Genomic DNA, 57,671 nt, shown 5'->3' on the forward strand with positions numbered 1-57,671 from the left:
AGCCATACCGTCTTGCATTTGGGTCTTGTGGTCCGCGACCTCCCACTTGAAATTCGTACATATGCTCATCTTTGCGACTTAATAATTCTGATAGCAAATTTTTTCGTTCAGAAATACTGATATTAACTATCATAACAAATCTTAGATTTATTAGTAACTAATATATCACATTCTAAGTATCAATTGAATTTAATTCAATTACGAATTACGAATTACGAATTATTCTGGTGGTAGCTTAGGTGTATTCTTTAGCACGGGACAATTCTCACTAACCGCTACTGCTCTTAGTATTCCTGGTATTGCGTTAAATGACAGCCCACTACTTTTCGAACATCCTCTTAGTGGAGACTGATTAACATAATAAACTTTAGCATTTCAACTGTTGAAAGAGCGAGTCTTTCCCACGCTCGTGCAAAACACGGCATTGCCGATTCGGATTTGAGTGGCGGAGTGTTCGACAACAGAGGAGGTTACTATAGAGTTTATAGCTTTTCTTATGATGAAAAATTATGCTCAATTTAAATCATACCAAATGTTCTATCCCAAGGAGGAAACGTTAAATTAATGAACCACTCATTTTGCTTCTATTCGTTTTTCTTTTTCGGGATTATTTTTGCCCGATACTTTCTGATCGCAGGGGGAGCGTACTTGCTCTTCTATTTGGTTTTAGGGAAATCTCTCGCCAAACGGAGTTTACGTTTAAAGCCACCGTTGAGTCAGTCGATTTGGAAGGATGTTGAACTATCGATTCTCTCGGCGGTGATTTTTGCTTTTTGTTCGGCTTTCATCATCTCAGAATACGATTTGGGAGTAACGCTCTTGTACACTGACCTATGTGAGTATGGGCTGTGGTATTTAGGAGTCAGCTTTGTGGCGGTGCTCATCCTTCAGGATACGTACTTTTACTTTATGCATCGGATGTTTCACCACCGCTTGCTTTTCAGATGGATGCATTTTGGACACCACCGTTCAGAAGAGCCAACACCGTGGAGTTCCTTCGCGTTCGATCTGCCTGAGGCGATTGTACAGGCACTCTTCTTTATAGGTATAGTCTTCCTAGTCCCACTCCATTTCATCGCCTTAGTTGCCTTGCTCATGACGATGACGATATGGGCAATGTTGAATCATCTTGGATTCGAGCTATTTCCCCCGTCATTTAAGAGCCACTGGTTCGGAAGGTGGTTCATCGGTGCAACGCATCACTCGATACATCATCGCAAGTACACCGTCCACTACGGATTGTATTTCACACTCTGGGACAAACTGCTCGGTACTCAAGACCCTAACTATGAGAATTATTTTCATTTTGGAAATTTTCCGGTAAGCGCTACAGAAAATGAAAAAGTTCTATGTTCTCATTGTCAACGCACAGCGACGAACGGTATTCAATGTAAAGGAATTTGTGTGGCTGACAATGATTATTAAGGTAAGAATAAATTTTCAACCTATGTGTCCGGATTTGCATGACCGCAGTCGGTAGGGCAATTGCTACCCCCTCAATGTTCGTGGGTTTGGCACAACTTTTCTTTAATCGGTTTGGGTTTGTTCCTTACTTTGTAATGTCTTAAGTGCCGCCCGAATACGGTTAACAGCCGAGCTAAGGTAGTATCCGGCTTCTCCAAGGTCCTTAAAAACATCATCAAAGTAAGGATGTTCTGGTGGAAACAGTTTTCCTAGAGACTTCTCAGTTTGGTCACTTACCCGTGCTTTTAACGCCTTGTCTCAAACATTGGTTCAACAGTCAGCCGCACTGGTTCAATTTCTGGAGCCTGTTTATCTTTCATCGGAACGAAGTGAATTTCGACGGCATAACCAGCACCCGATGCAAGCTTTGTTAAAGTTTCAAGCTTGGGAATTTGTTTTCCCGATTCAATTCTAGCTAGTTGTGGTTGTTTGATTCCAATCTTATCTGCAAAGTCGCGTTGGTTTAAGCCACTTACCGATCTTAGGGTAATGACTTTTCGTGCCAGGTTAAATTCAGTTTCCAGTGCATCGTATTCGGCTTTGACAATGTCGCACAGAACTACATCTTGGCGTGGGACTCTAGCTAATCTGTCAACAACAGGTGAACTGCGACGAGTTATATATTGAATACACGTATTCGTATCTAGCAGGTAAATCACAGAAGTTCCCAGAGTCGCTGTTCGTATTCTCCTTGTTCCTTTCTTGTTAGCGGTTCTCCTTCCCACTTTCCAGCAGTCCTCTCAAAAAAACCATGACTCCAGCCTAATTTTTCTGGTGTTTTACTAACTACTAAAGCTTTAGATTGGTCTAGCTTTTCGGCTTGAACTGCTGCTTGTAGAATGTGCTTTAACTGTGCTTGTAGCGATCGCCCATTAAGCTTCGCAAGCATTTCTAATTTCTCCAGCAGCGCTGGTTCTAAATCTTGGATAAGAACTTCAGCCATCGCTCTTACCTCCCTAACAACTTCCTCTGTACATTAACAAATTATTGAGTAATGTGTGTTGTTGTCGAAGCTATTCAAAAATGTGGGGAACACAATTGATTCTAAACAAGACTAACTGCAGTGCTAAACCCTCCAAGAGTTAACTTTTGGAGGTCAACTATATTTTTGTACTCATGCCAAACATTTTTGTTTCAGAACTTTTTTTGAAAAATGCTTCTACAATGTATAAAACCATACTGCATATAACAGCATGGTTTGGTTTAGATATAAAGCTTTAAATTTAGTGTTGTTCTTAACTACACACCTAAATGGCAGTATTCCGAATTCTGTTGCTCGAATTTCACCTTAGCTTCAAAATATACAAGAAGCGTCCCCCGACTAGGAGAGGACGCTCTTGAGTTGAAGTGGCGTTATCTATTAGCCATTGATTGCAGGAGCTTCAACTGCTGCTAAGTCGAGAGGAAAGTTGTGAGCGTTGCGCTCGTGCATGACTTCCATACCGAGGTTAGCGCGGTTGAGGATGTCTGCCCAGGTACCAATCGCACGACCTTGGGAGTCAAGTACGGATTGGTTGAAGTTGAAGCCGTTGAGGTTGAACGCCATTGTGCTAATGCCCAGTGCGGTGAACCAGATGCCGATTACAGGCCATGCTGCCAAGAAGAAGTGCAAGGAACGGGAGTTGTTGAATGATGCGTATTGGAAGATAAGTCTTCCGAAGTAGCCGTGTGCTGCTACGATGTTGTAGGTTTCTTCTTCTTGTCCGAACTTGTAACCGTAGTTCTGAGATTCGGTTTCGGTCGTTTCACGTACTAAGGAGGAGGTTACCAAAGAACCGTGCATTGCACTGAACAAGGAACCACCGAATACACCTGCTACGCCTAACTGGTGGAAAGGATGCATGAGGATGTTGTGCTCTGCTTGGAACACCAACATGAAGTTGAAGGTTCCGGAGATACCCAAAGGCATACCATCAGAGAAAGAACCTTGTCCGATGGGGTAGATTAAGAACACTGCTGTTGCAGCTGCTACAGGTGCGCTGAATGCTACACAAATCCAAGGACGCATTCCCAAGCGGTAGGACAATTCCCATTCACGACCCAAGTAGCAGAAGACGCCAATCAGGAAGTGGAAAACTACCAACTGGTAAGGACCACCACAATAATTCGTAATTCGTAATTCGTAATTCGTAATTGAATTTAAACTCAAACAATGAGAGAATTATTAGTAACAAAGTCTATAATTTTATGATAGTTAATATCAGTATTGCTGACCGAACTAAAAATTTTGCTATCAGAATCATTAAAGCTTGTTGCTTTCTTGATGAAAAGCCAGGAGTTTACCGAACACTCTCAAAGCAATTACTCCGCTCGGGGACAGCTATTGGAGCAAACGTGAGAGAAGCACAGGGAGCACAGTCTGATAAAGACTTCTTAAGTAAGGCGCGAAATTGCTTTGAAAGAAGCTCGAGAGACTCAGTATTGGTTAGAAATATTGATAGAATCTGAGCTAGTTGAAAAACGAAAATTCGAGCTTTTACTTCAAGAAGCTAATGAAATAGGTAAAATATTAGTTGCTTCGACTAAAAAACTTAAAGAAAAATAATTACGAATTACGAATTACGAATTACGAATTATTGTGGTGGGGTAGAAGTGAAGACCAATTGCGTTGGAGCTTGGAACAACTGCACCAGAGATGATGTTGTTGCCGTAGAGTAAGGAACCTGCAACGGATTCGCGGATACCATCAATGTCTACGGGAGGAGCAGCGATGAATGCAATGATGAAGCAGATAGCTGCGGAGAGGAGGGTGGGAATCATCAGTACGCCGAACCAGCCGATGTAGAGGCGGTTTTCAGTGGAAGTGATCCACTCACAGAAGCGTTCCCACACGCTTGCGCTTTGGCGCTGTTGTAAGGTTGCTGTCATGACTTTATAATTGCGGTTAATGTTTTATGAATCAGGCTTTGCGTTTGCCTGTAACTTTACTTTACAATCGTTTACTTAACTTTACAATACCCCGAAAGTTAGTAAAAGTGATAAAAAAGATTAGCTTGAGTTATCATTCGTGTGGAGGACAAGCCCCAAGTTTGGGCGCTCCTGGTAGCGAGTCTGGGCTTACATTAAGTAGAATGCGATTTGCATTTCCTAGCGAGCAAGAAAGCGATCGCCCTAACTGTTACGTGACATTTTAGAATGAAGTAGCTCTCTCGGATGACTTAGTGAACTTATGGTATGCTTAAGAAACTGCGGCTGGAGCGATTTAAGAACTTTAAAGAAGCCGAACTAATTTTAGGTTCTTTGACCCTTTTATGAAATATTGCTCAATATTTATATGTGGCGAACATCGCTTTTCTTCAGTTAATTTCTACTATCCGAGGCTGTCCGTCAGGATAGTAAACACCCAAACAGTTATCTTGAGTATCTGTAACTACCCACGGGTGAGTGACATACGTACTTTGACTGACTCTATCGCCTGGTTGAATCGAACTGTAGAACTTCCGTTTCCCTGAGTAGTCAAGCCAGTAAACTTTTACTGTTTGACTGCGTTGATTGATAAACGTAACTTCAGTAGCGATTTTCCCAGTTCTAGAAATTGAGACTCCCTCAGCGTTACATTTTTTAGATTGAGCATGAGTAACTCTTATGAATGCATTCGGAACGCACAGAAGCAGCACAGTGCTAGCAGTAATCAGATGAAAACGTATGAATTGAAGCATTTATCCCTCTTAAGATGGATGTAAATATCATTTTTTTCCTGAATTATTTGTAGTTTCTCACATTTTTAGCACTAGATTATGTTTTCACGCGCCTTTTTTAACTCAAGGTGTCATACTTTATACAGTCGCAAATCGCCAATCATCGATATCCCCCTTAGCAAGCGATCCTTTGCACCCATGGTTAAAGTACTTAAGCGCTGACATACACTCATCAAAAAACCCGCACGTGGCGGGTACAAACCAAAGGGATAAAACACAGACAAACTGTTAAATATTCTTAATGCTTACCTCCATTTTGGGAATTGGGAATCGGGCATTGGGCATTGGTCAGGTGGTCACTGCTTAAACTGTTGCCAACTGACGATTGGTGCGAGAAATGGTGTTAGCTACGGTAACAACAGTGGACTTGGTAACTGGCTTGTGCTTCACAATGTCGAGAACAGCTTCAAGAGAGGACTCGATAGAACCTTGCAGCCAAGCAGGGAATTTAGAGCAATGTTCGCCTGCAAAGAATAGGGTGTTTTGGGGTCTTTGTGCTGCCAAGTAATTAGATTCGCTGTCATCCCAATGAATGGTGCATCCACCTGCACTCCACTTATACTCACCCCAAGCAATGGATGCTTTGTCTACGATCGCACCAGTCTCATTCAGTTCTGGGTGAAGTTTGCTGACTGTGTTTTGTACGTAATCAAAACGCTCGCTCTCAGACATTTTCCCCATGCGATCGGCATCATCACCGATAGTATAGCTTGCTAACATCACACTGCCACGTTCTGGGTTAAACTTCACACTTGGGTAATATGTTTGACGTACACCTTCACCACTGAAAGAAGCACCACCTTTGATACCTTCTTTTGCCCAGAAAGCTTCCTTGGTATGAAACGCGACCTTAGTACCGGGACAGTAAACGGTGTTGTGGATGGAGTCTAACTTTTGCTCGTCAAAACCGCTTAACTCCATTTTACGGAGTACGCTGAAGGGAATGGTGCATAATACGTAGTCACAGTTCTTGGTGTGCAATTGACCGTTTTGTTTCCAGGTGATTTGGGTATAATCCTTTTCTACACGCAAGGCGACAACTTCAGCATTGCACTTGATATCCGCGTTAATTGATGCTGCCAAGCGCTGAATCAGTTGATCCATGCCACCTTTAAGTTGTAACAAGTCATGGCTGGTTTCGGTCATGATGTCACCGAGGAAGATATCTAATCCTTGGGAACACTTGGCGCGGAAGCTGGGGTTTTGAGTTAAGAAGGAGTGCAAATCGATGGTTTCGCCATCTTCACTAAAGTAAGGATTTAAATCCAAGCGCTCCAATTCATCCATTAAGTGAGATTGCAAATCGCGCTCAAAATCAGAACGAAGATTACCAGGAGCAATTGTATTAATGATGGTTTTGAGCCAAGCGGCAAAATTGCGAGTTTGTTCGCTATAGCGCGTATCAGTTAATAAACCGCCTTCTGAAAGTTGCAGCGTGCGGGGTGCATCTTTCATCTTCAGCACTTGACCGTTGATGTTCATTTTGGCGTTGCTTTCCTCGAACACGGTCATAAACTTACACAGCTTGTCACCGAGTCCCATTTCTTGGACATAATGCAGTGTCAGTTCATGGTCGCTAGGAATACGCATAGCTCCAAGTTCGGCATAAGGTGCATCGGGTTCATTACCGAAGCGGTGCGTCCACACCCGTCCGCCAATGCGTGGGCTTCCTTCTAATATTTCAACAGTATGACCCAAGCGTTCGAGTTCGTAAGCGGCTACCAAACCAGCAATTCCCGCGCCTAAAATTGTAATGTGCTTTTTCTCGTTCGTGTTGTTGATGAATTGGAGTTGTTCTTTAATCATGTTAGCGTCCATTGTTTTATCCCCTTTTGTTTTTGTCTGATGATTTAGGATTCAACTTGCCAGAGAGGATTACGTAATTCTTGTTTTTTTTTGTATAAATTAAATACTATTTATTACGGATACTGACCGATTCTGACTTTTTCTGACGGCTGGGTTTTTGGTGGCAATGGAGGTGTAGCGAGCGAGAGTCCAACTCTTTTGAGTGCGATAAGCCGGCTACGGCTTGCGCTTCGCGATCGCTATGTGCGTCCACCACTACTCACTTTTTTTGCAGTGAGTACCACTACCAGCTGAGATTGCACTTAAGGCTTTGAGTGATGCTTTTTGTGAGTCGGTTAATCCTGTAACTCCAGTAATATTCTTCTTTTTTATCGCGTTCTTCCCCCCACGAGTTACTGGGCGGTGAGGGACGGTTTGACAGATAAAGCGACAGCGTAATTCTAGCAGCAGTATAAGCGGCTATCTTTTCTGCTGATGCAATCAGCGCTGCACGGTACTCTTCCACTGGTGGAGCATCACCACCCAGCGATCGCCTTACTACTTTTGGGTCTATTAAGTAATTTTCAATCTCTTTGCGCTCCCAGTACCAACCTAGTACTTACCAGTTGCAATTCCCCGGAATTATTCTCCAAAGCCAAACCAGTACTCCCCGTCCCATGACCAGAAAAATGTACGATTTGTGGCTCATGATCTAATAAAGCACGGCGTAAGTCGTTAGGCCGCACTGCCATTTTGGAGATGATTTCAAACTGCTCTCGTCTTCTAGCGCGTTCCAAGCCTGCTTGAATTTCCCGCACCTCCTCATCCAGGCGCAGCTTATTTTTGTCCTTGGGGTTTGCTGAGAGGATTAAGATTTTTTTCACGGTACTATTTTGATATGCTTTTTTAGATTGATTCGTAAAAAGTACGTTAACGTTTGAGCTTTTGATACAAATTGAGCATACTATTTTCCGGAGGATTGCAAAAGATGCTGTTTAGTAGCGCTTGCTACACGATCTTTTATCTCTCATCTACGCCGAAATTTTCTCAAAAGAAACTTGCTGCATAATTTGTGCTTTTAACGAATCTGCTGAAATTGCTGCAATAGTTTCCCAATCTTCTTGTGTCAGCAAAACTCCTACTAGTTCTCGTAGTATCTGTCGATCGCAAATGAACTCTTCATAATAAAGTTCATCCATTTCCAAGACAGCGAGTATGCGTTCTCTGACATCTGGTGTAGGTAATCTTAATCTTTGAAGCAGTTTCTCTTTTGCAGTTTTTACTGCAATTATGGTAGCTGTTCCTAAATTCCAATTATTCAGTAGCAACCGCACTTCTCTGTTTAAAGAAATACGTAACGTTTTTAAACGTCCCAATAGTTCAAGGTTAAGCATCAATTCGCCAAACGCAGAACCCCAATCTAATCCCGCACCTATGTTACCACCTACTTTGTCCTCAGCCGCGAGCGCTTTTCTGAACCATTCTTCATCTTTCAACAAATCCATCGGATTTATCGCGTTGTCCTGGTTAGGGGTGGATTGATTGTTTGGTGGTTTTTGCTGACTCATCACTTACATCTGTTACTTCTATCATCTATACAATAGAGACAATTAGATAAGTTGTATGGTATTCCTTGGTAACTTATCACCTAATGCCGCTAAATTATCCAGGGAAACGACGAACTCCATACTCAAAATAAATTAGGTAGTCATAATCTTCGTCTTCACCCAAATCAATCATACCTTGATTTTCATAAAATTCTTCGGCTCCTGGTAAAGAATGTAACCCAACTCTCCCCTCGTAACCTAGTTCTATACTGCGAGTTCTTGCAAACGCCAAAAGTGCAGTACCAACGCCTTTTAATTTCGGCGGACGTTGAATAAATTGTCTGTTCCAAGGAGCTGAGGCAATACCTTTTATGGCACTTGCAATGATTATGACACTGGCTCTCATGGTGTATAGTTTAGGGCAACGCCAACTTCGGCAAGCATTAGAACTTACTCATTCCACTCTCCCCAATCAAAAAGGTCAGCAAAGCTGCCCGTCCTACTTTAAGATGGATTCTCCAATGTTTTCAGTCTATTCATCTTGTATTTGTCGATGGTATTAAATCTTCGATTAAACTCACCGATAAACAAAACCTGATTTTGCAGTTCCTTGGGGCTTCTTCTCATCAATATTATTTTTTATCTTAAATAACCTGCTGAATGTGGGATAAACTCTGTACAATAAGTTATTAGTCCCTGCTGCATCTCCTTCACCATACCAATAAATGTCAGATCAAAGAGCACTCCTAATCGAACTGCTCCGTGCGGCATACGCAGCCTTCAACGCGCGAGAAATTGACGCTGCCCTTGCTCTCATGACTCCGGACGTGGTTTGGCCGAGAGCGTTCAAAGGCGGTTTTGTCCGTGGCCTTGAAGAAGTTCGCGCTTACTGGACGGAGCAATGGAGCGAGATCGATCCGCACGTCGAGCCGCAAACCTTTTACTTGGAGGAGGACGGGCGCATTTTGGTCTCGGTGCATCAGGTCGTGCGTGACTTGGCAGGAGCAGTTCTTGCCTCGGAACACGTGGGCCATCGATTCACCCTTGAACATGGCTTGATTCAAGCTATGGAAGTCTGTCCACTTCTATCGTCCACCCCAAAAGACTAACCACGCGCTCCTTGCGAACAGGCACCCACGGGCGGCCTTCTTCTGTATCCGGGGTGAAATAAGCATCCCTACAGAAAGTTACGCGTTTGGATTTGATGAGCCGCTTTCAACCCAAGCTAGAGCCACGGAGAAACCTGTACCATTTGAAGCCTCTGAAGTTTAGGAGGCTGAAATCTTTGCTATGCCGTTTAAAAAATGAAGCGAATTCATTACAAAAACTTACAAATAGGCGATCGCCACGGTCATTGGACGTTAAAAACTACATTCTTTCCTTCTGCCCTCTGCCTTTCTTCTGGTAATTCCGGCGTTGAGCAACAATCCTACCTCCGATCCTCTCGATAGCGTTATCCAACATTGAGTTGATGGGAATACTAATGCCAGTAAGGAAAACCAAATTCTGTCATAAGGTATGTATAGATGGCGACTATAAACTCTATCCCCATCATTCCAGGATATCAAATTAACTCTCAACTGTATGCTGGCTCCAAAACCAACGTATATCGAGCTATCCGCCAATCAGACCAACTTCCAGTCGTTATTAAACTTCTGACCTTAGAGTATCCCAGTTTTAACGAATTACTACAATTTCGTCATCAGTATACAATCACTAAAAATCTCAACATTGCTGGAATTATTCATCCCTTATCGCTAGAAACCTATGGCAATGGCTATATTTTGGTGATGACAGATCTGGGAAAAACTTCTTTAAGAGAATACATGAAAAACTCGAATATATCCTTAGTAGAAGTTTTGAATATTGCTATTCAACTAGTTCTCATTCTTCGCGATTTACACGAAAATCGCATTATTCATAAAGATATTAAACCAGCAAATATTCTGATTCATCCCCAAACAAAACAGATTCAACTCATTGACTTTAGTATTGCTTCATTACTACCTAAAGAAACCCAAGAAATTAAAAATCCAAATGTTTTAGAAGGAACTCTCGCCTATATTTCCCCAGAACAAACAGGCAGAATGAACCGTGGCATCGACTACCGTAGCGATTATTATTCTCTGGGTGTAACATTATATGAAATATTGACCGGAAAGTTACCATTTAATTGTGATGACCCGATGGAGTTGGTGCATTATCATCTGGCCAAAATGCCACCGCAGCTAAAAGGCAGTAGGCAGGAGGTAGGAGGCAGAAGCAAAGAAATACCAAAAGTCTTATGTGATATTGTTCTGAAGTTAATGGCGAAAAACGCCGAAGATAGATATCAAAGTGCTTTGGGATTAAAGCATGATTTAGAACTTTGTTTAGCCCAACTCCAAGAGACAGGAGAAATTAGAGATTTTGAAATCGGTCAGTGGGATGTCTGCGATCGCTTCCTCATCCCGGAAAAATTATACGGCAGAGAAGCAGAAGTTGCTAGCTTATTACAAGCATTTGAGCGTGTCACTCACAGCCAATCGGAAATCATGCTAGTAGCAGGATTTTCGGGGATTGGGAAAACTGCTGTGGTGAATGAAGTCCACAAACCAATTACTCGTCAGCAAGGTTATTTCATCAAAGGTAAGTTCGATCAATTCAATCGAAATATTCCCTTATCCGCTTTTGTACAAGCTTTACGCGACTTAATGGCGCAATTGTTGTCAGAATCAGACGCACAATTGGTACAGTGGCGCAATCAAATTATTCAAGTTGTTGGAGACAATGGGCAAGTTTTGATTGAAGTCATTCCAGAATTAGAACAGGTAATTGGTAAACAACCGCCTGCACCAGAACTATCAGGAACAGCGGTACAAAATCGGTTTAATTTACTATTTCAAAAGTTTCTTGCTGTCTTCACCACAAAGGAACATCCACTGGTGATGTTTCTGGATGATTTACAGTGGGCAGATTTGGCTTCGCTACAGTTAATTAAACTGCTAACTGAAAATCAAAAATATCTGCTTTTGTTAGGTGCTTATCGAGATAATGAAGTGTCAGCCGTACATCCATTAATGTTGAAGGTGGAAGAACTCAAGAAAACTGGTAAGACTGTTAATACTATTACTCTTGCTCCGCTTTCCTTGAGTGATACCAATCAGTTAGTGGCTGACACTTTACATTGTACGACACAGAGATCGCGTCCCCTAACAGAATTAATCAATCGCAAAACTAAAGGCAATCCCTTTTTTATCACGCAGTTTCTCAAGGCTTTATACGAAGATAAACAAATTAAATTTAATCGCGAGCAAGGTTATTGGGAATGCGATTTGGCTCAAGTCAATGCGCTATCTGTGACTGATGATGTGGTGGAATTTATGGCTACTCAGTTACAGAAATTGCCCCAGAAAACGCAAAATGTCCTGAAATTAGCTGCTTGTATTGGTAACTCTTTTGATTTAACTACTTTGGCAATTGTTTCACAACAGTCGCCACAGGAAGTGGCAGATGCTTTGTGGAAGGCTTTGCAGGAAGGATTGATTTTACCGCAAAGTCAAGTTTATAAGTTTTATCTCAGCCACGAGCAAGAAGTTAATACTAACAATATCGAAAATGTTGCTTATCGCTTTCTGCACGATCGCGTCCAACAAGCTGCTTATTGTTTAATTCCCGAAGACCAAAAACAAGCGACTCATTTAGCGATCGGTCAATTATTGCACGCTAACACACCTGTAACTCAACTAGATACATATATCTTTGAAATTGTCAATCACTTGAATATAGGCGTTGATTTGATAACTCAGCCTGACAAAAAACTGGAGTTAGCGCAACTGAATTTGCTGGCGGGGCGCAAAGCCAAAGCAGCGATCGCCTATAATGCTGCTGTCAAATATTGTACCCAAGGTATTGACTTACTACCCTCCCATGCCTGGACGGAAGATTACAAATTAACCCTGAATCTGCATAATGAGCGTTTAGAAGCTGCGTGCCTGAATACAGACTTTGACAAGCTGGCAGGATGGGGTGACGTTGTGTTACAATCTGCCACTTCTTTGCTGGATACTATCAAAGTCTATGAAACCCGAATGACGGCATTCCGGTCTCAAGGTCAATTTGCCAAAGTCATTGAGACTGGGTTACAAGTGTTGAAATTACTCGGTGTGGAATTTCCCGCACGGCCAACTATAGCAGATATTAGCGCCGCAGATCAACAGACAAGGCAACTATGGATGGGACGCGCACCCCTAAGTTTGCTGGATTTGCCTGCGATGAGCGACCCACATCAACTGGCAGCCATGCAAATAATGACTACACTGGTCTCCTCTGCGTACATTGCTAAACCGACACTGTTACCGCTACTTACATCTAAGCAAGTGGAGATGGCTATCCAATTTGGCAATTCATCTATTGCCATTTTTTCCTATGCAGACTACGGAGTGACTCTTTGTGGTTTGATTGGAGATATTGATGCTGGGTATGAGTTTGGAAAACTTTCATTAAAGTTACTAGAACAACAACAGATTAACGCTTTTAAAAGCAGAGCTTACTTTATTGTTAACAGCTTTATTCGGCACTGGAAAGAACCTTTACATCACAGTATCCCATGTTTGCTAGAAGCTTATCACAGCGGCTTAGAAACCGGAGATTGGGTATGCGTAGCGTTGAACTTAGTGTCATATAGTGAGTGTAGCTATTGGAGTGGTCGAGAATTAAATAATTTGGCTGAGGAAATGGAGACTCATCGGCAAGTCATCAGCCAAGTCAAACAAGAAGCAACGATAAAATATTATGAATGCTACCAGCAAGCGATTCTCAATTTATTAGGACAAGCTGAAGTTCCCTATTGTTTACAGGGCAAAGTCTTCAATGCTGCCCAAATTTTACCCAGCTTACAAGCTGCCAGCAATCGCACGGGGTTATTCTATCTTTATCTCAATCAAGCTGTTCTCTGTTATTTATTCGGAGAATACGAAGCAGCCTCACAACAAGTAGCCTTAGCAGAACAGTATAGCAATGCTGTAACTGGCTATTTCGTCGTAGTTGTCCGAGTTTTTTATGATGCTTTAATTCATTTAGCACGTTACACCGATGTTAATGCTGAAGAACAATCAGCCATTTTAGAGCGAATCAATGCCTATCAAGAAAAACTACAAACTTGGGCTACTCATGCCCCATTCAATCATCAACACCGTTGGCAACTTGTGGCAGCAGAACGCTATCGAGTGCTTGGTCAATTTGCTGAGGCGATGGAACATTACGATTTAGCTATTACCCAAGCCAAAACGCATGGTTATGTGCAAGATGAAGCACTTAGCAATGAACTGGCCGCTAAATTTTACCTAAGTTGGGGCAAACAGAAAGTCGCAGCAAGTTATATGCAGGAGGCATACTACTGTTACGCTCGTTGGGGTGCAAAAGCTAAAACTGAGGATTTGGAAAACCGCCATCCCGATTTACTGCGCGTTCTTCTCCAGCAGAGAGTACAATCACTCCATATGCTGGAAACACTATCGAACAGCGTTAGTCGCCCGAACTCGGTTCATAATTCCACTGATTTGGGTCGTTCTTCTAACACTGACATCAGTACCTTTGATTTTACTGCTATCCTCAAAGCCTCCCAAGCCATTTCCGGCACGATTCAACTGGATGAACTACTGTACAAATTAACACAGATTATTCTGCAACATTCTGGAGGCGATCGCTGTGCCTTAATCCTACCTAATACTCAAGGAAAATGGTTGGTAAGAGCCATTGCTACACCCGAAACCACAGAACTTTGTGCCGAACCTTTAGAGGGCAACCCCAACTTACCAATTAAGTTGATACAGTACGTCAAAAACACCGAAGAAATCGTGATGATTGACGAACTCAAAACCAATTTACCTGTAATTGATGAGTATTTAAGTCAACGACAACCAAAAAGTTTGTTGTGCTTGCCAATTCTTAATCAAGGACACTTAATTGGAATTTTGTATTTAAAGAATCACTCTACTAGTAGTGTGTTTACCAGCGATCGCATCCTCATTCTCAACTTTCTTTGTACCCAAGCGGCCATTTCTCTAGAAAATGCCCGTCTTTATCAAGATTCACAAATTTATGCTCAACAGTTAGAACAATCTCTGGAAAAATTACGGCTCAGTGAAGCCCGCTTTCAGAAACTAGCAGATAATATTCCTGGAATGATTTATCAGATCCGAATTAAAGCCGATGGTTCAGCTTCAGTACCCTACGTCAGTTCTGGGTGTCAAAGACTTTACGAAGTAGCAGCAGAAGATTTCCTGTTAGGGAAATGTAGCCTGCGTGATTTTGAACATCCCGACGATCGAGCAGAAGCCTTTCGCGCAGTTATTGAGTCAGCAAAAAATCTCACCCTATTTCAGCATGAGTGGCGCATTGTTACACCTAATGGAAATATTAAGTGGGTAAAAGCAGCTTCTCAGCCAGAACTGGGCGAGGATGGTGAAATGGTATGGGATGGTATTGTGATTGACATTAGCGATCGCAAACTTGCTGAAGCTGCCATTGAGCAAAAATCTCAAGAACTGGAAAATGCTCTGCAAGAACTGCAACAAGCCCAACTGCAAATGATACAAAATGAAAAAATGTCTGCACTAGGTAACTTAGTTGCTGGGGTAGCTCATGAAATGAACAATCCCCTCGGCTTTATTTCGGCTAGCCTCCAACAAGCTAAACCTATCTTAGCTGATATCACTGAACACCTAAAACTCTATCAAAAAGTTCTACCAAATCCGGAAGCAGAAATTCTCGCTCATGCTGAAGAAATTGACTTAGATTATAGCTTAGAAGACCTACCAAATATGCTCAATGCAATGGTCATGGCTTCTAACCGATTAAAAAATATCAGCACCAGCTTAAGAACTTTCTCCCGTTTCGATAACAATTATCAAGTTTCATTTGACATCAATGAAGGCATTGATAGTACAATTTTAATTCTCAAGCATCGCCTCAAAGCGAATGAGAAACGTCCAGAAATTGCAGTCGTAACTGAGTACAATAATTTCCAGCCAATCGAGTGTTTTCCCGGACAATTAAATCAAGTATTTATGAATATTCTAGCTAATGCCATTGATGCTTTAGATGAGTCAAGTATAGGTCGGAGCTTTGAGTATTTAAAGCTAAACCCACGCAAAATTATAGTGAGAACTGTCATGGAAAATCATACCTTAAAAATATCAATTGCCGATAATGGCACAGGAATAAGCGAAGATGTCAAGGCACGCATATTCAACCATTTATTTACTACAAAAGGAGTGGGAAAAGGCACAGGATTAGGACTAGCGATCGCGCGGCAAATTGTGGAAGAAATACATCGGGGCAAAATTGAAGTTAATTCTGTTTTAGGAGAAGGAACAGAATTTGTAATTTATATTCCAATACGGTTTAGTTAAGGCTCAAAGTTGTTTAAAGAAGGCAACGGGGAACAAGAAACTCTTAACAGGTCATTCCTCCCTGTTCTGACGGGGCGACAAAAGGGCTAAGATGCACATAAAATAAGCGCCAGTGCGATCGAAGAGCCCACTTATTACAATAGCTTAAAGGTCATGCTAAAACGGACTCATATCGATTATGATTAAATCCATGACTATTTCATGGTAATTTAAATCGCTTTCTCGGTAGCTCTAAGTATGCAACCGTAGATTAGCGCTTTTCCAAAGACAGGAGATAATATGAGCAGCGAAAGCGGATGCCCGTTTACAGGCGGAGGTCAGAAACTTACGGCTCGTCATAAGTTGTCGAACCGAGACTGGTGGCCGAAATATTTGAATCTGAACACCCTCCACCAGCACTCACCCAAAGCCAATCCCATGGGTGAGGCGTTCAACTACGCTCTTGAGTTCAAGAGCCTCGACTTAGCTGCTCTCAGGGCAGATATCTTCGACCTGATGACCACCTCTCAGGACTGGTGGCCAGCCGACTACGGTCATTATGGACCGCTCTTCATTCGGATGGCGTGGCACAGCGCAGGCACGTATCGGATTGGCGACGGTCGCGGTGGCGCAGGTTCGGGTAGCCAGAGGTTTGAGCCGCTCAACAGTTGGCCCGACAATGCCAACCTCGACAAGGCGCGCATGTTACTTTGGCCCGTCAAGCAGAAATACGGCAAGAAAATCTCGTGGGCTGACCTCATGATCTTCGCTGGCAACTGCGCGCTTGAGTCAATGGGCTTCAAGACGATCGGCTTTGCTGGCGGGCGCGAGGACGTCTGGGAGCCAGAGGAAGACATCTACTGGGGTTCTGAGAAAGTCTGGCTTGGCGACGAGCGTTATAGCGACGAGCGGGTGCTCCTAAATCCCCTCGCCGCCGTTCAGATGGGTCTGATCTACGTGAACCCAGAAGGGCCGAGCGGCGAGCCCGATCCGGTGGGATCGGGGCGCGATATTCGCGAGACCTTTGGTCGGATGGCGATGAACGATGAAGAAACGGTAGCGCTCGTTGCTGGTGGACATACCTTTGGCAAATGTCATGGTGCGGGCGAATCGTCACACGTCGGTCATGAGCCTGGAGGTGCTAGCATTGTGGAGCAGGGCCTCGGCTGGAAGAGCAGCTTCAACACGGGTGTTGGCGTCGATGCAATCACCAGCGGTATTGAAGGTGCATGGACTCCTACTCCGACGCAGTGGGACAACAGTTATCTCGACACCCTGTTCAAATATGACTGGGAACTGACAAAGAGTCCTGCTGGCGCGTGGCAATGGAAGCCTAAGAACGGTGCTGGCGCGGATACAGTCCCCGACGCGCACGATCCGTCGAAACGGCACGCCCCCATGATGACCACGGCGGACATGGCCATGAGGATGGACTCCATCTACGAGCCGATTGCGCGGCGTTACCACGAGAACCCGGATGAGTTCGCTGACGCATTTGCTAAGGCGTGGTTCAAGCTGACACATCGCGACATGGGTCCGCGATCGCGCTATCTCGGTTCAGAGGTTCCAGCCCAAGAGTTCTTGTGGCAAGACCCCATCCCCGCAGTCACCCATGAATTGATTGATGAACAGGACATGGCCGCTCTCAAAGGCAAGATTCTTGCTTCGGGAGTGTCTATCTCACAACTCGTTTCGACTGCCTGGGCGTCAGCGTCAACGTTCCGTGGGTCTGACAAGCGTGGTGGAGCGAACGGAGCGCGCATTCGTCTTGCGCCTCAGAAGGATTGGGAAGTCAACCAGCCGACCCAACTGGCAACGGTGCTGCAAACCCTGGAGGCGATCCAAGGGGAGTTCAACAGCTCGCAGTCTGGCGGAAAGCGGGTTTCGCTCGCTGACTTAATCGTTCTGGGCGGATGCGCGGGCATTGAACAAGCGGCGAAGAAGGCTGGGCATGAGGTCAAAGTTCCCTTCAAGCCAGGACGTGCGGATGCGTCGCAAGAGAAAACAGATGTCGAGTCCTTCGCCGTGCTTGAGCCAACCGCAGACGGGTTCCGCAACTACTCTAGCGGCAAACACAGCGAATCGCTTGAGGAGTTGCTAGTCGATCGGGCGCAATTGCTGACCTTGTCAGCACCTGAGATGACGGTTCTCGTGGGCGGCTTGCGCGTCCTGGGTGCGAACTTTGAAGCGTCTAAACACGGCGTCTTCACCGATCGCCCAGAGACGTTGACCAATGACTTCTTCGTGAACCTGCTTGACCTGGGCACGACTTGGAAGGCGACTACTGAAGATGAATATGAGTTCGAGGGGCGCAATCGCAGAACAGGCGAACTCAAGTGGACTGCTACTCGTGTTGACCTCATCTTCGGCTCAAACTCTCAGCTACGCGCCCTCGCGGAAGTCTACGGATCTAGGGACTCGCAGCAGAAATTTGTGCATGACTTTGTGGCAGCGTGGGATAAGGTGATGAACCTCGATCGCTTTGACCTCGCTTAGTCGAGAGCGCAAAGGTCTCTAGGGCGTGCCGTAGACATAGACAGCGCAACTACGAACTCCTCAAAATTTAGTTGACAGAGTATTAGTGGTTCATCGCATTAATTCTAAAGGGCTGTCAGATCTCCGACTTCTTAAAGGATAATGTTGGCGAATGGGGGGTAAGACCCCCTATTGTTTAATCAGAATGGAAGCAATTGCTATAAAGTGTGGGGGTGTTCCCTAGGCAAACACATTATCAAATTATTCTTAGCAGAAGTGAAACACGTCCTCAAGCTAAATTATACGGCTTTACCATCGGAGAACGAATTCCCTCCTTTCCATTACCGTTACAATCAGAAGATACAGAACCGATTTTAGATTTGCAATCTTTGTTGCATGGAATATACAATCGTGCAAGATATTATTTAGCAATTGATTATCATAAAGAACCAGTACCACCTCTAAAATTAGAAGATGCTGTATGGTCTGATACTCTTTTACGCGAACAACGCTTAAGGACTTAGTCATTATTCAAGGAAATTGTCAAGTTTTTCTCATAACTACTCCCGAACCAATACTACTTGGATAAGAATTTTTGTAGGTTGGGTAAACCCGTGAGGAAACCCAACAAATTCCTGTAAATGTTGGGTTTTGTTCCTCAAACGCCACTTTACTCAACTGGTGGACACATGAGCACTTTTTGTGGCTCCCCAACCTATGTGTTTTCGTATTTTTACGCTTACCCGACAAGTATTGACTCTCGAACCGCCAGCTATATTATTACCTATAGGCGTAGGGCTATACCGCACAACATTCAATGTGCGGCATAGCCCTACCTAACAAATATGGTAGGCATTTCTGTTACACGTTAATTCATCTTCCCGTTTATCTAGGGAGCTGGATTTACAAAAAATACGGTAGTCAACTGTGCAACCGCATTGGATGTTGGAATTTGACTTACGAGTCCACCGACTATATCGAAGCCTGGTATCCCAAGTGTTAAAGTAAAACCACCTTGTACGTCGTGTAATTCCTGTTCTGTAAGTTGGTCAAGAAAAGTTTCCGAATCTTTGAAAAGTTCAGAGCCTGGTAAATCGAAGATATTGATATTAATATCAGCCATAATTACTTTGTTCAGTATTGTAAACAACTAATTATTGTATAAAATTTATAAAAAGATTAACTACCATTGGCTGAATAAATCAGAAAAAAAGCCTTGTTTTTTGACTATTTATTGATTGTTTGGAGACTGATGTATTTTTACGTCTATAAACAAAATTACCGGACATTATTCAAATAATTATATAAAAAAACATCACTTGAAAGAGAAAAAAATAATGCATTTATTTCAATATGGAGGATTTTAGCAAACACAATTAAATCTTAACAGCAAAAACAAACACTCTTGCCAATATCAGTAGGGGTGGCTATAGTACACCCCTCTCATATGTAAATTATTAAATCATCACAGTCATGGGTGCTATCGTTTGTGCGATAAACCGTAGGCTTAAGTACAATACCCATAACTAACCTTCCACCAGATAGTCGATCTACTGAAGCCGCCGCTTTTGCCAGATGCAAGGGATGGCGTTGAGGAAAAATAATGCTCCCGGTTGCAAGGGTGATGGTGTGGGTGTGGGCTGCAATGTAACCAAGATACACCCAGGAGTCAAAGATTTGCCCAACATCGCCAAAACTGGGATCGTGAAGCGGCACATCCCGCACCCACAGTGTGGCAAAGCCCAATTCCTCAGCCCGTTGAGCTAGAATTACCTGGTTGTGCATGGTGGGAATACTACCTTTATAGGCTTCGATAGGGAAGAATACTCCAATCGTCAGTTGATTTTTTTTCGGCAAACATTCGTTGAAAACCTAATGGAAAGTTGTGATGCATCGTGAAAGTATTTAATTAAGTATTAGGATAAGGTGGAACTAACGGAAATCAATGGAGCCACCCGATCGCGCTGTCCGGGTGTCCAAGTTTCGCCCAGTAGTTTGTAGTTCATACGAGGAAAGAAACCATAACGTTGTCCTAATTCCCCACTCAGCAACGTCATGCGTTCAATCGTGCGGGCATTGGCAAGGCGTCCCGCATCAATGTAGCGAAAAGGTGTGTTCACAGCAACTTGGATCAAAGCTGATTTCGCTGATTCATCATCACTTACAACAAACACATCGCTAACGGTATCGCCAAAGGTTGGTTCATCAAACACTTCCCACCAGACATTTTTGAACGCTCCCACCACTCGTGTTTTAGGAAAACGGTGTTGAATCTGCTCGGCTCCGCTTGTATCCCAGGGCAAAATGAAATCGGTATAAGTGTCGTTGAACGGGTTAGAAATGTCCACATACACCTTGCCATCTAACTGATTCCGCAAGGGTTCCAGTGTCTCCAACATCCCATCCCTTAAAAACATAGCAGGCAAGACAATATCGGCATCGGCTGCATTTTCGTAGCTGCCAGATGACAGCATGGTTTGACCTAACCCACGCACAATTGCAGCAGAACGGTTTGGATCGCGAGAAGCCAGGATGACTTGTTGCCCTGCTCGAGCAAACATCTGTGCCAAACGCACTCCCATTCTGCCAGTTCCTAAAATTCCGATTGTTGTCATGACGCTCTCCTTCACTTCCTACTAGTTGGATGTTTATTAGGTAAAAAAATTAACCTTTGACTAACTGTATCAATTGCTCAATGACTTGATGGAAATGTGCTGTTCCACCATGAACGCGAGCAATCAGCATTCCTCCCTCCAGCAACCCAAAGATTAAAGCCGCCATCGCCGCGATGTCTCCAGGAAACCGGAAACTGCCATCCTGACAACCTTCCTTGAGGAAAGTCACCAGCCGTTCCTCATTTGCTTGATAGAACTGACGAACGCGCTCTACAGAAGGATGGTTCAGGGTTGCTAATTCTGCCCCTAACATCGCACATAAACATGCTTTATCCTGACTTCCACTACTGAGGGTGGCTTCATACAAACTGCAATATCGCCGCAGTTTTACCTCTGGCGAATCGCTAGAAGCAAGGATACCATCTACAATTCCCAAGAAGCGATCGTTGTATCGGTCAAGTAGCGCCGCCAGCAAATCGTCTTTTTTAGGAAAATGAGTATGGATACTTGCCTTGCGAATGCCGACAACCTCGCTGATATCTTGGTAGCTCATCCCATTCACGCCGAGACGTTGAATCAGATCTTGAGCCACGTCAAGAATTTGTGTTTTAGTATCTACTTCCTTCATGAATACATCCTATCTATAGGTAGGTAGGATGTCAAGCAATGACTGAAAACAGTAGAGTAACGTATAACGGGTTATAAAATTAAAATGGTACTGGGCTAAGTTCTGTCTGTTTCCCCTGATACGAATCGCTCTTTTTGAAGTTGCTTCTCATAAACGATTTCATACGGTTGATATCCAGCTTTACGATAGAACTTTGCTGCTTTTTCATTGCTACATAACAAACTGACTCTCACAACTTCTAACTTTAAGTCTAAGAACCAATTCTCAGCTGCTTTCATCAGTGCAGCACCTACGCCTGCTTCTCGCATTGTTTCCAAAACGTATAAGTCCGAGATATAACCGTATTTTCGCTCCCGCTCAACAATATGCAAATCCCCTTCATCCAGTTCTTCTACAAAACAGACTAAAAAACCAATGATGCTCTCCTTGGACTGGGCTACATAAATCTGACCATTTTGTTTCTTAACGATTTCTTCCAAATAAGCGAAATGTTCATTTCCAATCTGAGAACCTGATGATCTGTTGGGATGTAAATCAGATTCAGTATCTTGAAGCAATTCCATTAATTTGACCAGAACCGGACGATCTTGAGGCTCGGCACTACGAATTGTAAAATATAATGACATAAATCAGTATTCCATGTCGAACCAACATTGTATCCAAAAAGCTGATACGTGTAAAAAGTTACGGAGCCTGTCTGAAGACCGAGAAATTAAAAATTGCTCAATCTCAGGCTTAAATACTAAAAGACTACCCGTGAAACCGATAAAAGCTATTAGTATCCCTACAGCTAAACCAATATAGCGGTGCAGGATAAAAGCTATGTCACGGAATTTGCGTGATTTCATAACGGATGTGATACCTCTCAATTGATTTCAAATTAGAACTTGACTGAGACGGTTCCCAAAACTGTAAACGGTGCGCCAGGAGACAGCAGGAAACCTTGAGAATCGTAGTACTTGATATCAAGGAGGTTTTTAAAACTCAGTCCCACTTGGTAGTTTGCTTTCCGGTAAAATATTGTGGCATCAGTTCTCGCGTATGAAGGAATTGTAATGGTATTTGGCTGTTTTTCACTCGCAGGCTGTTCCTGTGGTGGTGTCTGTGAAGATGATGCAACTGCTGTAAAGCTAAAAATTAAACCCTCATCACTATCAAATAACTCAACTATTGGTTGCGTTCACCTTTACACCAGTCACGAGAGTCAGAGACTGGGGAATGGGTGATTGAGAAAAAGACTGTGACCGGTTAATCTGCCCAGTTCGATAGGCTTTCTGTGCCCAGACAGGTTGAGCCGTGACTGCTACTCCGGCTAAGTATAAACCAAAGAACAGTTGCAGTTATTTGCTTGGATCGGGGTGAATGTAATTGCAGTACGAGCAAGTTTGAGACGTATAATATAATGTCCGTTAGCATAACCATAATAAAAATTTCTTCATTTCTTAGCGCCTTTGCGTCTTTGCGTGAGTTTTATTTAGGGTATATAAGCGGACATGATATAAGCAGGTGGCACAAATATAACGGGAATTCTCGCTAAGTTAGCTTTTCGTACATATTGTGGAAAAGCGAGATATTACGCATAAGTTGATGGTGATAACATTTATAAAAAGTAGGTGAGCAAAAATAAATAGGTAATGTTACAAAATGTAAATACACTTATAGCCTTTACTAAGGATAAATAACGACCCGCATGAGTTAACTTTGACTGTGCCTACCTACTTAGGAAAAGTTAAAACTTCCTACCATTTCTTTAGGAAATGCATCTTTAAAATATATGTTGAGAAAATTAACAAAAAAGTTTCAAAATTTAACATTAGCGACAAAGCTAACCACATTACTACTTATAATATTTATTGGGGGAATTACATTAAGTAGTATAGCTTTTGCTCATCTTCTAAATTACCAAGCTGAAATTGCAGTCAAATCAAGAGCTCGCTTTATATTCCAGAATATAAATGCTGTACGGCAATATACACTTGATGAAGTGCAACCAGTCTTGGAACGACGCTTAAAAGATGATGAATTTGTACTGCAAGCTATCCCGTCTTACTCAGCAAGGAAAGTCTTTGGAACTCTACAAAAACAAGACCCAACTTACAATGACTTCTTTTATAAGGATGCGATGCTCAATCCTACCAATCTTCAAGATTTAGCTGATGGTTTTGAAACAACAATCGTGCAAAAATTCCAGCAAGCTAATAATCTTGAAAACACAACATCAGGATATCGTTGGATTAACGGAGAAAAATACTTTTACATTGCTAGTCCCTTAGCCATAACAGACTCAAGTTGTCTGAGATGTCATAGTACCCCAGATGTGGCTCCCAAGAGAATGATTAAAGTGTATGGATCGGAAAATGGATTTGGTTGGAAATTGAATGAAATTAATGGTGCTCAAATTGTTTCCGTTCCAGCAAATATAATTCTTGAGAGAGCTAACCAAGCATTGATGTTAGCAATAGGAATTATCACTCTAGTTTTTGCGATCGCGATATACGTAGCTAACCTATGGTTGAAGCGATATGTTATCCAACCTATCAAGGGTGTTGTTCGCGTTGCAGAAGCCGTAAGTACTGGTGATTTCGATGCTGAATTTGGGAAAGTGTCCAAAGATGAAATCGGCTCTCTTGTAGAAGCCTTTACTCGGATGAAGCTGAGTTTGCTTATGGCAATTCAAAGTTTTGAGCAACAGCGTCCAAAAGGATGAAGCTTTTATCCTTTAAACTTTATTTGAATGCGATTTCTAAATTCTTGTGCTCTTTGTTGGTGAGGAATTTTTGCTACCAAGATTTCTACCAATTGCTCTGGTGTTATATTTGGGTTATTAGCTATAGTGTCTTCAATAAGAACAGTAGCGAAAGGTCCCACAAAACTCACCAGTTCTTTACGACAATATTGTAAAAATTCTGGATCGTTAGCAGCAGGAAAGCTAGTGACCGCATCCTGAAAGAGATTTGTTTCCTGAGGTTTTTCTGTTTTTGACAGAAGAACTTGAGCGCGATTTCTAAACTCTTGCGATCTTTGTGAATGAGGAATTGCTACAGCCAGATGTTCAACAAGTTCTCTGGGTGTAAGCTGTGGGAATTGATTTAAAGTATTTTTAAGCAGAACACTAGCAAACGGTCCCACAAAACTCGTTAATTCTTGCTGACAAAATTCTAAAAACTCTGAGTCAATACCCCTGGTATTTTCAATATTAGTTTTGATATCGGGTAACTGTTGTTTCCATAGTTTATTTTCTTCTGCTTCTTCAGTCTTTGTAGCTTCAATCTCACCATTGCGGTCAGTTGGTTCCTTTTTATTTGGCTGGCTCACACCAAAATTAGCAGATAAAAGATGCGATTCTCCTTGGCTGCGATAAAAGCCTTGTAACTCATCAAAAACTTCTGTAGCTAACTGGTAACGGTCTAATGGATTCTCCGCTATCATTTTTTCCAGTATTTCACTCAATTGGGGACTCACCTTAGCATAGGAGCGCCACTGCCACTTTAGAGCCGGATCGAGCAACAAATTTGGCATTTTTCCAGTCAGAAGAACAATGGCAGAAACACCCAGTGCATATAGGTCGCTACAGGGATAGCATTGTCCCAGACGAAGTTGCTCTGGTGGCGAATAGCCAATTTTGCCTACTACTGAACCCATCACAGAATACTGGTCATTTTCAGGATCGGCATTCCAAACCTCAGAGACTTTCTGTTTAACAATTCCAAAGTCAATAAGCACGGGTTTCGACTGTTTCGGGGAAAGAATGACATTATCCGGTGCAATATCCCGATGAATGATATTCAACTGGTGAAGATAATCTAACACTGGCAGCAACTCCAATAACCATTGGATAACCTCAGCCTCAGAAAAAGGTTTTTTTTGCCTCGATTGGCGATCGCGCAGAAGTTGAGAATAGGTTTGACCCTCAATATATTCCTGCAAAATAAACAGCCGTTCTTGCTCGGTCAACCAAGCTAGAAATTTAGGTATTTGGGGATGATTAATTTGGTATAAAACTTTTGCTTCGCGCTCAAATAGGTCACGGTATTTGTTAAGTAAACGCTCTGATGTGTTTGGAGGTACAAATTCTTTAAGAACACAGGGTTCACCAAACCGCTGAGTATCGTACACCAAATAAGTTCTTCCGAAGCCTCCCTTTCCAAGAAGCTTGTTAATTAAATAACGATGACCAATCAAAGTTCCAGGTTGAATCTCAGCTAGCATGGTTGTGTTGTTGTTTATAAGTAAAATTTTACCTAATACAACACGAGCATCCCAAATGAGCGTTTTTGATGATTTTGTGGTGTGAGCCGAAAAGCAAGCTTATCCAAACACAGTAGCAAACCTTAAATCTCCTGACAGACCTCTCTTAAACGAGTGGCTGTCAGCGTAAGCCCCTGTTGTTGTAACGTTTCTAAGTATTCCTTAACTGCCTTGGGAGGTTTTTTCAGACGACTTCTTTGCCTTTGCGCTGCTTGGCAGACTGCTATGGAATCTAAATGAATAAGGTTTAGAATAAATTTGTCAGGATGCAGAGCCTGGACTCCATATGGAGCCAGATCTGTGTCGCGAAAGTCTCTAAGATTGAAAGTTACAATATAACTTGCATCACAGTGAATTGCAGCTGCTAAGACATGACGGTCATCCATATCTGGAAGTTGTAACTCTGGGATCGTTACTTCATAACCAGTTACTAGGCAACCTTCAACCTTGGCATTCATCAAATTTTTGGTTCTCGTAAGTCGTTCCAATGTCAAATCGGGACGATTTTTCAAAACGTTTCGTATCCACTCATCGTGAATTTCCTCAGTCCATCGTGCAGCAAACAAATTTGAGAGGGCAAGCTCCATTAAAAAATCACGAAGCGGTGCGGGATATAAAACGCTTGCATCATAGACAGCTCTGAAACTTGCCATGAATTTAATATCCCATATTCAATTCTTGAGCTTCGGCAGCCAGCTCATCTAAAATTTTCCTTCTTTCTTCATCATTTCGTTTCTTGTAATCCAGTACATCTTGACAACGCATCCGCCGACTTGTCCCTTCCATGCGATAAGGAATTTTTCCTGATTCCAGTAAACCCATCACATAGGCATGGGAAACACCGAGGATATCAGCAGCTTCGTAAACTTCAAGCTCCTGTCGAATTGGCTGCAACTTAACTGCGTTACCCCTAGCCATTTGTGCCAAAATCTCAACTAACTGGCAAAATGCGGACTCTGGGAGCGCAAAAGTTTCTCCCGTGTCACTTTGCATGAGCGCAATAGTACGGTTAGCTTGAGAATTTTGCAAATGCTTTGCTAATTTTTCATAACTTGCTTGAGCAACTGCTACCTCTTCTTCAGTCGGTAAAGCTGTATCTAAGGATTTGCGAAGGTCGAGTTTCATGAATTTTGACCTGTTGAATGTGTAACATTAAAGCTACTTAAGCTTTAACAATAGTAAGAATCCATAATTTTATTGTGAACTACCTTTCCTTGTAAAATTCCCCTTACCCAAGATATTCCTGAAATTAGTCACTAGTGAACCCATTAAGTCACTGGTCACTGGTCACTGCTCACTGGTCACTGCTCACTGATTAACCCAGCCGCAAACTCTATTGCTTCTGCTGCTGTGGAAACCTTACCCTCTATCTGGGCTAGAGCTATTTCGGTCAGCAGTTGACCCACGAGTGGCGAAGCAGGAATTTTTAAGGTTATCATTATATCATTGCCACTCACTATTGACGTGGGATGAGCGACCAGATCGTCAGGGTTAAGGTAGCGGGTGATCAAGGGTGCAGTCTCCCCTACCGAGGTTCCGTTTGCTATGGCTAAAGTAACAATTGCTGGAAATGCCAATCCTGCTTCTTGAAACAAGAAGTATTGTTCTCGTACAGACAATTGAGGTGTCTTGAACTGTGGTATCAGTTTTAAAGCTGTCAAAACAGCTTTGATTTCAGCACGGCTGTATGTGAGTGTCATCAACTCTGTTTCTGCTGTCTCTGGTTCGGGTTTGACAAGACAGGCTAGTTTTGCAATTCCCAACCATGTGGTTTTAACTGTGTCGCGTATATATTGAGAAAGTTCTACTCCCAGTTGATGCCATGTTTCTGCTATTTGAGATGCTGCTTTGTCAACTTCTGGAAGTCGCGAAATACTGTCTTTTGTCGAGTGTTTGAAGAACTGTGTCAACAAACCATCTTCCCAAGCTGCCATCGCCCAGGGAGTTCCTTGGGATGAATTGAGCATATAACCTAATTCTACCCTGACTCTTTCTGCTGCTACTGTGTTGATGTATGCAGCTAAAGAGCGAATTGTGTCTTGTGTATTTGACTCAATGGTAAAACCAAGTTGTGCTGCTTGGCGGTATGCTCGCATTAACCGCAACGGATCGTCTTCTAAGTTGGCAGGTGATATCATTCTTAAAAGACGCTGTTGCAAATCCGCATAGCCTTGCAGGGGATCGATGATTTCTTGAGTATAGGGATTGTATGCGATCGCATTCACTGTAAAATCCCGTCTTTGCAAGTCCGTTGTCAAACTATCCCCTTCCTGTTGGGCGAAGTCAACCGTAGCTTGAGGAAACACCACACGAGCAATTTGTCTTTTTGCATCAAGTAACACAAAACCCGCTTTATAATATGAAGCGATTTTGCGGGCTGTCTTGACAGCGTTCGATGGTAGTACAAAATCTAAATCCAGATATTCCCGTGTCCTAGAGAGAATCGCATCCCTCACAGCACCACCCACCAGATAAGCTGGTTGAGGCAATAACTCCAAGCTAAAAGGCCAATAATCTGGGGATAAAGTAGAAGGAACTGAAATAGTCATTGTAATAAAATTAAACCCAAGGACTGGGCAATATCAATTGCGCTTAAGCTAGAGTATCAATAAAGGTTCCTGGAATTAGTTCGATTATGTGTATTTGCGTGAACTGCCATTATGTAGATCGCTGTCTCACCTACCACGCGGTAGAAACGCAGCACGAGCAGCCCCACTTGACTGAAACACCAGATTTTGAGCCTAATGAACCTTCCATTAATGTTAACATCCGTCCGCGAGAGGATGTCATTGAAATGGAATGGGATGTTGTGGGATGTCTCAGCTTTAAGCGCGAAACGGGTAAGTGGTCTAAGTTACGTCCCGGTGAATTAGTGCCAACTTGATTGTTGGCGAGATTTCCATGAACGCCCCTTACCCTTATAAGAATGGGGCTATAGAAACGCGTGTCCGCCTATGCGACTCAATTACTGTACGTTCGCTTATTTGATGAGGGAGAGAGGAATTAATGCCTGACTAGGTAAGGAAAAACTGGCATTAAGGATCTGATTGTACTTATCCCGTGTAATACGTGGGGAAGGCTAAAAGAGAGTGAAGGTGTAATACATGGAAAAAGAAATCGGGGTTTTCGGATCTGACATGAGAAAAATGAATTGACTTAGCCGGTGTTAGATGAAACTTGGTCTTACCATGTATTACATGGTAAGGACCCACTCCACTATCACAGGAATATCGTCAATACGCAAGAGAAGTTATTTCCATTATTTTTTTCTGCGCTAGTATGTTGGCAAATACGGATAGACTTGTACATCCCACCGTATTGTCTCGTAGTCTTGTTCAAAAATCTGCGGAGGAGTCCTATAGTTTTGTTTTTTCGTGCCCACCTACTTATTTGGTTCAAAGCTATGAAGTTCTACAAGAGGCGATCGCCCTTTGAAATCACCCATTGAAACTTCAGAGCAACGATTCAAACAAAGGTTTTTAAATACCATCATTGCCATAGCATCTAACAACTTATTTGTTGTAAAAATTCCCTTATCATCATTAGGATTAGCTTCCGCAAACCAGAGTTGCAAGTTAGGCTTTACTAGCCGAAAATCATCAAAGCCATTTAACGCTTGATATTTTTCCTGAAACTTATCAAAAATCGCTACTAATATTTTATACTTGATTCTGTGCCAACTAAGCGGTTCCATTCCGTAAGATTTTTTTCGGTATGCCAATTTGTCCGGTAACCATTGTTTTGCCATTTCTCGGATAATTTTCTTATCCCAAAACAGGATTTGTTGCATACTGGGTGGAATTGCCGCCAAGTATTCTACCAGACGATGATCCAAGAAAGGAACGCGAGCTTCGATACCTTGACCAGAAGAGCTTCTGTCTTCGTGCCAGAGATTGTATTGTTGTAGCGTTAGGATGCGCCGTAACATTTCTCTTTGAAAAGCAGTACACTCTGATGGTAAAGATATTGACTCCTCTCCTAATAAGTCAAACAGATATGACCCATCTTTTAAGCTCATCGGCTTTTTGAGTTTGCTTACGTTTTGCTTTGCTTGAGTCAAATTACTACTGAAACTATTCCAGTCTGATTGGGGAATATCTTCTGCAATTGAATAACCTCCTGCAAATTCATCAGAACCCTGTCCTAACAAAATCACCTTCAACTCAGGTATCAGAGTTTTGACATAGCGGTGAAGCTCAGACTTTAACATGAATTCTATATAAAATACCGGGGCATCTATTAACCAAATAAAATATTCAAATTTTTCTAAAGAAAAATGGATGTCCTCTAGAATTTTCTCTGGGTCAAACCAAACAGGATGAAAGGGTAAGTTTAGATAATCACACAGGTCACGCGCTGTTTGGGCATCTCCAACCTCTAAGGAAAAATCAGAGACCATTGTAAAACAATGTAAATCTTTTTTGTATTGACTTGCTGCTGCTACAATCGCACTCGAATCAAGACCACCGCTCAAAAAAGCTCCCACAGGTACATCACTCATCAGTTGCTTCTTCACACTGTCAGCAAACAGCTCGCGGTACTCTGTAATGTAATCTTGGGGTGAACGATGGTCTTCTTCTGGTTCAGTTACGAAATAGTGACTCAATTCCCAATAGCAGTTTATCTCAAGAGTCGCCTGTTGAGCGTTGTAGGTTAAATAATGTCCGCCTGGTAATCTTTTGATTCCTTTAACATAGGATGTAGATGCACTTAAATTTGTTTTATCCTGCCATTGGGGTATGTTAGGAGCATCTGGATGTACTAACAACGATGTTAATGTGGAGCCAAATATAAATTGCGAGCCGACTTGGCAATAGTACAACGGTTTGATGCCTAGGCGATCGCGTGCCAAAACTAATTCTTGCCTTTGGGTATCCCAAATGGCGAGCGCAAACATACCATTCAACTGCTGAAGTGCTTCTATACCGCATTCAGTATACAAGTGCAAAACCACTTCTGCATCGGAATGACTACGAAAATCATACTTAGATTCCAACTGTGAGCGCAGCTCTTTGTAATTATAAATTTCTCCATTACAGACTACGAACATCGTTTGCTGTTGATTCCAAATTGGCTGCTTTCCTCCTGCAACGTCTATGATTGATAAGCGTCTAAATACTAGAGATAAGCGCTCCGAGTCAAACAACTGCTCGTCATCTGGACCCCTTTGAGACAATTGCTCGCTCATTTGGGTCAAAATATCAAGGCGCTGGGCATTTTCGCACAACTGAACTCCACTAGTTGCGAAACCTGCAAATCCACACATTACTTTTCCACCTTCCTGTTTTCTCTGATTGTTAACTTTAGTTCACAAGTTACGTGGAGTCTTGTTGGGTATTAGTCAGGAGATTAATAATATTCAATTGCAACAAGATCGAGTATTATTTACGAGTACAAAGAGCTATGGGGCATATTCTATCTGAATTCTAGCTTCCACGTTGCCCCTGAAGGGTTTGACAGCTACCAAGCTATAGCAGTCCTAAATGATTTACAAACACCTCTTCCTTGTCTTCCTTGTCTCCCTTGTTTGGCTCTCAAATAGGATTGCTATATTAACCCAAGTTGCTAATTATTAAAAAGAGCCTTTTTTTAAGTACAAAGTCTAAATTTATGGTATTTCCCAATACTTAACATAGCGTTTTCTGTATCAATTAAGATACCATTTAGGGACACTAACTAGCAATTTACGTTGTTAAGTAAAGCTCTCTCTACTGACGGCTCTATTTTTAGCCTAGTTGAGCAATTACTTAGAAGTTAACCGATGATGGGTTAACGCAATGGCATTCAGCTTTCTTGCAACGATGGAAGAGTTTAGAAGAATATGCCAAGAAGTACCGAGGATTTTGCCATTCGTACAAACAGAGAAAGAAAACCCCAAAACGATGCTATCGGAGAAGCAAGCTGTTCGGGGATTCTCTATCGAACGGTGGCTCTTTCTCACTTCACACATCGGGCACCGAATAAGCAATGCCGTGTTCCCTACCCGTGCCAGATATCGAAAAACAACCTATTAGTACGGTTTGTCCGTCAGTTGATTGAGGCAAATAGAGCGCCAATAGAAGCGAGAAAAGACTTTTGACCTTTTTTGAAGGTAAGTCAGATGAATGGCTAATTTGTCGATGGCAATCACCTACAACCACCAATACAATCAAAATTAAACTACCACTAACTAGACCAAACTTGCTAACAAGGCAGGAGAAATAGATGCGGTTACTCCACCATCAGTGCCGCCATACATAGAAGCAAACACGCCGCCATTTACGACTTCAGCTGTCAACTCTTCTTCAGACAAATCAACAGGCATACCTGCGTGGGAACGCATAGCAGGCTCAGAAAGTTTGGGCTGGAGGCAACGGTTTTCTTTTTGATTTTCTGGTCTCATAATAGATTTCTCCACTTGAAGTAAATCGAATCAAAAATTTTCCTCTACAAAGAAAGCTTGAAATCCAAAAATTCTTTAAGAGAAACTTTTTCTATCTTTATACCACGAGTAATTAGAGTTAGCAATAATCAAAATCGCAAATTTTTCCTAAAGGCGAGCACCTCGAAGAATCTAAGTACAATCCAACAGCAAAATATACCTGATTAATAATGAAAGCTTATCTTTGCTCTTATATCAATTTCACTATAGTATTGAAGATGCATGGAATAGCCAGATAAAAGCAGATTGTCGTTGTTTTTGAATGATTTGACTGAAAATATTTCGATTGAAATACGCGAAGCTTGCAATAAAAAAAAATTATTTTACATTTTAAGAAGAGCAGCGAGTAGTGGAGATAAAATTGTATTTCAAATTACAAAAAAAGATTCGCTCTGTTGGATAAAAACTTTTCTATTTTTGGTGACAGGAGTCATATATAATGTTCAATTGAAAATATCTTGAGTGTAATTGTTGCTTGTAGTCAATCAATTATGGATTATTCTATTGAAATTTACTTAAGCAATAAGAAAATGCTCAAACTAAATTTTTAAAATTCTCCAGACGCTAAAATTTTTTTGCGAATACTTCATGTCTAAAGTCAAGACAATCCCTGGACTGACAGATCTTTGGGAGCAAACACTGGGCAACTCGGAAATTTATGTAGCGGTGCTGGATGGGTTATTCGATCGCTCTCATCCTTGCTTCCTTGGAGCCGATTTGACCCAACTTCCCACCTTAGTAGATCCTACCCCGATTCCTGATGGGCCGATGTACCACCACGGTACTCATATCACCAGTGTGATTTTTGGACAACCTGGTTCGTCCGTTGAGGGAATTGCCCCCCAATGTAAGGGGTTGATTATTCCCATGTTTTCCGACAAGAATCGTCTGTCCCAACTCGATGTGGCACGGGCGATCGAACAGGCAGTGCAGGCAGGGGCGCACATTATTAATATTAGTGGCGGGGAGTTCTCAGACTATGGCGAGGCAGATGGATTTTTAAAACAAGCCGTTGCTTTGTGTCAAGAAAAGAATGTTTTAATCGTGGCAGCAGCCGGAAATAACGGTTGTGACTGCTTGCACGTCCCTGCTGCCCTGCCTGCGGTGCTGGCGGTGGGAGCGATGGACGATCGCGGTCAACCCATTGACTATAGCAACTGGGGCGATGCCTACCAAACTCAAGGCATTCTTGCTCCTGGCGAGAAAATTTTAGGAGCAAAACCAGGTGGGGGAACCGTCGAATTAAGCGGGACGAGCTTTGCTACCCCGATTGTGACGGGAGTCGCCGCGCTGTTGTTGAGCTTGCAACAGCAGCGCGGGGAAAAACCCGACCCCCAAAAAGTTCGAGCCGCCATTTTGCAAAGTGCCGTTCCTTGCGAACTGATTGAAGTTGGCGATCGCCGTCGCTGTTTAGTCGGCAAACTGAATATTCTTGGTGCAATAGAAAAACTCAAAGGAGGAATAATGTCAGAAGAACAAGAAGCCATGAGCGCATTCGATTGTGGTTGTGGGGGTACTGATACAAGCTATCCCCTATCCATCAACCAGTTAGGGAGTAGCGATGTTGTAGCCGCGAACGCAGAAGTAAACAGTTCCCAAAATGCCAGTGTTACAGAAGCGGCGGCTGGAGTAGTAGAGATGCCTACCCTAGCTTCAGTTCCCAGTGTTTCCCTAAACACCATCCCCACTCAAGGATTTATGCCCAATTCTGCTAACGCCCCTTTACCCGAACCTGCTGCCTACCAAAACTTTTTTCAATCCTCTATGACACAGAATCCACCCATGTCTTATCCTGTTGCTTCCTCAGTCACTGCCAGCCAAGCTCCTAGTGATATCAATCCCAATACTTTAGTCTATGCCCTGGGTACGTTGGGCTATGACTTTGGCACAGACGCTAGACGCGACTCGTTTAAACAATTAATGCCGGGAGTTGCAGTTGATAATACATTGGTTCCCGCCAATCCCTACGATGCTCGGCAAATGGTAGATTATCTGGCAGACAACCTCTCTGAAGCCAAATCCTTAATTTGGACGCTGAACCTGGAATTAACTCCAATTTATGCGATCGAACCCAAGGGAGCTTTTGCTAGAGATGTCTATGCAGTATTACAAGAACTCCTATCTGGGCAGATTCAAGCTGAAGATAATGCAGACTATGTAGAACGGGTCAGCATCCCCGGAATTATCACCGGACGCACTGTTAAACTCTTTTCCGGGCAAATTGTTCCCGTAATTGAGCCACAGAATACGCGGGGGGTGTATGGTTGGAAAATCAACACCCTAATCGGTGCGGCATTAGATACAATCGGCACCCAAGTGGCAGAAACAGACGAAGGCAATGTCCGCAGAACTTTAGGTGGCTTCCTCAACCGCATCTATTATGATTTCCGCAATTTAGGAACCACTTCTGGTGACCGCGCCCTAAATTTTGCTACCACTAATGCCTTCCAAGCGGCGACCACCTTTGCTCAAGCCGTGGCAGAAGGAATGGAACTCGATACGATTACCGTTGAGAAAAGTCCTTTCTGTCGGGTGGATAGTGATTGTTGGGACGTGAAGCTAAAATTCTTCGACCCGGAAAACAACCGCCGTGCTAAAAAAGTCTTCCGTTTTACCATTGATGTCAGCGATATAGTTCCCGTCACCTTGGGCGAAGTTCGCACTTGGTCTACTGCATACTAAAGCTTGGCTATGCAATTTTCAACGAACAATACCCAGAGCCATGCACCGCTTGACCCCCATTTGCAAAGCGTGGCTCAGTTTTATAACCGGATGCCGATTAACCACAGTAAAGTGGTTTCTGCAAGCTACCCCCTCACTCAAGAGCCCGATCCACATTTACAGAAAGTAAAAATTTTATACGATGCTAATTCTGTTCCCTGCGATCGGGCTACTATTCAAAGTACAACCTGGTCAGATTACGGCAATAAAGACATCGCTAAATCTCACAATCTCTACTACGCTCAGCAAGCCGGAATTAAGTCAGGGGATTACGTCCTTGATGCTGGCTGTGGCATCGGGGGGCCGGCAATTGATATTGCTAGCACCATTCCCCATGTCAAAATTGAAGCCATTAATCTATCCTCAGAGCAGGTTAAGCAAGCTAGAGTACAAGTCGCCAAAGCAGGACTGAGCGATCGCATTCGGGTTACAGAAGCCGACTTACACAATATACCCTTCCCCGATGGTGTTTTTGATGTAGTGTTGCTGCTTGAGAGCCTTGCTTACTCTCAAACAAGACAACAGGCTCTCTGGGAAGCTTATCGGGTTTTGCGTCCTGGTGGATGTCTTTACATCAAAGATATTTTCTGTAAAGAGGGGCTTTTGTCTCACCAAGAACAGCAGGAACTGCCACAGTTTCAAACCCTTTATCTATACCACACCCCTCAGTTGAGTCAGGCGGCTGAAGAGGTACGTTTAGCTGGTTTTGAGGCAATTCAGGTTAAGGATATCAGTGAAATTCTTAATTTTGAGAAGTTTCTAATATTCATGGCTCGAACACAGGGCTTCCAAAACCTGCCACTGATTGCCGGAGAAATTAAGGCTCGTAAACCTGTTTCGGTTTCTTATGTCAGTCCCAGCCAAAGCCTTGAAGTTCCCATCCAAAGCCGAACCAGCCGTTTAGTTTATGCCCTCGGTACATTAGGCTACGATTTTGGCACAGAAGCGCGGCGAGATTCCTTCAAGCAACTGATGCCTGGGATTGCGATTGATAACACATTGGTTCCCGCCAATCCCTACGATGCTCGTCAGATGGTTGATTATCTGGTAAATAATCCAACGGATGCCAAATCATTAATTTGGACGCTAAATCTGGAATTAACTCCAATTTATGCGATTGAACCGATAGAGGCTTTTGCCAGTGATGTTTATGAAACTTTACAACTTCTATTAGCCGGACAAATAGAAGCCGAAGACAGCGCAAACTACATCGAACGAGTGAGCATTCCAGCAAGACTCAGCGATAGAACCGTTCAGCTTTTTTCTGGACAAATCGTTCCGGTAATCGAGCCAGAAAATATTCGGGGGATGTACGGTTGGAAAGTCAATAGCCTTGCTAGCGCCGCCCTAGGGGTGGTACAAGCCGAAACAGGGGCAGTCAATGCACAAAGATCGCAGCGCAGCTTGAGCAGTTTACTCAACCGCATTTACTACGACCTGCGAAACTGGGGGCAAACCGATCGAGACCGGGCGCTTAATTTTGCAGCAACCAATGCTTTTCAAGCGGCTTCTACCTTTGCCGAGGCACTCGCGGCGGGCATGGAACTTGACAGCATCGAAGTCTTTAAAAGTGCCTACTGTCGCTATGATAGCAACTGTTGGGACGTGAAATTGAAGTTTTTTGACCCAGAAAATAACCGTCGGGCGAGAAAAATCTTCCGTTTCACTATTGATGTGCGCGATATCATGCCCGTTACCTTGGGCGAGGTACGTTCTTGGACTGTACCTTCATAATCTAACCCCCAATGCTTGCAGGGAAGGGAGAAAAGCCCCTCTCCTGTCACCAGAGGTGTTGGGGCAGAGGTCAAAATAAAATTAACCTGGGAGAAAACCATGAGACTACCAAAACTTGCTCCTCCTGTAAAAAGACCGGATATCATTTATCCCCATCGATCTGTAGATGTCATTCATGGCAGAGTCGAAGATTTAGTTGGCATTCGCATGGATTTATTACACGGAGCTAACTATAACGATCCTGCGGCTTTTAATTACAGTGCTTGTTCTGAATCTGCTTATGGATGTGACGGCTAGAGAATCTAATCACGCCAGATGCTAAGGCTAAGGGAAACCCGCTTTCGAGGACTGGTTCCCCCATAAAAGAGCGATTTTTTTGGGGGAGCTGGGGACATACGGTGCGGTAAAATAACTCAATGTCTGATTTCTCTGAACCCGTCATTTATCAACTGAAGGTAGTACTGATAGGTAGTACTGCTGGGCATCAGCCGATTGAGCAAGTGAAGCTGTACTATTTTATGAAGTAATGCCTATGATTATAAATAAGAGCGAGTTTTTTGAAATAAGTTAAAAACTAAAATAAGGATACTTTCCCATCATGGCAGAGAAGCAACCAGAACAGCCAGACAAAATTTCCAAAAAGATTGAATCTCATCTGTTAGCGACCGGACTAGAAGACTACGGTTTTTGGTGGCAGGAAATGCTCAAAGCACAAAAATCTTCTGAAAAAGAACAGAAACCCTTCCGCAGAGGTCGCATTTGGACTTAACAAGTAAGCAATGTCAGCTTTACCGAAAAGTTTTTCAGAACTCTTGCAGCATGAGCAATTCAGTCAATGCGAACCACCTGACAAAACACCCTCACCCATCAGCCTTTCAGACAGCAGGACTTCAAACTGCCAGATGGCGAGAGCAAATGGTAGGACTCAGAGACATTGGCTGAAACCCTCATGATTTCGTAAGATTTTGGTCTAGGGACTTCCAGGAAATAAAATATACAGTTAATTAAAATGATAATAATAATTATGTAAGGAGGGCAATGGTTGCCAACGGCAACCATTGCCGTACCATTGTCAATTCAGGTTGTACAGCGCACGTAAAATCAAGGCTTCTGGGTAATGCCAGGGTAGAACATTATTGTTTCTATACACCCTGTATTACACGGAAGAACCTGTCTTCATGTAACACCCTCGGTCGTGAATTCCTTCTCCATGTAATACACGCAACTCCTCGTTTTCTTTCTCCATGTATTACACCCTTACTTCCCTTCCTCCTTTCCCACGTATTACATGGTATTAGCACAATCTCATCCTTTATGAGGTTTTTCCTTACCCTGTCAGGCATTAATTCCTCTCACCCTTCAATCAGGAGCGAACGTACAGTAATTAGAGTCAAATAGTTTGTCGCTTAGCAAAAAACACGTATTTGAGAAATAAAACTAACTTGATACTACAGTAAGCGATCGCCATCCCAAAAAGTACCCAAGTTATCTGTATTGAAGCAATCTGTAACATCCAAAGACTCACTAAAACGAGTCCCAGAACATCAGCAATTAGCACGTTGTAACGTTCGGAAACTTTCCAAGGCTGAATGTAAATTGCTGGTGACGTATAAATTTTGACTCCAGCCACTAAGTTAAACCATACCTGGCTCAACAAAATCAAAATCGAACCCCATCCCAGCCAAATTGACGCTGTATAAAATCCTAAAAGTTCTATAAAAATTGTACTGGTAGTAATTTTCAAGAAAGTATCCAGACGGTTATCCTTAACTTGCTCCTTTGCCATAGCAATTTGTTGCAAATCTTGAGCAGCCATCCGGGCTTGTTCTATACAAAACAAAAACATCCCAACAGCTAGTAGTTGATGGGTTAATTGCTGACCCCAAATAACTTGTCTCAATATACAAAGATTTGCCGGAAAGAATAGTAAAAATATCACTCCAGGAATTGGCAACATAAATAGTTACTCAGGGTTAAATAGATGAAAAATCTATCGTAGAGCGATCGCACAAGGTTTGGTTGGAGTACAATGCCACTTTTTTTTCCATCCGACGCGATCGCCATCTTTGAAATATCAATTGTAATAATTAAGTATAATATGTATTTTTTCATTAGTAGTATTGGGTTGGGACAGTATAACTTAAATAGCTTCAGCCCCTCTCCTTCTATGTAGCTGGAGGGATTTTGCGGTCTTACTGCGACCTTTGTAGGGAAAAATTTGCTATTAATCGTATATCTTTTCTGCCCGCAGATGTGGAATTCAATTGGAAATTTGGAACTTGCTGTATTAAGGCTTCATCTAGTACCTGATACCCACTGGAACGAACTAGCCGGACGTTGATGGGTTTACCATTATTATCAACATCAAAAACAACTTCTACTCTGCCTTCAATACCCTGTTGCTGTGCGCTTTCTGGATATATGATGTTACATTTTATACAATTAGCAAAATCAAACAGTGAATTTTCTGGGTTTGGTTTTGGCTCTATAGCACTTGTACGATCGATTGTTTTACCAATCCCAGTTCCAAAAATTAGCCCAATTGCACCCAACATACTCAACTTTGTCAAAAAGATTCTGACGGTTTTTGGATTTATGCCGTTCATAATCCATAAATTGAATTGTTCAAACATTATCGCACATTGGTAGAGTTGCTTAATTCGCGATAAAGAAGCGATTACGGAGTACAGCCGTATCGCGCAGCGCAAGCGGTACGCAGCTTATCGCACCTCAAGAACGAGGGCAATACGGTAGTAAGCGCAGTCATTGCTCGCTTGCCACTTTTTCTGACTTGATTGAATTGAGTTGGTCAAAATTGACAAGGTGCTATTTAACCAAAAACCAACTTCTTATGCCCCGTTCCAAATGCAATTTTCAACCTGGTTTTTGCGATTGCCTCCCTTGGGTGCTTCGCACCATCGCGTGGGTTTGAAACCAGTACTTATGCAATATATTTTACCCAATTATTTATTTCTTCGCTGCCATACCATGTAAGCCAGAAAAGACGCTACAAACAAGGCAAGCGGTGGTTGAGGTTCTGGAATCGGAGTTATTCCAACTGGGATACTTTTAGCAAAAACTCCAAAGTTATTGCCATTGAAGCGTTCTTGTCCGGATGGATTATTGAGCAACTGAGGATTACCAAACTCATCCTGACGTACCATAGTTGTAGAACCACCGCCATCCAGGTTGAGTCCTTGAAATGACCCAAATCGAGTCAGCCACTCTGCCGTCTCATACAAAGTTGCACCTTCACTAAATCCTGGTTGGCGACCATCAATTGTGATAAGAATCAAATATTGCTCGTCTTGCGATAAACCAACAGCAGTCCTGGGATTGAGACCAGCAAATGCATCAATAGGATTGAAATCTACAGTAATTTGTCCGTCAAGAAGCAGACGCGGACTTGCAGAGACTGCGGTAAAGACATTTGAGAAATCGTCCGTGACACTAGTCTTGACAATCTGGGAGCGGTTATCTTGTCCAATAAGAAGCGAACCAGCTAATTCATTCTGAGGTAAGGCAATCTCATCAGGTGGGGATACGATTTCACCTTTTGATATAGCTAAACCAAGGAGATCTTTGGGTTCTGGTGCAGCCGCACAACATGGAGCAAAAAAATTGGCATTGACTGCAACTTGAACGCCAGAAGAAACTAAAAAATCACTTGTCGTTTGACCAAATGTTTCAAGTTCAGCGTCCCTATTGGAAGGTGTTGAGAAGAACGCGATCTCTGGATTGAACAAATCAATACGCAATGCATTAACTTTCTGCAATCTTGGTTCAGAAGCATCAGAAGAACCAGTCGCGTAGTCTATTCCCTGAAAGATTGGCTTCCATGATTCAACTAAAATTGCTGCCTCAACGCCTTGGGGTACAGCTAGTAAAATTGCAACAGAGTAGAGCAACGCCTTAAACCGATCGCTTACCAAGTTGCTTATAGCTGTTCGTCGATCCATAACGCTTTCCTTAAGCACGATTATAAAACTCCATATCAGGGATATAGAACACAGGCACACTTTATATTGAAAAGGAGCGGAGTTAAAAGAGGTTTAAGGTCGTGTTATGTCTATAAAAGACATTTCTAGAAATTAATCATGCATTACCCAAAAGTCTTGGTAGGGGTGCAAGACATGAAAAATGACCCAGCAATACTACTCCCTTTCCGCCCGAAGATTACCTATTTAAATGAACCATAAAGACGCAAAGAGCAAGGGAGTAAGAGGATAGGTGTGCGCTCGGCTCCGCTTAACGAATGACAGCCGTATCGCACCATAAGTAGTTTGGTATACAAGTACGGCAAAAAATACGCAGTTATAGATGAAAGTTTGTAACAAATTACAAGAATTCGCAGAAAAATAGCTTTTTAGCACGGATTTATACTGAGGGGGCAGAAGTCTTCTATTTTCACTATAGAGGTTAAAAAAGGATAATTCACAGTCGTTACTAAAACATCTGGTGCATTAAGTTATGAAAAATTCCGTAAATCTTCTACTAAAATGTCAATCACGCTACTCTGTAGTTACAAAAACCTTTTGTGCTGTTCTTATATTCAATACACTTATCAACCCTGTGTTTGCACAATCTACAGATCCAGATAAACCAACACCCCTAAGTTCAAATGAGATTACAGGTCGCATAAATATCGAGGGAAGTGAAAACTACTACACATTCACAGCACTACCAGGGGAAATTGTAGTCAAACTAGATGTGCGACCGGAAAGCCAAGATATTGGAATTTCAGATACTGAAGTTGTTTTACTGACAAAAGATGCTGAGAAAATTGAGCGTGTATATGCATCTGCAAGTCGTCGCCGTGGCAGTAGTAGATCTGTTAAACGTGTGCGATTTACCCGTGAAACACCTGTTATAATCCGAATCCTAGCACGCATCCCTTCAGGATACAAAACTACTGAAGCTTCTTATAGAATACAGTTAGAAGGAAATTTCAAAACTCTACCAAGAGTTAGCAAATAGAGATTTCTAAAAACGGTATTTCGTTCGCTGCCTTTACAACTGCGATCGCCGCATCTCGACTTTATTATTAGGTTGAGGCTTCATGCAAGCAATACTTTAAGGAGTCATCAATGGAATTGCTTTTTCAGATTTCGTTCTTAATTCTTTCTTCTCTTTTTACTGGAATTGTACTATTTCTTTCTACGGTTCTTCGAGAAACATTTAACACCATCACAGAAGAACAGTATTATTCCGTTTATTCAGAAATTATTGTCAGAGGAAGAAAATCAATTTTTATTAACACGATTGTGCTAGTCCCGATTCTGATATTTTCAGCATATATTATTTGTGGTTTTAGAAACTTATTCTTTCTCATTGGAGCGGTGCTATATATATTAGGTTCTTTTGTGTCATCAAGATTTATAAATGAACCCGCATATACAAAATTACTCAAAATGGATAGAAACGAGCAAGCGGGAATGATTGAAATTCGTGACTTACTTAATAAAGGTAATATAACCAGAACAATTTTATCTTTTTTTGGTATACTATTAGTCGGAATCTCAATTTATTGGAATGGGTAATGAAAGCAGAACCAAGAAATTTTCTACGCTATAGGAATTGCACTCTCGCTTCCATTACCTAACAGCAGGCAGTATATTTTCTATGCCTGCTTCTGGTCGTTGTTGTATCCGCTCGTTTCTTCTCTGGAATTCGGTTATGTACGGTTCGCTAAACTGTTTAATTGCTCTTGCTTCTTCAAGTCTGTACTTAATGCGTGCATTCAACTGGCGCACTTGTTGATTGAGACGTAGTTTTAATCGAACTTCGGATTCTAGCTTTTGTTGGTTCGATATATTTAATTTATAAATCTGTGATTCTTGTTGTTGTGCCAGGGTGGTTGTAGGTGTGAGAATTAAAACCCAAGCAATTAAAAATGTTGCTATACTCCTAGTTAACCTCATAATTTCATTCACTTGTTACATCCAAATAGTAACCTAGTACTTTGCTAACTTCTATATATTTATTCAGGTAATACCTTCTGTTTTATGTAAGTTGTTGATTTTTTGTAACTTGAGCTTTGCAGGATCGGTAGCAGCAACACGGCTCCAATTACTTAAGTCAACTTTAGTAAAACCTTGACCTTTAGTTAATCATAGGTTGATAATTTCAAGTAGCAAGCTGTATGATTTCTGCAAAAGTAAGTGCATTTCTATGGGTGATTATTGGTGAATTGGACTAAATGTTTACCAGTAGTGGGGATAGCACATAGTTGCCAAAAAAGAAGTTATCAAGTTGCACTTGAGATGATTCAAGCAAAAATCTCTGGCATTATTGTATAAATTAAATCTCAATAATTACTGAGTTCTTGATAATTCAACTTATTAGTAGTAAATCTTGATGGAGGTGCAGATGAATAGCTTCAATTTTGAGCGTATGCGATCGCATCAGATCAAACGGCGGCAAGTTTTAATTGGAGCCAGCGTTCTAACCGGTTTAGCTGCATCTAATCACTGGCATAAGAGAGTTGTTGCCCAACCTGTATTTTCTGCCTATCCTTTCAGTTTGGGTGTTGCTTCAGGGGATCCACTACCGGATAGTGTGGTATTGTGGACGCGGTTAGCTCCAGATCCACTGAATGGTGGAGGAATGCCGTCTGCAAATGTGCCCGTACAGTGGCAAATTGCTGCCGATGAAAATATGCGACAAGTCGTCTATCGAGGCACAGAGATGGCTGTGCCGAAATTCGGACATTCCGTTCACGTAGAAGTTGGGGGATTGCAACCAGCCCGTTGGTATTGGTATCAGTTTAAGGTAGGGAATGAAGTGAGTCAGATTGGAAGGACTCGCACCACTCCCAAGAAGCGCGATCGCGTTAAGCGCTTCCGTTTTGCCTTTGCTTCGTGCCAGAACTGGGAGGAGGGCTTTTACACTGCCTATAAGTACATGGCAAAAGACGAGCTCGATTTGGTTGTGCATTTGGGTGACTATATTTATGAAGGACCACCAAGTGCGACGGCGGTGCGACCTCATGAAGGCACTAGCGAACCAGTGACGTTGTTTGAATATCGCAACCGCTATGCCCAGTACAAGGGCGACTCCAATCTGCAAGCAGCTCACGCAGCTTTTCCCTGGATAGTGACTTGGGATGACCATGAAGTGGACAACAACTACGCTAATGATATTCCCCAAGACCCCGAACAACAATCGCGTAAGAATTTCCTAGCGCGGCGGGTGGCGGCATACCAGGCGTACTACGAACATATGCCACTGCGTCGGTTTTCTATCCCCACCGGAGCAAATATGCAACTCTATCGACGTCTTAGCTTCGGCTCTCTAGTTGAATTTAACGTTTTAGATACCCGCCAATACCGCACTGACCAACCCTGCAATGATGGTACAAAACCTCGCTGTCCTTCCGTTCTCGCTCCCAATGCTACACTAACTGGAGCAGAACAGGAGCGGTGGTTGTTTGATGGACTAAAGCGATCGCGTGCTCGCTGGAATGTGCTAGCTCAGCAGGTCTTGATGAGTCAAGTAGACAGAACACGAGGTCCAGAGCAAACCTTTTCTATGGATATGTGGGCTGGCTATGTCGCGCAGCGCAATCGTATATTGAGATTCTTGCAAGAAAGCAAAATTTCAAATCCAATAGTTCTTACAGGTGATATCCATTCTAACTGGGTTTCCGACCTCAAGACTGATTTTGATAATCCAGAATCACCAGTTGTAGGAACGGAATTTGTTGGCACTTCGATCAGTTCTGGAGGTGATGGTTCTGACACAAATCCAAGGTTTGAACCTTATTTGCCAGAGAATCCATGGATCAAATTCTATAATTCGCAGCGCGGCTACGTTCGTTGCGACATTACGCCAGAACGCTGGCAGTCCGATTACCGCGTTATGGCGGCTGTGACTACACCAGATGCCCCCATGAGTACCAGAGCTTCATTTGTTGTTGAGGATGGGCAACCTGGAGCGCAACAAGTGTAAAGCAATTATATAGATATTTAGAGTCAGTAGGGGCTAGTAACTCCTACTTTAGAACCAAGAGGCAAAAAAATTGTCTCTTCATCAAGATGTGCGATCGCCAACAGAACTCAAACTCGTCAAGAGTAGCAAGGCGGAGACTGTAATACATAACTAGCGATGAAGAATCGCTGGCTTATCGTTCAGTTGGCTTATCGCTCACTTTCATTATGATGATAATCGTCAAAATTTACAAAAAGTGATGAGCGATAAGATATCGGATCTGATTTAGAGAGACAGAGTGTACTATATACTAACTTTTATGAACTACAAACAATATGAAAGCATCAATAAAAAGGAGCATCTATGAAAACAGTTGAATACATTACTGAATCAGAATTTGATTCCCTTTTAAAGGGCGACTCCCCAGTTGTGTTTGACTTTACAGCCACTTGGTGCGGACCTTGTAAGATGATTGCTCCTCTAATAGATAAATTGGCTGAAGAATATGAAGACCGTGCAAAAGTAGTTAAGGTAGACCTTGACCAGAACCAAAGCCTTGCCAAAAGATTAGGCATTCGCAGTATCCCCACAGTCATGATTTACAAAAATGGAACTCTCATGGAAACCATTGTTGGGGTAACCCCTTACGAAACATTCACAAAAGCTCTAACAAAGTTGCTTTGATGCGAGTATAGACCAACTTGGTGAGAAAGTGGCGAACGCGATCTGAGCCGCCATGCTAGGCTAAAAACCTTGTTCAGAGCGAGTTGTATCGGGAAAGGCACGTTGCCTCGGTTCTTCCGTACTTAGTGGGCTAAATTATCAATAAGCTTCGTATCTGAACCTGATTGTATGGGATTTCAATGCGGTGATTAAGTGCTTTATGGATCGATCTAGCTTAGATAATGCTTAAAAAGCTGACTACACAAAGCTGTCAAAAAAGTTTTAGATGAAATTAGCCCACTAAGTACGGAAGAACCATGCAAAGCAGTCTACAACCAAGTTTATCAGCATACTCAATAGATTTTCCCGCTCCCAGTATGTTATCCCGACTACAGAAATTCAAGACTGCGCTGGTACGGGATTGGGTCTTTGCCTGTTTAAATTTGAAAATGCGTTGGGGCAAACTTTGTACGTATCTACTGCCAATAATTCTTCTAACCAAGAAAGTACGGTTTTTAGATGGTGGGTGGAAAAAGCTTGTGATTCACAATCCTCAAATTAAACGCAAATCTTTAGGCTCATATCTTGCATTGTATAAATCTTGAAGCGAGAGAAGAGATCACCTCCGAACCAACCCAGCCTCCCTTCACAATTACAAACCAGGGGAGATGTCCCCGTGGTGCTGTAGCGTCGAAAGTTACCTCGGAGTAAGCTATCCATTTACTTCCCTTTGTCCATTTGACCACTTCGCCAAAGTTGTGGTAGTTTTTACGAACTCTTTCCCAGATACACTTTTGCACGCTAAAGCCAAAGCGCCCATTACTGTAGGTGATCCAGAGTTGGTCAATAGTATGGAGATCTGTGCAGGGAAAGTTTTCGATAGACTGATTATCTAGCCAACCATCTTTTTTTCTACCCGCTACAGTCAGCATGACAGCGAAAGTTTCTTTATCTGCTTCTTTCCACTGTCCTGCTTTTAGAAAATCTCGGAGTTTAGTGTAGTATATCCCCTTTTGAGAACTCAAATTATCGGGAGTTTGATTGCTCGTTGACAATGGCACCTTTACCTGCTTTTGAGGAGCGTAAAAGTGCTTATAGCATCTATAACAAGCAATTTCTCCAGATAAGCTGGTACCGTCAAAGGTGTAACTACAGAAGGGGCATTTGATTTGATTCCTCGTTGGCACTGGTACCTTTACCTGCTTTTGAGGTTCTTCAAAATTTAACGCTTGCAGTAGTTCAGTTGCTGATTGATAGCGACGTTTCACTGCACTAGAAATCATTTTGTCTAAAACTTGTCCTAAATTGCTGCTGAGTTGAGTACTTAGGTAATCTCTCCACACCCATTCCCCTTCTATGACATCAAATAACTCGAATGGTTCAACCTTAGTCAATAGATATAAGCAAGTGACGCCAAGACTGTAAATGTCGCTACTTACTGTTGCTTTCCCTAATGCTTGTTCTGGAGCTGTATATCCTGCCGTCCCGATCGCCGTTCCTGTCACTGTCAAAGCTGTTCGGGTAGCAGTTTTTGAGGCTCCAAAATCTACTAAAACTAGCTCTCCATCTCGACGACGAATAATATTTTCTGGTTTGATGTCGCGGTGAATTACCTGTTTACTATGCACGAATTGCAAAACAGGCAGCAAGTTGCGTAGGAGGGCAATGACTTGTTTTTCGCTATAAGCACCGTTGTTTGTCACTTCCTCTACTAAGTTCTGTCCATCAATAAACTCTTGTACCAAATATTGTTGGCTTTCTTGAGTGAAATAGGCTAACAATTCTGGAATTTGAGGATGGTTGTGACCTAATTCATCCAAGCGTTCTGCTTCGAGTTTAAATAACTCAGATGCCTTATTGAGGGTATTAGTCCCTTGCGCTTGCGGTAACAATTGCTTAACGACGCAATGGCGCTGCGATGGTTTGTATTCATCGATAGCTAAGAAAGTTCTACCAAATCCCCCTTGCCCGAGAAGTTTGATTGCCCGATACCGTTCTGCCAACAAAAGTTTAGAGCCACAGGTCGTACAAAACTTGTTATTAGGATGGTTTGCAGTTGGCTTAGGACAATTGGGATTGAGGCAATAACTCATATAGTGTAAAGAACGCAACTATTTGTAATAAAAGTGACTGGAAGCTCGCTGTACTTTATGGATGAAATTCATACACTCATTTTATGAATTCTCAGATCCAAATGCCTATACCGTATTTATAATTGTATAATTAGCATTTTTGATGCAATTTAACTAAAACGGGGATTGACCAAGAAATGCGATGACGTAAACCTTTGGTTACGACAGGGGCGATCGCGGCTAAAGGTTTAATAATAAGTTCCACTTTACAAGTTTTGATGTGAGAGAAGCGAGAGCCATCCGCCAACACCTCCATCTCATCAATTCGGTGCAAGCATTCCTCAGCTTATCGCACCTCGAACCGTTGCACCTCTCAAACCCATTGTGTATCAAATGCATCTTGTCCGGTACCGTAAATCAAATCTCCGTATTCCTGCCAATGAACTATTTCTTGTGGGGAGAGTGGGGACGCATGGAGGACGGATAAGTTTTGAGCTAATTGCTGTCTGGTTTTTGGGGCAGTGAGTGCGAGATGAACTGCCGGGTGGCTGAGCACATAACGGTAACAATCTGCTGCTGTGGGTGGCTTAGAATGCCAGTGAGGATGACCATTTAGTAGCGATCCCCAACGGGTGCAAGTGAATGCCACCAAAGGAATGCTAGCTTTTTGAGCGCTTGGTAAAACATCTTCTTCCACTTTGCGATGTGCCATATTGTAGCGATGCATGAGTACATCACATTCACCGCGTGCGATTGTCTCTATGGCAATAAGTCGGTTGTGGGTGGTGATTCCTACGTAACGAATCAGTCCTTTTTCTTTCTGCGATCGCAATTCATCAAGTATCGCTCGAACTTGGTTCATGTCATCATCAGGAGAGACATATTCCACAAAAAATACATCCACCGCGTCAACATCAAGGCGATGGCGCACTGAGTTGAGATAACGATCTAAAGAGCTAATCTCTCGGTTTTCACTTCCTGTTGCGACTAAGACTTGTTCGCGCTTTGTTGCTGCAAGGAGTTTTAGTTCACTCAAAAAGTTTTCACAATCGAGATTGTAAAAAAAGAAGTAATTGATAAGAGCCTCAAAGGCTACTGCAACAGTTTCAGCTTCCATCTGCTGCTGTGCTGCTAAACCGAGAATGCTTGCTTTTTGTCCCGAATATGTTGTCAGCTGCACTGTCAACTGTACCTTTTATTCCACTATATACAATAATAGAACTGGTTCCGTAGCGAAATTTAGTGTTGTTACTGTACCCAAAGCATCATCTAACAAAGCTGTGCTTGAAAACTCATAAAGCAGGCGCGATCGCACTTGTGGAATCCGAGTTGACTGATGCAGGGGTGAAATTGGCTCTCTAGCAAGAACAAAGCGTGTTTTTGTGGCAGTTCTCAAAGGAAAGTTGGGCGATTCACAACAAAGTTCACAACAAGAATATGTTTCTACTACAGCTTAATCAAACCCTTGCTATAGCCTTTCTCAATCTCATGAGGTACACCCCCCTTTCATCCCCTTGGTAAGGGGGGACAGAGGGGGGTAATTTTTGTACCTCACCAGGTTGAAATTTGCTGTAGTAAGCCAGAATAGAAGCATCTGCACTCTCAGACGCGAACACTTGCTTTATGACAAAGAAACCCATCTACGACTTGAACATGACTGATACCGAATACGCTACTCTTGTGGCCAAAGGTTACAATCCCAATTTCGAGCGCGATTTGGTAGAGGTTTTTGGTGAAGACGCACAAAAAGCAAAGAAGTTAACCCGGTTTATAGGGCTTATCAAAGGGAAATCGCCCGAAACGGATGAGGAGTGGCAAGAAGTTTTGGCTGCTTGGGATGATAATTGGTAATAAAAGCCGCGTAAAGGTTTCAAGCTTATTTTTCCAAGAATTTAGCACGCTAATTACGCAAGAACCGAGGTTGTTTGGAAAGTGGCAAACTCTACTAAAAACCCCCATTCCCTACAAGGGAGTGGGGGGTTAGGTTTCTAAGATTTTAATGTTAGCAATAATACTTTTCAAACATCATGCTTGTAGTTATACTTACGTATTTTTGCTTAATAATAGAGAACAAAATAATTACTTATGTCTCTTGATTCTCATCCTAATTCTGCCGTCAATTCTGCCGTCAATGCTGCGGCAACAACCAAAATTCATCACGCCAATTTACAAGATTTACCTTTAACTGCGGCACGTAGATTATATAAAGGTGGTATTCGTCCCGGCGAATCAATCAGAACAAGAACACAAGCCCAACAAATGTTGGAGAAAATTCCCCCTTCAGCGCGGGCAGGTGTAGATGGCAAATCTGCAGCTAGTAACGCCGAAAACTATATATCTGACAAGCACGCCAGTCACGTCAACCCCCACAGAAAGGGTGGCTCCAATCATCCCAACAACATCAAATGGGAAAATGCCATGAGGAGCTAGAGCAACTATTAGCAGAAATGCGTCCTTTAAATTTTACATATAGTAAGCAACTCTCAGCATATATTGTAAAACATCAACTAGGTTATAAGTATCCAAACATCTCAGGTATTGTGAAAATGGAAGAAGAAGGTAGAGAATGGTATTTTCATGGTGGATTTCCTACAGATATTTATCAAATCATTTGTCGAGAACTCAATTTAGATAATCAGGGGACTACTGCCAAACCAATAAAATTTACACCATTTAAAACTGTCTATTCAACAAATGAAGAACCATGAAAGACTCAATCAACCGTTAATAGAATTAGACAGAAATGAGTAACCCCTTTTTACAAAAATAAACTGACAGCCAATTCTAGGTATGGCAACTGGGAAACAGGAATCTATAACCTTAAGGCATTTAATAAACAAAGTTCTTTTAAAATGACGTTTGAAATCGGGGATTGCTGCATCTCCCGTGCCTTTAAGTAAATCTGTTACCTGTTGGTCGTTCATTGAAAGAGCGAGGAGCATAAAGCATCTTAACTGTTATTTAACTCTTGTATCCACGCTAAAATTTGGTGCCGAGAACTCGCATGCAAGCGCTCAAGTGCGACTTGAAGAGCTTGTTTGTTATAGATCTGCCAAAGACTGGCAAACATCTCTAGATTTTCGCAAGCTTCCAAGTCACTTGCCATGGTGACTAAATTGTCTTCAGACAACCATTCTTGTAGTTCTTGTTGTTGTTGTTTGTAGCGCTGCTTCATCTGGTTGAATCGGTTTTGCTCTTCAAGTGATAACTTTTTCCAAATCAATTGCTTGATATCTTGGGGACGAGCGGACATAATTTTGATGACTTCTTCCCAAGATTCAGCTGCCCGTAAAGTGTGGGTTAAATGATTTATACTGTGACCGACGATCCACAGTTGGCAGTTCAATAAATTCGCTGCATATCGTAGCTCTTCTAAAGTGATTTCAGGGCAATTTAAGAGAAAATTTATGACAGTTTTAAGATAAAAATCAGTTTGTTGCTGGTTGTTTTTAAATTTGCGTTTTTTGGCTTTAATAATCGGACCGAACAAACTGGGGCGAATTGTGGGTGGAACTTCTAAAAATTCAATATCTTGAGGAGAGACAATAGTTGGCATCTTCTGCCCATTCATTAAGTTTAATTCTGACAATACCCATTTAAAAGATTTACCGCAGTTGGCACAATCTACTTCGTAGACGGTGACGAATTCTGCCAGTTGAGAATTAAAGTATTGTTGAGAACGAATGAGAGCGGGCATGGGCTTGAAAACATGGTGGCAGTGAGGACAACACCTGACACCTTGGGCATCTGGGTCGCATGAAACAGGATCGAGACTCCAGTTGCGCGGATCGCACGGACGACCCAGCCGATACCAGTTATCCGTCATATCCAAGATGATGGCATATTCTTTACCAGGTGACGGACGCAATACCCTACCAATCATCTGCAGCCACAGAGTAACGCTCGTTGTTGGGCGGGCAATGACTACAGCTTGGGAATCCGGGCAATCAAAACCTTCTGTTAAAATGGCACAGTTACTGATAATTTGGGTTTGGCCAGTCCGAAATCTTTCTAAAATATCGGCCCGCTCGCTCTGCGGAGTTTCCCCATCAATATGTTCGCAAGGGATATTGGCTCTAACAAACATCGCTGTAATGGCCTTTGAATGCACCACATTAACAGCAAAAATCATTGTTTTTCTGCCATTACAAAAATTCTGCCACTGTTTTAAGACTTCCTCTGGTTTGTAGTCAGAAGCCACTTCTTCTAATTCTTTTTTGGTAAAGTCCCGTTTTTGCGGAACTTTGTGTTTGGAATATTTAAAGCCAGCAATGAGTTTGTACTCGGTGAGATAACCTTCAGCAATGAGTTCTTTGGTTGAGATAGAACAGATTAAGCGATCGAAGATGTCTCGCAATCCATAACCATCCTCGCGCCTGGGGGTAGCAGTCACACCTAAAATCAAAGCATAGGGATAAGCATCCAGTAAGTTGCGGTAACTGGCGGCTGAGGCATGGTGGGCTTCATCCACAATCACAAGCTTTGCATCGCTGTAGTTTTTGCGTCTTGCCAATGTTTGGATGCTGGCGACTTGGATGAGAGAGTCACTGGGTTTATATCCCGCTTTAATGATTCCTGGCTCTATGTTAGTCGTTTGAGCTAATTTGTCTGCGGCTTGGAGAATCAGTTCTTCTCTATGGGCGACAACCAACACGCCCAACCCACTGCTGGTAAATTCATGGGCGATCGCAGCAAAGATGACTGTCTTGCCTCCACCTGTTGAGAGTTGCAACAGCACTTTTCTCGTGCCTTGGTCCCAGGCAGCAAACGTTTGGGCAACTAAATCTTGCTGGTAGTCTCGTAAACTGAACATGGTTTGAGTATAAATGAAAACTTGAAAATTGGCTGGCGATCGGCTCAACTATTCCAAACTTTGAGACAGTGGCGCTTCACCCACCTAATAGAGCCATTAGGAAATTCAATTTGCACTTTCTTGCCATGTCTTTCCCAACCAACGATCGTCACTTTGTCGCCACTATAATCGGCAAAACTTCCTACGGCAATAGTTAGTTGGGTAGTGCGCTCGCGCTCAAATTCAAAATAAAAAATTCCTTAATAAATTTTTAATTCAAGAGTTCAAACTCTTTAAATTTTGGTTTTTAGTTTATCTTTTTGATAGTTTTTAGAGGATGTTTTAAAAGTCATGATTGATGTATCAAATACTTTTTACCCACCCTAACCCTCCCCTTGGAAAGGGGAGGGAACTGAATTTTTCTTGTTTCCCCCTTTCTAAGGGGGATTAAGGGGGTAATAATGTGATAAAAATCACAGCCAACTACTTTTAAAACATCCTCTAAGCTAGGCACAGTAGAAAAGTTATTAATTAATCACTTTAGCCCTACATTTAATAATGAGTATACCTTCCAGGGTGCCTTTAAACCCTAACCGATTATACCGCACCCTAAATTGATGGTTGTTAGGGTGCAATGGACGTATTGGCGCTGCTGACTTTTCACGGGATGTGGAAAGTTAGATATGTGATAATGACATTGAAAACTTCCTTAATCTATTTATCAAGGGTAAGCATGACTACTAAAAATGAGGGTTTGTTGTGGTTATTCAGAGAAAAATATACCTTTAGTAAACTTCCAAGTGTTGAAGCTTACAACGGTTATTTGAAGGCGCTTCTCATTTGTGCCAATGGAGATGGTACATTAGCCCCAGAAGAAAGAGACTGGGTCATTGGGCTTGCTTATGCTTTTGGCGCACCAGACTCATTAGTGGAGGAAATCAAATCTTATCAAGCCGACGAAGATATCGAGAAGGCGATTGGTGATGCTCCAGAGGCAACTGGTTCACGACGTTATCTTGTTTATGATGCGATTAAAGCTTGCAGTAGTGATGGAGAATATAGTGACCAAGAAAGGGCAACTATAACTAAAATGGCAGCTAAATTGGGTGTTTCTCAAGATGTGGTCGAACAAATTGAAGAAATCTGTATCGAAGAAGCTAAACTACGGAAGAAAAGAGTGAAACTGATGTATCCGGAGGGAGCACCTATCTAGTTTTGTAGTTCCTTGCGTTGCTGACCGGATAATCTCACGATCGCCAAGCAGGAGTAAGAACTTAATGCGATCCTACATTCAGTAGAAGCTGTCAGCAACTTCAGGTTTTATTCAGCAGTCAGTGGTGCAGCTGTGGTACTTTGCCTCATCAGTGGCGATTTCAACTACCTACTCGCTGGTGTAGTCAGCTTAGTCGTATTGGCAGTTTTTTTGCTGGTTGCTGTTAACAAAAATTTGATAGCAGCTTTTGTGTTTTTGGCAACAGCAGCGACAATAGCGATCGCCGCAGTACATAAGATTCGGAATGCACAGATACTTTTACACAGCGATGAAAATGGTGAGCGTCTGACGGTGGAAGCGATAGCGTAAGCGCAATAAAAATGCACTCAAGTGCCAGAGTCCGTGAGAAGCGCCATCGTTGCAGCCATCAGACCGGATGAAAATGAGGAGTTTATTGCCAAAGTTTACCGTTGGTACTTGCATTCTTGGAGAAAACAGAGCAATGCTTCATTGACTTGTTGGGGATACTCAGCCGGAACCCAATGACCAGCACCAGGGACGATAACTTGTCCTTTCAAATTTGGAATCAACTCGGTCATTGTGTCAAGACTGACTCCGGGAAATTGCAACACGATATCTTTTTCACCAGCAATGAACAATGCGGGTTGAGATATCTTTTTCCCCTCCAATTGGGGTGTAATTTCCATGTTGCGGTCAATGTTACGATACCAGTTGAGATTGCCACGAAAACCGCTGTGCTTGTACTGCTCAACATAATAATCTAGATCTTCTTGAGTCATGCCTTTTGGTAATTCTTCGGTATCTATTAATCCATCTAAAAATCCAGAAGTTGAGGGTTTTGGAGTGAGAACAATTCCTTCAGGGGCAGAACCGCTAACATTATAATGAATCATACGTAGCGAACGGCAGATATCTTTTTCAAATTCAGCTTCGGCAATTCCAGGTTTTTGGAAATATACCATGTACCAAAAATTATCACCAAAATTCTCTTGCTTTGTTAATGCTCCTGTCGGGTAACGGAAATAAGGAACACTCATGCCGACAACAGCAGTCACTCGCTCATAATATAACAGTGCGGTATTCCAAGCGACTGGCGCACCCCAATCATGCCCCACAACGGTAAAAGTTTCATGACCAAGAGCGTCAGCAATTCCTACAACATCCGCTGTTAAATTGAGTATGTCATAAGCTTCGATTTCCTGTGGAGCATCGCTATCGCCATATCCTCTTTGATTGGGAATCGCCACTTGGAAGCCTGCTTCTAAAAGCGGATCGATCTGATTGCGCCACAGATACCAGCTCTGTGGCCAACCATGAAGCAAGATGACCAAAGGCCCATCACCCTCAACCATCACCTTCAAACGTACTCCATTCGTCTCAATAGTACGAAAGTTATGTTTTTTTGTAGTGTTCATAATTTGTTGCCTTTGGAATCTATTAGCTAAAAATTAGCATCTCATCTCAATACCTAAAAACCAAGAGTTTAATGGTAGTATCTATGTAATACGCCTTAAGCAAATAATGTCTCTATGCGAATTGAACCATACGACCCCTGCCACCTTGATGCCGTCAAGAGTCTTTCGCTTCGGGCATGGACTCCGGTCTTTGATTCGATTCAAAAAGCGATGGATATTGACGTGTACCGCTCATTCTATCCTGATGGTTGGCGTGTAAGCCAACTCCATGCTGTTGAGTCCGTCTGTACGTCCTGTGACATGAAGGTGTGGGTTGCCATCGACTCTAGTTCAACCGTGGGCTTTGTAGCCGTGAAACTCCACGAACAGAGTAGTATGGGAGAAATCTACATGATTGCCGTCGATCCAGATTATCAACGTCAAGGCATTGGCACGGCTTTGGTAGAATTCGCTCTTGATTGGATGAAAGTTGCTGGAATGTCCGTTGCTATGGTCGAGACCGGAGGAGATCCTGGCCATTCTCCGGCACGTTGTACCTATGAAAAGCTGGGTTTCAGTTTGTTTCCAGTCGCCAGATACTTCAAGAAGCTCTAAAAGGCATTGCTTGCGAGGAATAATGCTCGCGATCGCGAATGTGGAATCCGAGTTGGCTCAGGAGTGAAATCGGCGAGCTAGCAAGAACAAAGCGTGTTTTTGTAGCAGTTCTGGGGGAAAAGGACTTCAGCAACCACCACGTATGCGATTGTTCCAGCGCGTAAGCCGCACAAGCGTTCTTATCGCGAAGTGGCACTCACGCGGCTAAACTACTGTATCGCAACCGTTTCCCGCACATATGTTTAAAGACACTCTCGACTTATGACCAATTTCCCGTTACCCAATCGATACACTCCTGTTGACTCGACAATGGGATCGCCTTTTTTCCAAGAAGTGGAGGTGTTAGATATGACTTGCCGTACATCTCCTGTGGGATATTACCACCCTTGCCTTTAAAAGCATTGGCAATGATGTAGGGCATATACGGGCGATCGCGCTATTTCTCACCTGGTTAAATAACAATGCATCGGGGTTGATAGTCAATAGGGGTAACAACTTCTGGCTGTCAATACTAATTTTCGCTCCTTAAGTTTGTTTTAAACTTATTGCGCTCAAGCGCAAAGTTACCATCCACAAAGGCTTGAACCTCAGTTCCAGCTTCATAAGTTCTATTCTTACCTTTAAATAATAAAGCTACAGGACTGAGCAAAACGGCGGTTGCAATGACTCCTCCGGATGTCCCACCGCCGCTTTTTTGCTCTGCACGAATAGAAATGCGTTCGCCACTGACTAAAGTAACTTCTTTGAGCGCTATGTTCAGCTTTCCTTTTCGACCCAACATTCCAGAGCGTCTTGCTCTTGTGACTATACCCTTTGCAAGAGCACCTTTCGCAATGACAACTACGTTACCCACCAAAACGTTTTCAGACACTTCAAACTCTACCGGATCGTTTTCTTTAGCCGTTTTCGAGGAAATTGTCTGCTTAAATTTAACTTTGACAGGCGTACCATCTGCTAAACCAAACCCAAGGGCTGGCGTGGGGGATTGAATTGTAGCGTTAGGGGGAAGGGGTGTTTGTACCGCTTGACTCACTTGAATGGTCGGTTTGGCAATCGCCATGACAGGTAGATGTAGCACTGTTAAAATTTCTACAGTAGCAAATAGAGTGGATGTAGCAATCAAAGCTTTTTTCATTAGTATTTACCTCAGTTAGGATGACAAATTGTCAAAGGAGTTACACTTGTGAGTATTTCTGGCGCTGCCTGACATATGCAGCGATTGCTTAGAATATAAAGTGGAAACTCAGAGTTCGTCGTGGTTTTTTCTTGCTAGATTAAATGCCCGATCGTGCAGAGTCAATTGCAAAAAACTGTATTGACAAAAGTTTACCCATGCTAATATGCTCACCAAATGGCTCTTATGTTGACCTAATGGCTCAGAGTATTAATTTATCGTGGTTGTGAGCAATGCCACCAATATGTGGTATTCTACCAACAATCAGTTCAAAACAGAAACTTATGCCTTTGGCTGAAACACTTGCTATTGTCGCTTAGTATATATTGACTCAAGAATCAAATTCGATGATCTTTCGCAGTCCATATCCTGATATTTCTATCCCGAGCAGCTACTAACAGAATTTGTATTATAGCGAGCAGTAGAATTAGCCCAGAAACCAGCCCTGATTGAAGGGCTGACTGACAGAGTAGCAACTTATGGAGAACTAGCAGACTCCATCAGTCGAGTTGCTTGTAGCTTAGCGGCGCGTGGCTTCTCCAAGGGTGATGTTTTGGGGATTTACAGCCCGAATCTTCCCGAATATGCGATCGCCTTCCATGCCGTGGCAACTTTGGGCGGAGTTATCACCACAGTAAACCCATCTTATACAGCATCCGATCGGTCAAACAGGTGCTTGGTATAAAGATGACTTGATCTGTCGTACTATCAAAGGCTGTATTCAAATGGGGAGCATGACAGACATCACTTCCAGATTAGATTTAGCCCCGGTGGACTATCTCAGTCAAAGTATTGTGTATTTATCTCGGCAAAAAGATTCCATAGGAAAAGCTTTTCACTTAAATAATCCTCAACCTGATTCATGGAGTCAACTAGCTGATTTTATCTGCTCGTTTGGCTATCCAATTAAGCATATTGCTTATAAAGACTGGCAAGTAGAACTAACTCATGCTGTACGCTCTAAAGAAAATCCTTTGTATCATCTCAAGCCTTTTTATAAAAAGCTTGCTCCAAAGGCGATTGTCGTTGCAGATAATATCAGTAGACCGAAAACTTTTACGCTCGCTAAAAAATCAGTTTATGATACAG

At 42.6% G+C, this 57,671-nt stretch carries 57 protein-coding genes and 6 pseudogenes (1 of these 63 running past the window's edge); 27 read left to right on the forward strand and 36 right to left on the reverse strand.

The genetic code is table 11. From position 1 onward, the window contains the following. Positions 1-564: 564 nt before the first annotated feature. Positions 565-1,263 (forward strand): annotated as a pseudogene (locus F7734_RS23455) (sterol desaturase family protein); the annotation flags it as partial. 446 nt (positions 1,264-1,709) lie between these two features. Here the strand turns inward: F7734_RS23455 and F7734_RS23460 are convergent. From F7734_RS23460 to F7734_RS23470, 3 genes and pseudogenes are all read right to left on the reverse strand, one after another. After that, positions 1,710-2,123 carry a helix-turn-helix domain-containing protein gene (locus F7734_RS23460; RefSeq protein WP_207714189.1) on the reverse strand — a complete coding sequence of 138 codons (414 nt, stop codon included), beginning with the start codon at positions 2,121-2,123 and terminating at the stop codon, positions 1,710-1,712. Beyond that, on the reverse strand, positions 2,120-2,407 hold the full coding sequence (locus F7734_RS23465) for a hypothetical protein (protein WP_155746903.1): 288 nt from the start codon (positions 2,405-2,407) through the stop codon (positions 2,120-2,122). Before F7734_RS23465 ends, F7734_RS23460 begins: the two co-directional genes overlap by 4 nt. Before the next feature lie 417 nt (positions 2,408-2,824). Further along, positions 2,825-3,562, reverse strand: a pseudogene (locus F7734_RS23470) (photosystem II q(b) protein); the annotation flags it as partial. Positions 3,563-3,651: 89 nt separating this feature from the next. Between F7734_RS23470 and F7734_RS23475 the strand changes: the two are divergent. Next, positions 3,652-4,009, forward strand: a pseudogene (locus tag F7734_RS23475) (four helix bundle protein). A 38-nt stretch (positions 4,010-4,047) separates the two neighbouring features. Here the strand turns inward: F7734_RS23475 and F7734_RS23480 are convergent. Then, positions 4,048-4,332: pseudogene (locus F7734_RS23480) on the reverse strand (photosystem II q(b) protein); the annotation flags it as partial. Between the two features lie 26 nt (positions 4,333-4,358). Between F7734_RS23480 and F7734_RS23485 the strand changes: the two are divergent. Next, positions 4,359-4,598: a hypothetical protein gene (locus F7734_RS23485; protein ID WP_155746904.1), complete on the forward strand. Its 240-nt coding sequence runs from the start codon at positions 4,359-4,361 to the stop codon at positions 4,596-4,598. A 162-nt stretch (positions 4,599-4,760) separates the two neighbouring features. Here F7734_RS23485 and F7734_RS23490 read toward each other — a convergent pair whose 3' ends face one another. The 7 genes and pseudogenes from F7734_RS23490 to F7734_RS23520 form a co-directional block, all read right to left on the reverse strand. Then, positions 4,761-5,123 (reverse strand): hypothetical protein, encoded by a 363-nt coding sequence (locus tag F7734_RS23490; protein WP_155746905.1) that lies wholly within the window; start codon positions 5,121-5,123, stop codon positions 4,761-4,763. Positions 5,124-5,465: 342 nt separating this feature from the next. Further along, on the reverse strand, positions 5,466-6,980 hold the full coding sequence (locus F7734_RS23495) for an NAD(P)/FAD-dependent oxidoreductase (RefSeq protein WP_155746906.1): 1,515 nt from the start codon (positions 6,978-6,980) through the stop codon (positions 5,466-5,468). A 94-nt stretch (positions 6,981-7,074) separates the two neighbouring features. Beyond that, a complete protein-coding gene (locus F7734_RS23500) occupies positions 7,075-7,224 on the reverse strand; it encodes a hypothetical protein (RefSeq protein WP_155746907.1) in 150 nt (49 codons plus the stop codon). 27 nt (positions 7,225-7,251) lie between these two features. Continuing rightward, complete coding sequence (locus tag F7734_RS23505) at positions 7,252-7,473, reverse strand: hypothetical protein (protein WP_155746908.1); 222 nt, start codon at positions 7,471-7,473, stop codon at positions 7,252-7,254. A 58-nt stretch (positions 7,474-7,531) separates the two neighbouring features. Continuing rightward, positions 7,532-7,927, reverse strand: a complete 396-nt coding sequence (locus F7734_RS23510) for a CHAT domain-containing protein (RefSeq protein WP_347566270.1) — start codon at positions 7,925-7,927, stop codon at positions 7,532-7,534. 51 nt (positions 7,928-7,978) lie between these two features. Beyond that, on the reverse strand, positions 7,979-8,515 hold the full coding sequence (locus F7734_RS23515; protein ID WP_155746909.1) for a hypothetical protein: 537 nt from the start codon (positions 8,513-8,515) through the stop codon (positions 7,979-7,981). Positions 8,516-8,609: 94 nt separating this feature from the next. Continuing rightward, positions 8,610-8,861: pseudogene (locus F7734_RS23520) on the reverse strand (GNAT family N-acetyltransferase); the annotation flags it as partial. Between the two features lie 358 nt (positions 8,862-9,219). Here F7734_RS23520 and F7734_RS23525 point away from each other — a divergent pair. The 4 genes from F7734_RS23525 to F7734_RS23540 all read left to right on the forward strand — a co-directional run bounded on the left by F7734_RS23525 (position 9,220) and on the right by F7734_RS23540 (position 18,866). Next, entirely contained in the window at positions 9,220-9,603 is a 384-nt protein-coding gene (locus F7734_RS23525) for a nuclear transport factor 2 family protein (protein ID WP_155746910.1), read from the forward strand. A gap of 417 nt (positions 9,604-10,020) precedes the next feature. Then, positions 10,021-15,888, forward strand: a complete 5,868-nt coding sequence (locus F7734_RS23530; protein ID WP_155746911.1) for an AAA family ATPase — start codon at positions 10,021-10,023, stop codon at positions 15,886-15,888. A 279-nt stretch (positions 15,889-16,167) separates the two neighbouring features. Further along, positions 16,168-18,363, forward strand: a complete 2,196-nt coding sequence (gene katG / locus F7734_RS23535; protein WP_155746912.1) for a catalase/peroxidase HPI — start codon at positions 16,168-16,170, stop codon at positions 18,361-18,363. A 212-nt stretch (positions 18,364-18,575) separates the two neighbouring features. Continuing rightward, on the forward strand, positions 18,576-18,866 hold the full coding sequence (locus F7734_RS23540) for a DUF4058 family protein (protein ID WP_347566269.1): 291 nt from the start codon (positions 18,576-18,578) through the stop codon (positions 18,864-18,866). A gap of 365 nt (positions 18,867-19,231) precedes the next feature. Here F7734_RS23540 and F7734_RS23545 read toward each other — a convergent pair whose 3' ends face one another. The 6 genes from F7734_RS23545 to F7734_RS23570 form a co-directional block, all read right to left on the reverse strand. Continuing rightward, a complete protein-coding gene (locus tag F7734_RS23545) occupies positions 19,232-19,465 on the reverse strand; it encodes a hypothetical protein (RefSeq protein ID WP_155746913.1) in 234 nt (77 codons plus the stop codon). A gap of 320 nt (positions 19,466-19,785) precedes the next feature. Beyond that, positions 19,786-20,199, reverse strand: coding sequence for an LLM class flavin-dependent oxidoreductase (locus F7734_RS23550; RefSeq protein ID WP_155746914.1), 414 nt, complete (start codon positions 20,197-20,199; stop codon positions 19,786-19,788). A 59-nt stretch (positions 20,200-20,258) separates the two neighbouring features. Beyond that, positions 20,259-20,957 carry an NAD(P)-binding domain-containing protein gene (locus F7734_RS23555; RefSeq protein ID WP_155746915.1) on the reverse strand — a complete coding sequence of 233 codons (699 nt, stop codon included), beginning with the start codon at positions 20,955-20,957 and terminating at the stop codon, positions 20,259-20,261. Positions 20,958-21,006: 49 nt separating this feature from the next. Beyond that, positions 21,007-21,585: a TetR/AcrR family transcriptional regulator gene (locus F7734_RS23560; RefSeq protein ID WP_155746916.1), complete on the reverse strand. Its 579-nt coding sequence runs from the start codon at positions 21,583-21,585 to the stop codon at positions 21,007-21,009. 95 nt (positions 21,586-21,680) lie between these two features. Then, positions 21,681-22,211, reverse strand: a complete 531-nt coding sequence (locus tag F7734_RS23565; protein ID WP_155746917.1) for a GNAT family N-acetyltransferase — start codon at positions 22,209-22,211, stop codon at positions 21,681-21,683. 3 nt (positions 22,212-22,214) lie between these two features. Beyond that, a complete protein-coding gene (locus tag F7734_RS23570) occupies positions 22,215-22,433 on the reverse strand; it encodes a PepSY-associated TM helix domain-containing protein (protein WP_155746918.1) in 219 nt (72 codons plus the stop codon). A 926-nt stretch (positions 22,434-23,359) separates the two neighbouring features. On the opposite strand from F7734_RS23570, the gene F7734_RS23585 reads away from it, so the two are divergent. Further along, complete coding sequence (locus F7734_RS23585) at positions 23,360-24,292, forward strand: DUF3365 domain-containing protein (protein ID WP_155746920.1); 933 nt, start codon at positions 23,360-23,362, stop codon at positions 24,290-24,292. Positions 24,293-24,297: 5 nt separating this feature from the next. Here the strand turns inward: F7734_RS23585 and F7734_RS23590 are convergent, their stop codons facing one another. The 4 genes from F7734_RS23590 to F7734_RS23605 form a co-directional block, all read right to left on the reverse strand. After that, positions 24,298-25,794, reverse strand: a complete 1,497-nt coding sequence (locus F7734_RS23590; protein ID WP_155746921.1) for a serine/threonine-protein kinase — start codon at positions 25,792-25,794, stop codon at positions 24,298-24,300. Positions 25,795-25,916: 122 nt separating this feature from the next. Further along, positions 25,917-26,486 (reverse strand): PIN domain-containing protein, encoded by a 570-nt coding sequence (locus F7734_RS23595; protein WP_155746922.1) that lies wholly within the window; start codon positions 26,484-26,486, stop codon positions 25,917-25,919. Positions 26,487-26,490: 4 nt separating this feature from the next. Beyond that, on the reverse strand, positions 26,491-26,958 hold the full coding sequence (locus F7734_RS23600) for a helix-turn-helix domain-containing protein (RefSeq protein WP_155746923.1): 468 nt from the start codon (positions 26,956-26,958) through the stop codon (positions 26,491-26,493). 176 nt (positions 26,959-27,134) lie between these two features. Beyond that, complete coding sequence (locus tag F7734_RS23605) at positions 27,135-28,382, reverse strand: CCA tRNA nucleotidyltransferase (RefSeq protein ID WP_155746924.1); 1,248 nt, start codon at positions 28,380-28,382, stop codon at positions 27,135-27,137. A gap of 86 nt (positions 28,383-28,468) precedes the next feature. On the opposite strand from F7734_RS23605, the gene F7734_RS23610 reads away from it, so the two are divergent. Then, complete coding sequence (locus F7734_RS23610) at positions 28,469-28,717, forward strand: Ycf34 family protein (RefSeq protein ID WP_155746925.1); 249 nt, start codon at positions 28,469-28,471, stop codon at positions 28,715-28,717. 498 nt (positions 28,718-29,215) lie between these two features. Here the strand turns inward: F7734_RS23610 and asnB are convergent, their stop codons facing one another. After that, positions 29,216-31,099, reverse strand: a complete 1,884-nt coding sequence (asnB, locus tag F7734_RS23615) for an asparagine synthase (glutamine-hydrolyzing) (protein ID WP_155746926.1) — start codon at positions 31,097-31,099, stop codon at positions 29,216-29,218. Between the two features lie 555 nt (positions 31,100-31,654). On the opposite strand from asnB, the gene F7734_RS23620 reads away from it, so the two are divergent. Further along, positions 31,655-31,912: a hypothetical protein gene (locus F7734_RS23620; protein ID WP_155746927.1), complete on the forward strand. Its 258-nt coding sequence runs from the start codon at positions 31,655-31,657 to the stop codon at positions 31,910-31,912. A gap of 90 nt (positions 31,913-32,002) precedes the next feature. On the opposite strand, the gene F7734_RS23625 is transcribed toward F7734_RS23620, so the two are convergent. Beyond that, positions 32,003-32,215 carry a hypothetical protein gene (locus F7734_RS23625; RefSeq protein WP_155746928.1) on the reverse strand — a complete coding sequence of 71 codons (213 nt, stop codon included), beginning with the start codon at positions 32,213-32,215 and terminating at the stop codon, positions 32,003-32,005. A 627-nt stretch (positions 32,216-32,842) separates the two neighbouring features. On the opposite strand from F7734_RS23625, the gene F7734_RS23630 reads away from it, so the two are divergent. From F7734_RS23630 to F7734_RS65475, 5 genes are all read left to right on the forward strand, one after another. Continuing rightward, the gene (locus F7734_RS23630) at positions 32,843-34,936 is read left to right on the forward strand and encodes a PatA/PatG family cyanobactin maturation protease (protein ID WP_155746929.1); all 2,094 of its coding nucleotides are present in this window, start codon (positions 32,843-32,845) and stop codon (positions 34,934-34,936) included. A gap of 9 nt (positions 34,937-34,945) precedes the next feature. Then, complete coding sequence (locus tag F7734_RS23635; RefSeq protein WP_207714190.1) at positions 34,946-36,709, forward strand: PatA/PatG family cyanobactin maturation protease; 1,764 nt, start codon at positions 34,946-34,948, stop codon at positions 36,707-36,709. Positions 36,710-36,808: 99 nt separating this feature from the next. After that, the gene (locus tag F7734_RS23640) at positions 36,809-37,006 is read left to right on the forward strand and encodes a cyanobactin biosynthesis system PatB/AcyB/McaB family protein (RefSeq protein WP_155746930.1); all 198 of its coding nucleotides are present in this window, start codon (positions 36,809-36,811) and stop codon (positions 37,004-37,006) included. Between the two features lie 301 nt (positions 37,007-37,307). Beyond that, positions 37,308-37,478, forward strand: coding sequence for a cyanobactin biosynthesis PatC/TenC/TruC family protein (locus F7734_RS23645; RefSeq protein WP_155746931.1), 171 nt, complete (start codon positions 37,308-37,310; stop codon positions 37,476-37,478). A gap of 50 nt (positions 37,479-37,528) precedes the next feature. Continuing rightward, positions 37,529-37,651: a hypothetical protein gene (locus F7734_RS65475; RefSeq protein ID WP_279239754.1), complete on the forward strand. Its 123-nt coding sequence runs from the start codon at positions 37,529-37,531 to the stop codon at positions 37,649-37,651. Positions 37,652-38,099: 448 nt separating this feature from the next. On the opposite strand, the gene F7734_RS23650 is transcribed toward F7734_RS65475, so the two are convergent. From F7734_RS23650 to F7734_RS23660, 3 genes are all read right to left on the reverse strand, one after another. Continuing rightward, positions 38,100-38,666: a hypothetical protein gene (locus F7734_RS23650; protein WP_155746932.1), complete on the reverse strand. Its 567-nt coding sequence runs from the start codon at positions 38,664-38,666 to the stop codon at positions 38,100-38,102. A 235-nt stretch (positions 38,667-38,901) separates the two neighbouring features. After that, positions 38,902-39,315 (reverse strand): energy transducer TonB, encoded by a 414-nt coding sequence (locus tag F7734_RS23655; RefSeq protein WP_166482105.1) that lies wholly within the window; start codon positions 39,313-39,315, stop codon positions 38,902-38,904. A gap of 357 nt (positions 39,316-39,672) precedes the next feature. Beyond that, complete coding sequence (locus F7734_RS23660; RefSeq protein ID WP_207714191.1) at positions 39,673-40,686, reverse strand: phosphodiester glycosidase family protein; 1,014 nt, start codon at positions 40,684-40,686, stop codon at positions 39,673-39,675. Between the two features lie 493 nt (positions 40,687-41,179). Between F7734_RS23660 and F7734_RS23665 the strand changes: the two genes are divergently transcribed. Next, positions 41,180-41,686, forward strand: coding sequence for a hypothetical protein (locus F7734_RS23665; protein ID WP_155746935.1), 507 nt, complete (start codon positions 41,180-41,182; stop codon positions 41,684-41,686). Between the two features lie 110 nt (positions 41,687-41,796). Then, positions 41,797-42,249 (forward strand): DUF1772 domain-containing protein, encoded by a 453-nt coding sequence (locus F7734_RS23670; protein WP_155746936.1) that lies wholly within the window; start codon positions 41,797-41,799, stop codon positions 42,247-42,249. Positions 42,250-42,303: 54 nt separating this feature from the next. Here F7734_RS23670 and F7734_RS23675 read toward each other — a convergent pair whose 3' ends face one another. Further along, positions 42,304-42,630 (reverse strand): hypothetical protein, encoded by a 327-nt coding sequence (locus F7734_RS23675; RefSeq protein WP_155746937.1) that lies wholly within the window; start codon positions 42,628-42,630, stop codon positions 42,304-42,306. A gap of 448 nt (positions 42,631-43,078) precedes the next feature. Between F7734_RS23675 and F7734_RS23680 the strand changes: the two genes are divergently transcribed. Together F7734_RS23680 and trxA are read left to right on the forward strand one after the other, a co-directional pair. Then, the gene (locus F7734_RS23680) at positions 43,079-44,659 is read left to right on the forward strand and encodes an alkaline phosphatase (RefSeq protein WP_155746938.1); all 1,581 of its coding nucleotides are present in this window, start codon (positions 43,079-43,081) and stop codon (positions 44,657-44,659) included. Between the two features lie 342 nt (positions 44,660-45,001). Then, the gene (gene trxA, locus F7734_RS23685; RefSeq protein WP_155746939.1) at positions 45,002-45,322 is read left to right on the forward strand and encodes a thioredoxin; all 321 of its coding nucleotides are present in this window, start codon (positions 45,002-45,004) and stop codon (positions 45,320-45,322) included. 557 nt (positions 45,323-45,879) lie between these two features. Here the strand turns inward: trxA and F7734_RS23690 are convergent. The 4 genes from F7734_RS23690 to F7734_RS23705 form a co-directional block, all read right to left on the reverse strand. Continuing rightward, positions 45,880-47,394 carry a serine/threonine-protein kinase gene (locus F7734_RS23690; RefSeq protein ID WP_155746940.1) on the reverse strand — a complete coding sequence of 505 codons (1,515 nt, stop codon included), beginning with the start codon at positions 47,392-47,394 and terminating at the stop codon, positions 45,880-45,882. Between the two features lie 130 nt (positions 47,395-47,524). Continuing rightward, complete coding sequence (locus tag F7734_RS23695) at positions 47,525-47,707, reverse strand: hypothetical protein (protein ID WP_155746941.1); 183 nt, start codon at positions 47,705-47,707, stop codon at positions 47,525-47,527. Positions 47,708-47,746: 39 nt separating this feature from the next. Further along, the gene (locus F7734_RS23700; protein WP_166482106.1) at positions 47,747-48,553 is read right to left on the reverse strand and encodes an aldo/keto reductase; all 807 of its coding nucleotides are present in this window, start codon (positions 48,551-48,553) and stop codon (positions 47,747-47,749) included. Positions 48,554-48,568: 15 nt separating this feature from the next. Further along, on the reverse strand, positions 48,569-48,769 hold the full coding sequence (locus F7734_RS23705) for a hypothetical protein (RefSeq protein WP_155746942.1): 201 nt from the start codon (positions 48,767-48,769) through the stop codon (positions 48,569-48,571). A 227-nt stretch (positions 48,770-48,996) separates the two neighbouring features. On the opposite strand from F7734_RS23705, the gene F7734_RS23710 reads away from it, so the two are divergent. The 3 genes from F7734_RS23710 (at position 48,997) to F7734_RS23720 (ending at position 50,081) form a co-directional block, all read left to right on the forward strand. Then, positions 48,997-49,224, forward strand: coding sequence for a hypothetical protein (locus F7734_RS23710; RefSeq protein ID WP_155746943.1), 228 nt, complete (start codon positions 48,997-48,999; stop codon positions 49,222-49,224). Positions 49,225-49,458: 234 nt separating this feature from the next. Then, complete coding sequence (locus F7734_RS23715) at positions 49,459-49,803, forward strand: hypothetical protein (protein ID WP_243147041.1); 345 nt, start codon at positions 49,459-49,461, stop codon at positions 49,801-49,803. After that, positions 49,779-50,081, forward strand: a complete 303-nt coding sequence (locus F7734_RS23720; protein ID WP_155746944.1) for a hypothetical protein — start codon at positions 49,779-49,781, stop codon at positions 50,079-50,081. The genes F7734_RS23715 and F7734_RS23720 overlap by 25 nt, the downstream gene beginning before the upstream one ends. 242 nt (positions 50,082-50,323) lie before the next feature. On the opposite strand, the gene F7734_RS23725 is transcribed toward F7734_RS23720, so the two are convergent. Next, positions 50,324-52,186, reverse strand: a complete 1,863-nt coding sequence (locus F7734_RS23725) for a DEAD/DEAH box helicase (protein WP_155746945.1) — start codon at positions 52,184-52,186, stop codon at positions 50,324-50,326. 712 nt (positions 52,187-52,898) lie between these two features. On the opposite strand from F7734_RS23725, the gene F7734_RS23730 reads away from it, so the two are divergent. Continuing rightward, complete coding sequence (locus F7734_RS23730) at positions 52,899-53,378, forward strand: hypothetical protein (RefSeq protein ID WP_155746946.1); 480 nt, start codon at positions 52,899-52,901, stop codon at positions 53,376-53,378. Positions 53,379-53,510: 132 nt separating this feature from the next. After that, the gene (locus F7734_RS23735; protein WP_155746947.1) at positions 53,511-53,747 is read left to right on the forward strand and encodes a hypothetical protein; all 237 of its coding nucleotides are present in this window, start codon (positions 53,511-53,513) and stop codon (positions 53,745-53,747) included. A gap of 95 nt (positions 53,748-53,842) precedes the next feature. Here F7734_RS23735 and F7734_RS23740 read toward each other — a convergent pair whose 3' ends face one another. Further along, entirely contained in the window at positions 53,843-54,814 is a 972-nt protein-coding gene (locus F7734_RS23740) for an alpha/beta hydrolase (RefSeq protein WP_155746948.1), read from the reverse strand. A gap of 114 nt (positions 54,815-54,928) precedes the next feature. Between F7734_RS23740 and F7734_RS23745 the strand changes: the two genes are divergently transcribed. Next, positions 54,929-55,408, forward strand: a complete 480-nt coding sequence (locus F7734_RS23745) for a GNAT family N-acetyltransferase (RefSeq protein WP_155746949.1) — start codon at positions 54,929-54,931, stop codon at positions 55,406-55,408. Here F7734_RS23745 and F7734_RS23750 read toward each other — a convergent pair. From F7734_RS23750 to F7734_RS23760, 3 genes are all read right to left on the reverse strand, one after another. Next, positions 55,395-55,604 carry a hypothetical protein gene (locus tag F7734_RS23750; RefSeq protein WP_155746950.1) on the reverse strand — a complete coding sequence of 70 codons (210 nt, stop codon included), beginning with the start codon at positions 55,602-55,604 and terminating at the stop codon, positions 55,395-55,397. The genes F7734_RS23745 and F7734_RS23750 overlap by 14 nt on opposite strands. A 63-nt stretch (positions 55,605-55,667) precedes the next feature. Then, a complete protein-coding gene (locus tag F7734_RS23755) occupies positions 55,668-55,829 on the reverse strand; it encodes a hypothetical protein (protein ID WP_155746951.1) in 162 nt (53 codons plus the stop codon). Between the two features lie 90 nt (positions 55,830-55,919). Beyond that, positions 55,920-56,543 (reverse strand): hypothetical protein, encoded by a 624-nt coding sequence (locus tag F7734_RS23760; RefSeq protein WP_155746952.1) that lies wholly within the window; start codon positions 56,541-56,543, stop codon positions 55,920-55,922. Between the two features lie 481 nt (positions 56,544-57,024). On the opposite strand from F7734_RS23760, the pseudogene F7734_RS23765 reads away from it, so the two are divergent. Both F7734_RS23765 and F7734_RS23770 read left to right on the forward strand, forming a co-directional pair. After that, a pseudogene (locus F7734_RS23765) lies at positions 57,025-57,267 on the forward strand (AMP-binding protein); the annotation flags it as partial. 49 nt (positions 57,268-57,316) lie between these two features. After that, positions 57,317-57,671, forward strand: partial view of a hypothetical protein gene (locus F7734_RS23770; protein WP_155746954.1) — the 5' portion only. It continues 20 nt past the right edge of the window; the window shows 355 of its 375 coding nt (coding positions 1-355); it begins with the start codon at positions 57,317-57,319; its stop codon lies beyond the right edge, outside the window.

This window comes from Scytonema sp. UIC 10036 (genome assembly GCF_009725235.1).

Bases quoted from the DNA above. Each gene is read 5' to 3' on its own strand.
- F7734_RS23595 (WP_155746922.1), bottom strand. From the start codon at position 26,486: ATGGCAAGTTTCAGAGCTGTCTATGATGCAAGCGTTTTATATCCCGCA.
- F7734_RS23605 (WP_155746924.1), bottom strand. From the start codon at position 28,382: ATGACTATTTCAGTTCCTTCTACTTTATCCCCAGATTATTGGCCTTTT.
- F7734_RS23640 (WP_155746930.1), top strand. From the start codon at position 36,809: ATGAGACTACCAAAACTTGCTCCTCCTGTAAAAAGACCGGATATCATT.
- F7734_RS23715 (WP_243147041.1), top strand. From the start codon at position 49,459: ATGTCTCTTGATTCTCATCCTAATTCTGCCGTCAATTCTGCCGTCAAT.
- F7734_RS23690 (WP_155746940.1), bottom strand. From the start codon at position 47,394: ATGAGTTATTGCCTCAATCCCAATTGTCCTAAGCCAACTGCAAACCAT.
- F7734_RS23610 (WP_155746925.1), top strand. From the start codon at position 28,469: ATGTGTATTTGCGTGAACTGCCATTATGTAGATCGCTGTCTCACCTAC.
- F7734_RS65475 (WP_279239754.1), top strand. From the start codon at position 37,529: ATGAGCAATTCAGTCAATGCGAACCACCTGACAAAACACCCTCACCCA.
- F7734_RS23670 (WP_155746936.1), top strand. From the start codon at position 41,797: ATGGAATTGCTTTTTCAGATTTCGTTCTTAATTCTTTCTTCTCTTTTT.
- F7734_RS23545 (WP_155746913.1), bottom strand. From the start codon at position 19,465: ATGGCTGATATTAATATCAATATCTTCGATTTACCAGGCTCTGAACTT.
- F7734_RS23625 (WP_155746928.1), bottom strand. From the start codon at position 32,215: ATGAGACCAGAAAATCAAAAAGAAAACCGTTGCCTCCAGCCCAAACTT.
- F7734_RS23645 (WP_155746931.1), top strand. From the start codon at position 37,308: ATGGCAGAGAAGCAACCAGAACAGCCAGACAAAATTTCCAAAAAGATT.
- F7734_RS23740 (WP_155746948.1), bottom strand. From the start codon at position 54,814: ATGAACACTACAAAAAAACATAACTTTCGTACTATTGAGACGAATGGA.
- F7734_RS23590 (WP_155746921.1), bottom strand. From the start codon at position 25,794: ATGCTAGCTGAGATTCAACCTGGAACTTTGATTGGTCATCGTTATTTA.
- F7734_RS23710 (WP_155746943.1), top strand. From the start codon at position 48,997: ATGACAAAGAAACCCATCTACGACTTGAACATGACTGATACCGAATAC.
- F7734_RS23745 (WP_155746949.1), top strand. From the start codon at position 54,929: ATGCGAATTGAACCATACGACCCCTGCCACCTTGATGCCGTCAAGAGT.
- F7734_RS23665 (WP_155746935.1), top strand. From the start codon at position 41,180: ATGAAAAATTCCGTAAATCTTCTACTAAAATGTCAATCACGCTACTCT.
- F7734_RS23495 (WP_155746906.1), bottom strand. From the start codon at position 6,980: ATGGACGCTAACATGATTAAAGAACAACTCCAATTCATCAACAACACG.
- F7734_RS23720 (WP_155746944.1), top strand. From the start codon at position 49,779: ATGGGAAAATGCCATGAGGAGCTAGAGCAACTATTAGCAGAAATGCGT.
- F7734_RS23485 (WP_155746904.1), top strand. From the start codon at position 4,359: ATGAATCAGGCTTTGCGTTTGCCTGTAACTTTACTTTACAATCGTTTA.
- F7734_RS23620 (WP_155746927.1), top strand. From the start codon at position 31,655: ATGCCAAGAAGTACCGAGGATTTTGCCATTCGTACAAACAGAGAAAGA.
- F7734_RS23515 (WP_155746909.1), bottom strand. From the start codon at position 8,515: ATGAGTCAGCAAAAACCACCAAACAATCAATCCACCCCTAACCAGGAC.
- F7734_RS23755 (WP_155746951.1), bottom strand. From the start codon at position 55,829: ATGCCCTACATCATTGCCAATGCTTTTAAAGGCAAGGGTGGTAATATC.
- F7734_RS23525 (WP_155746910.1), top strand. From the start codon at position 9,220: ATGTCAGATCAAAGAGCACTCCTAATCGAACTGCTCCGTGCGGCATAC.
- F7734_RS23600 (WP_155746923.1), bottom strand. From the start codon at position 26,958: ATGAAACTCGACCTTCGCAAATCCTTAGATACAGCTTTACCGACTGAA.
- F7734_RS23730 (WP_155746946.1), top strand. From the start codon at position 52,899: ATGACTACTAAAAATGAGGGTTTGTTGTGGTTATTCAGAGAAAAATAT.
- katG (WP_155746912.1), top strand. From the start codon at position 16,168: ATGAGCAGCGAAAGCGGATGCCCGTTTACAGGCGGAGGTCAGAAACTT.
- F7734_RS23650 (WP_155746932.1), bottom strand. From the start codon at position 38,666: ATGTTGCCAATTCCTGGAGTGATATTTTTACTATTCTTTCCGGCAAAT.
- F7734_RS23465 (WP_155746903.1), bottom strand. From the start codon at position 2,407: ATGGCTGAAGTTCTTATCCAAGATTTAGAACCAGCGCTGCTGGAGAAA.
- F7734_RS23725 (WP_155746945.1), bottom strand. From the start codon at position 52,186: ATGTTCAGTTTACGAGACTACCAGCAAGATTTAGTTGCCCAAACGTTT.
- F7734_RS23570 (WP_155746918.1), bottom strand. From the start codon at position 22,433: ATGAAATCACGCAAATTCCGTGACATAGCTTTTATCCTGCACCGCTAT.
- F7734_RS23635 (WP_207714190.1), top strand. From the start codon at position 34,946: ATGCAATTTTCAACGAACAATACCCAGAGCCATGCACCGCTTGACCCC.
- F7734_RS23760 (WP_155746952.1), bottom strand. From the start codon at position 56,543: ATGAAAAAAGCTTTGATTGCTACATCCACTCTATTTGCTACTGTAGAA.
- asnB (WP_155746926.1), bottom strand. From the start codon at position 31,099: ATGTGTGGATTTGCAGGTTTCGCAACTAGTGGAGTTCAGTTGTGCGAA.
- F7734_RS23675 (WP_155746937.1), bottom strand. From the start codon at position 42,630: ATGAGGTTAACTAGGAGTATAGCAACATTTTTAATTGCTTGGGTTTTA.
- F7734_RS23530 (WP_155746911.1), top strand. From the start codon at position 10,021: ATGGCGACTATAAACTCTATCCCCATCATTCCAGGATATCAAATTAAC.
- F7734_RS23555 (WP_155746915.1), bottom strand. From the start codon at position 20,957: ATGACAACAATCGGAATTTTAGGAACTGGCAGAATGGGAGTGCGTTTG.
- F7734_RS23490 (WP_155746905.1), bottom strand. From the start codon at position 5,123: ATGCTTCAATTCATACGTTTTCATCTGATTACTGCTAGCACTGTGCTG.
- F7734_RS23680 (WP_155746938.1), top strand. From the start codon at position 43,079: ATGAATAGCTTCAATTTTGAGCGTATGCGATCGCATCAGATCAAACGG.
- trxA (WP_155746939.1), top strand. From the start codon at position 45,002: ATGAAAACAGTTGAATACATTACTGAATCAGAATTTGATTCCCTTTTA.
- F7734_RS23560 (WP_155746916.1), bottom strand. From the start codon at position 21,585: ATGAAGGAAGTAGATACTAAAACACAAATTCTTGACGTGGCTCAAGAT.
- F7734_RS23630 (WP_155746929.1), top strand. From the start codon at position 32,843: ATGTCTAAAGTCAAGACAATCCCTGGACTGACAGATCTTTGGGAGCAA.
- F7734_RS23585 (WP_155746920.1), top strand. From the start codon at position 23,360: ATGTTGAGAAAATTAACAAAAAAGTTTCAAAATTTAACATTAGCGACA.
- F7734_RS23655 (WP_166482105.1), bottom strand. From the start codon at position 39,315: ATGAACGGCATAAATCCAAAAACCGTCAGAATCTTTTTGACAAAGTTG.
- F7734_RS23565 (WP_155746917.1), bottom strand. From the start codon at position 22,211: ATGTCATTATATTTTACAATTCGTAGTGCCGAGCCTCAAGATCGTCCG.